The organism is Myroides odoratimimus (assembly GCF_001485415.1).
GTDB lineage: Bacteria > Bacteroidota > Bacteroidia > Flavobacteriales > Flavobacteriaceae > Flavobacterium > Flavobacterium odoratimimum.
Genome location: NZ_BCMQ01000016.1, coordinates 1 through 57,671 on the forward strand (window position 1 = coordinate 1; position 57,671 = coordinate 57,671).

At 33.7% G+C, this 57,671-nt stretch carries 47 protein-coding genes (1 of these 47 running past the window's edge); 12 read left to right on the forward strand and 35 right to left on the reverse strand.

Annotation, left to right across the window (positions count from 1 at the left end):
* Nucleotides 1-128 precede the first annotated feature (128 nt).
* A complete protein-coding gene (locus MODO_RS13105; RefSeq protein ID WP_006265742.1) occupies nt 129-1,109 on the forward strand; it encodes an IS30 family transposase in 981 nt (326 codons plus the stop codon).
* Nucleotides 1,110-1,141: 32 nt separating this feature from the next.
* On the opposite strand, the gene MODO_RS13110 is transcribed toward MODO_RS13105, so the two are convergent.
* The 23 genes from MODO_RS13110 to MODO_RS13220 form a co-directional block, all read right to left on the reverse strand.
* Complete coding sequence (locus MODO_RS13110) at nt 1,142-3,079, reverse strand: DUF262 domain-containing protein (protein ID WP_006258164.1); 1,938 nt, start codon at nt 3,077-3,079, stop codon at nt 1,142-1,144.
* A 258-nt stretch (nt 3,080-3,337) separates the two neighbouring features.
* A complete protein-coding gene (locus tag MODO_RS13115; RefSeq protein WP_006258165.1) occupies nt 3,338-4,051 on the reverse strand; it encodes a hypothetical protein in 714 nt (237 codons plus the stop codon).
* Nucleotides 4,052-4,169: 118 nt separating this feature from the next.
* Nucleotides 4,170-4,568 carry a four helix bundle protein gene (locus MODO_RS13120; RefSeq protein ID WP_006258166.1) on the reverse strand — a complete coding sequence of 133 codons (399 nt, stop codon included), beginning with the start codon at nt 4,566-4,568 and terminating at the stop codon, nt 4,170-4,172.
* Between the two features lie 86 nt (nt 4,569-4,654).
* Nucleotides 4,655-5,350 (reverse strand): HAD family hydrolase, encoded by a 696-nt coding sequence (locus MODO_RS13125; protein WP_006258167.1) that lies wholly within the window; start codon nt 5,348-5,350, stop codon nt 4,655-4,657.
* Nucleotides 5,351-5,428: 78 nt separating this feature from the next.
* The gene (locus MODO_RS13130) at nt 5,429-6,472 is read right to left on the reverse strand and encodes a virulence RhuM family protein (RefSeq protein WP_006258168.1); all 1,044 of its coding nucleotides are present in this window, start codon (nt 6,470-6,472) and stop codon (nt 5,429-5,431) included.
* 151 nt (nt 6,473-6,623) lie between these two features.
* On the reverse strand, nt 6,624-7,598 hold the full coding sequence (locus MODO_RS13135) for a quinone oxidoreductase family protein (RefSeq protein ID WP_006258169.1): 975 nt from the start codon (nt 7,596-7,598) through the stop codon (nt 6,624-6,626).
* A gap of 68 nt (nt 7,599-7,666) precedes the next feature.
* Nucleotides 7,667-8,239 (reverse strand): Crp/Fnr family transcriptional regulator, encoded by a 573-nt coding sequence (locus tag MODO_RS13140; RefSeq protein ID WP_006258170.1) that lies wholly within the window; start codon nt 8,237-8,239, stop codon nt 7,667-7,669.
* A gap of 21 nt (nt 8,240-8,260) precedes the next feature.
* Complete coding sequence (locus MODO_RS13145) at nt 8,261-8,623, reverse strand: DUF3024 domain-containing protein (RefSeq protein WP_162264455.1); 363 nt, start codon at nt 8,621-8,623, stop codon at nt 8,261-8,263.
* A gap of 453 nt (nt 8,624-9,076) precedes the next feature.
* Complete coding sequence (locus MODO_RS13150) at nt 9,077-10,057, reverse strand: vWA domain-containing protein (protein ID WP_006258172.1); 981 nt, start codon at nt 10,055-10,057, stop codon at nt 9,077-9,079.
* Complete coding sequence (locus MODO_RS13155; protein WP_006258174.1) at nt 10,057-12,207, reverse strand: hypothetical protein; 2,151 nt, start codon at nt 12,205-12,207, stop codon at nt 10,057-10,059. The genes MODO_RS13150 and MODO_RS13155 overlap by 1 nt, the downstream gene beginning before the upstream one ends.
* Nucleotides 12,208-12,217: 10 nt before the next feature.
* Entirely contained in the window at nt 12,218-15,016 is a 2,799-nt protein-coding gene (locus tag MODO_RS13160) for a tubulin-like doman-containing protein (protein WP_006258175.1), read from the reverse strand.
* 2 nt (nt 15,017-15,018) lie between these two features.
* Entirely contained in the window at nt 15,019-15,927 is a 909-nt protein-coding gene (locus MODO_RS13165; RefSeq protein ID WP_006258176.1) for a hypothetical protein, read from the reverse strand.
* 86 nt (nt 15,928-16,013) lie between these two features.
* On the reverse strand, nt 16,014-16,709 hold the full coding sequence (locus MODO_RS13170) for a hypothetical protein (RefSeq protein ID WP_006258178.1): 696 nt from the start codon (nt 16,707-16,709) through the stop codon (nt 16,014-16,016).
* A gap of 856 nt (nt 16,710-17,565) precedes the next feature.
* A complete protein-coding gene (locus tag MODO_RS13175; protein ID WP_006258179.1) occupies nt 17,566-18,516 on the reverse strand; it encodes an RNase H family protein in 951 nt (316 codons plus the stop codon).
* 108 nt (nt 18,517-18,624) lie between these two features.
* On the reverse strand, nt 18,625-19,305 hold the full coding sequence (locus tag MODO_RS13180; protein ID WP_006258183.1) for a carboxylesterase family protein: 681 nt from the start codon (nt 19,303-19,305) through the stop codon (nt 18,625-18,627).
* Nucleotides 19,306-19,892: 587 nt separating this feature from the next.
* Nucleotides 19,893-20,111, reverse strand: a complete 219-nt coding sequence (locus MODO_RS13185; RefSeq protein ID WP_006258184.1) for a nuclear transport factor 2-like protein — start codon at nt 20,109-20,111, stop codon at nt 19,893-19,895.
* A gap of 366 nt (nt 20,112-20,477) precedes the next feature.
* Complete coding sequence (locus tag MODO_RS13190; protein ID WP_006258185.1) at nt 20,478-22,055, reverse strand: calcineurin-like phosphoesterase C-terminal domain-containing protein; 1,578 nt, start codon at nt 22,053-22,055, stop codon at nt 20,478-20,480.
* A 258-nt stretch (nt 22,056-22,313) separates the two neighbouring features.
* Nucleotides 22,314-23,666, reverse strand: a complete 1,353-nt coding sequence (locus tag MODO_RS13195; RefSeq protein WP_006258186.1) for an alkaline phosphatase family protein — start codon at nt 23,664-23,666, stop codon at nt 22,314-22,316.
* A 1-nt stretch (nt 23,667) separates the two neighbouring features.
* Nucleotides 23,668-25,653: an endonuclease/exonuclease/phosphatase family protein gene (locus MODO_RS13200; RefSeq protein WP_006258187.1), complete on the reverse strand. Its 1,986-nt coding sequence runs from the start codon at nt 25,651-25,653 to the stop codon at nt 23,668-23,670.
* 16 nt (nt 25,654-25,669) lie between these two features.
* Nucleotides 25,670-27,406 carry a RagB/SusD family nutrient uptake outer membrane protein gene (locus tag MODO_RS13205; protein WP_059051198.1) on the reverse strand — a complete coding sequence of 579 codons (1,737 nt, stop codon included), beginning with the start codon at nt 27,404-27,406 and terminating at the stop codon, nt 25,670-25,672.
* Nucleotides 27,407-27,418: 12 nt separating this feature from the next.
* Entirely contained in the window at nt 27,419-30,904 is a 3,486-nt protein-coding gene (locus MODO_RS13210) for a TonB-dependent receptor (RefSeq protein WP_059051200.1), read from the reverse strand.
* Between the two features lie 152 nt (nt 30,905-31,056).
* Nucleotides 31,057-31,986, reverse strand: coding sequence for a FecR family protein (locus tag MODO_RS13215; RefSeq protein WP_006258190.1), 930 nt, complete (start codon nt 31,984-31,986; stop codon nt 31,057-31,059).
* Nucleotides 31,987-32,081: 95 nt separating this feature from the next.
* On the reverse strand, nt 32,082-32,621 hold the full coding sequence (locus MODO_RS13220) for an RNA polymerase sigma factor (RefSeq protein WP_006258191.1): 540 nt from the start codon (nt 32,619-32,621) through the stop codon (nt 32,082-32,084).
* A gap of 744 nt (nt 32,622-33,365) precedes the next feature.
* On the opposite strand from MODO_RS13220, the gene MODO_RS13225 reads away from it, so the two are divergent.
* The 5 genes from MODO_RS13225 to MODO_RS13245 all read left to right on the forward strand — a co-directional run bounded on the left by MODO_RS13225 (nt 33,366) and on the right by MODO_RS13245 (nt 41,052).
* Entirely contained in the window at nt 33,366-33,911 is a 546-nt protein-coding gene (locus tag MODO_RS13225; protein ID WP_006258192.1) for a sigma-70 family RNA polymerase sigma factor, read from the forward strand.
* A 90-nt stretch (nt 33,912-34,001) separates the two neighbouring features.
* Nucleotides 34,002-34,892, forward strand: coding sequence for a FecR family protein (locus MODO_RS13230; RefSeq protein ID WP_059051202.1), 891 nt, complete (start codon nt 34,002-34,004; stop codon nt 34,890-34,892).
* Between the two features lie 34 nt (nt 34,893-34,926).
* Complete coding sequence (locus tag MODO_RS13235; RefSeq protein ID WP_059051208.1) at nt 34,927-38,238, forward strand: SusC/RagA family TonB-linked outer membrane protein; 3,312 nt, start codon at nt 34,927-34,929, stop codon at nt 38,236-38,238.
* 11 nt (nt 38,239-38,249) lie between these two features.
* Nucleotides 38,250-39,935, forward strand: coding sequence for a RagB/SusD family nutrient uptake outer membrane protein (locus tag MODO_RS13240; RefSeq protein ID WP_006258195.1), 1,686 nt, complete (start codon nt 38,250-38,252; stop codon nt 39,933-39,935).
* Nucleotide 39,936: 1 nt separating this feature from the next.
* Nucleotides 39,937-41,052 (forward strand): metallophosphoesterase, encoded by a 1,116-nt coding sequence (locus MODO_RS13245; RefSeq protein WP_006258196.1) that lies wholly within the window; start codon nt 39,937-39,939, stop codon nt 41,050-41,052.
* A 550-nt stretch (nt 41,053-41,602) separates the two neighbouring features.
* On the opposite strand, the gene MODO_RS13250 is transcribed toward MODO_RS13245, so the two are convergent.
* Nucleotides 41,603-42,166 (reverse strand): alpha/beta hydrolase family protein, encoded by a 564-nt coding sequence (locus MODO_RS13250; RefSeq protein ID WP_006258197.1) that lies wholly within the window; start codon nt 42,164-42,166, stop codon nt 41,603-41,605.
* A 248-nt stretch (nt 42,167-42,414) separates the two neighbouring features.
* On the opposite strand from MODO_RS13250, the gene MODO_RS13255 reads away from it, so the two are divergent.
* The 4 genes from MODO_RS13255 to MODO_RS13270 all read left to right on the forward strand — a co-directional run bounded on the left by MODO_RS13255 (nt 42,415) and on the right by MODO_RS13270 (nt 45,409).
* Nucleotides 42,415-43,041, forward strand: coding sequence for a hypothetical protein (locus MODO_RS13255; RefSeq protein WP_006261492.1), 627 nt, complete (start codon nt 42,415-42,417; stop codon nt 43,039-43,041).
* 50 nt (nt 43,042-43,091) lie between these two features.
* Nucleotides 43,092-43,697 carry a hypothetical protein gene (locus MODO_RS13260; RefSeq protein WP_006261493.1) on the forward strand — a complete coding sequence of 202 codons (606 nt, stop codon included), beginning with the start codon at nt 43,092-43,094 and terminating at the stop codon, nt 43,695-43,697.
* A gap of 206 nt (nt 43,698-43,903) precedes the next feature.
* Nucleotides 43,904-44,521 (forward strand): hypothetical protein, encoded by a 618-nt coding sequence (locus MODO_RS13265; protein ID WP_006261494.1) that lies wholly within the window; start codon nt 43,904-43,906, stop codon nt 44,519-44,521.
* A gap of 6 nt (nt 44,522-44,527) precedes the next feature.
* Nucleotides 44,528-45,409 carry a hypothetical protein gene (locus MODO_RS13270; protein ID WP_059051210.1) on the forward strand — a complete coding sequence of 294 codons (882 nt, stop codon included), beginning with the start codon at nt 44,528-44,530 and terminating at the stop codon, nt 45,407-45,409.
* 160 nt (nt 45,410-45,569) lie between these two features.
* Here the strand turns inward: MODO_RS13270 and MODO_RS13275 are convergent, their stop codons facing one another.
* Nucleotides 45,570-45,863 carry a thioredoxin family protein gene (locus MODO_RS13275; protein WP_006261496.1) on the reverse strand — a complete coding sequence of 98 codons (294 nt, stop codon included), beginning with the start codon at nt 45,861-45,863 and terminating at the stop codon, nt 45,570-45,572.
* Between the two features lie 148 nt (nt 45,864-46,011).
* On the opposite strand from MODO_RS13275, the gene MODO_RS13280 reads away from it, so the two are divergent.
* The gene (locus MODO_RS13280; RefSeq protein WP_058699812.1) at nt 46,012-46,626 is read left to right on the forward strand and encodes a DUF3267 domain-containing protein; all 615 of its coding nucleotides are present in this window, start codon (nt 46,012-46,014) and stop codon (nt 46,624-46,626) included.
* A gap of 204 nt (nt 46,627-46,830) precedes the next feature.
* Here MODO_RS13280 and MODO_RS13285 read toward each other — a convergent pair whose 3' ends face one another.
* From MODO_RS13285 to MODO_RS13320, 8 genes are all read right to left on the reverse strand, one after another.
* Nucleotides 46,831-47,859, reverse strand: a complete 1,029-nt coding sequence (locus MODO_RS13285) for an NAD(P)-dependent alcohol dehydrogenase (RefSeq protein WP_058699811.1) — start codon at nt 47,857-47,859, stop codon at nt 46,831-46,833.
* 138 nt (nt 47,860-47,997) lie between these two features.
* Nucleotides 47,998-48,711, reverse strand: coding sequence for a YwqG family protein (locus MODO_RS13290; RefSeq protein ID WP_058699810.1), 714 nt, complete (start codon nt 48,709-48,711; stop codon nt 47,998-48,000).
* A 4-nt stretch (nt 48,712-48,715) separates the two neighbouring features.
* Nucleotides 48,716-49,432, reverse strand: coding sequence for a hypothetical protein (locus tag MODO_RS13295; RefSeq protein WP_006261500.1), 717 nt, complete (start codon nt 49,430-49,432; stop codon nt 48,716-48,718).
* Nucleotides 49,433-49,852: 420 nt separating this feature from the next.
* Nucleotides 49,853-50,452, reverse strand: a complete 600-nt coding sequence (locus tag MODO_RS13300; protein ID WP_059051213.1) for a GrpB family protein — start codon at nt 50,450-50,452, stop codon at nt 49,853-49,855.
* Between the two features lie 113 nt (nt 50,453-50,565).
* Entirely contained in the window at nt 50,566-51,255 is a 690-nt protein-coding gene (locus MODO_RS13305) for an SMI1/KNR4 family protein (protein ID WP_006258207.1), read from the reverse strand.
* An 11-nt stretch (nt 51,256-51,266) separates the two neighbouring features.
* Nucleotides 51,267-52,406, reverse strand: coding sequence for a hypothetical protein (locus MODO_RS13310; RefSeq protein WP_006258208.1), 1,140 nt, complete (start codon nt 52,404-52,406; stop codon nt 51,267-51,269).
* 6 nt (nt 52,407-52,412) lie between these two features.
* Entirely contained in the window at nt 52,413-53,180 is a 768-nt protein-coding gene (locus MODO_RS13315; RefSeq protein ID WP_006258209.1) for a sulfite exporter TauE/SafE family protein, read from the reverse strand.
* Between the two features lie 190 nt (nt 53,181-53,370).
* Nucleotides 53,371-54,651 carry a T9SS type B sorting domain-containing protein gene (locus MODO_RS13320; protein WP_006258210.1) on the reverse strand — a complete coding sequence of 427 codons (1,281 nt, stop codon included), beginning with the start codon at nt 54,649-54,651 and terminating at the stop codon, nt 53,371-53,373.
* 1,149 nt (nt 54,652-55,800) lie between these two features.
* Between MODO_RS13320 and MODO_RS13325 the strand changes: the two genes are divergently transcribed.
* Nucleotides 55,801-56,430, forward strand: a complete 630-nt coding sequence (locus MODO_RS13325) for a TetR/AcrR family transcriptional regulator (RefSeq protein ID WP_006258211.1) — start codon at nt 55,801-55,803, stop codon at nt 56,428-56,430.
* Between the two features lie 73 nt (nt 56,431-56,503).
* On the opposite strand, the gene MODO_RS13330 is transcribed toward MODO_RS13325, so the two are convergent.
* Both MODO_RS13330 and MODO_RS13335 read right to left on the reverse strand, forming a co-directional pair.
* Nucleotides 56,504-57,391 (reverse strand): helix-turn-helix domain-containing protein, encoded by an 888-nt coding sequence (locus MODO_RS13330; RefSeq protein WP_006258212.1) that lies wholly within the window; start codon nt 57,389-57,391, stop codon nt 56,504-56,506.
* An 80-nt stretch (nt 57,392-57,471) separates the two neighbouring features.
* On the reverse strand, nt 57,472-57,671 hold the 3' portion of the coding sequence (locus MODO_RS13335) for an urea transporter (RefSeq protein ID WP_006258213.1). 712 nt of this gene lie beyond the right edge of the window; 200 of the gene's 912 nt are visible here — the last part of the coding sequence; its start codon lies beyond the right edge, outside the window; the stop codon is at nt 57,472-57,474.

Consider the following 57,671-nt stretch of genomic DNA (forward strand, 5'->3'; position numbering starts at 1 on the left):
CTTAGATTCAACTAATAAATGCAACAGCATTTAAAAAACGGCGGAGAACATTTGCTCCATGGAGCAAATGTTCTCCGCCGTTGGCGAAAAAAAACATCTACTTTTGAGGTTCCTACACACCCAAAAAGATGTCACATTTAACGTTAGAACAAAGATATAAAATAGAAGCATATAAAAAGGCAGGTAAATCACTTACTGAAATTGCTTGTTATATAGGCAAAGACAAGTCTGTTGTTAGCAGAGAGCTTAAGCGCAATTCAGACGAAAGAAATGGTGTTTATAAAGCTAATCTTGGACAAAGAAAGACAGCTCAACGACACAAAGAAAAACGCAAGAGAATACGCTTAACTGAAAACGTAAAAACAACTATTATAGACTATCTTAATCAAGATTATAGTCCAGAACAAATAGTAGGTAGAAGTAAACTTGAAGCAAAAGAAATGGTCTCTGTTGAATGTATTTATCAATTCATTTGGCAGAACAAAAAACAAGGAGGAAAGCTTTATAAGCATCTTAGAACTAAAGGTAAAAAATATAGAAAAAGAGGTGCATGCAAAGACAGTAGAGGCTTGATAAGTAATAGAGTAGATATTGAAAAAAGACCTAGTATAGTTGATGATAAATATAGAATAGGTGATCTTGAAATAGATTTAGTAATAGGGAAAAATCATCGTGGAGCACTGCTTACTATAAACGATAGAGCTACAGGGGTTTTATGGATGGGAAAGATAGAATCAAAGGAAGCTCACGTTGTAGAAGCTAAAATTATAGAACTCTTAAAAGACTTCAAACCGTTACTTCATACTATGACTTCTGATAACGGAAAAGAGTTTGCAAACCATCAAAATATAGCTAACACTCTAGAGCTTGATTACTACTTCGCAAAGCCTTATCACAGTTGGGAAAGAGGAGCTAATGAAAATTTAAATGGATTAGTAAGACAATATTTCCCTAAAATGACTAATTTCGATTTAATTACACAAGCAGCAATTGACAAGGCTGTAAATATTTTAAACAACAGACCAAGAAAGAGATTTGGTTTTAAATCGCCTAACGAAATTTTTACAGAAAAATTAAACCTAATGGTTACTGTTGCATTTAATACTTGAATCCACCCTTAATTCTTAATTCTTAATTAAAATCACACCTCATCTAACAACAGTCTCTTCATCTCTGTCTCTTGAATCATCGGTAATTCCCAATGTTCAATGAAAGCCTCCATCATCTTACGTCCTCTAGTCTCTATATTTTCCTTATTCCAGGTAGGGTATTCTAAAAGGTCTAACTCTAACTTACTTACTCGATACTCGTGCTTTACAGCATTCTGTACTTTGTGTTGTATCTTGTCGAAAGGATTCGCTTCATAGCGGTTATATGCTAAGAACATATTCCCTATCGAATGGCTATAACGGTCACGATTGACCTTTTGCATGGTATTGATGTCTTTATACGTACTTCTTACCTCATAATCATCTTCCTCTGGATAGACTAAGTACACTTTAGGTTCGGTCTGTTCTAATAAACCTCCCATACGCTCTTCTATGCCTTTTAAGAAATAGTCTAATCCTGCCCAAGTCTTAAATCGTCCTCCTTTATGGATATGACGAATTACCTCTTTCCATCTGAAGTGCTCTACTCTACTCTCCATCAACACATTGATCAAGTATTCATTATTATGCGCACGTCCACGTAGATAGTAAAAATTAATATCTCTGAAGGTATCCTCTACATTCAGCGTAGAGTTGTTTCCTTGGAGCAAGAAGCACATGATATTATGGCGTTCCATCGCAAAGAACAAACGCTCTATACTAGCCAAGCGCTCTTGTAGCTCAAAGTCTGATAGTCCATGATCTTCCTTCACAGGCAAATCTCTCATCAATACAGCCAATACAAGGTTAAGCATATACTTACCGTATCCTCTAGGGAAATTAGACAATCTTAGTAATGACTTCTGTATCGCAGGAGTAGTCATATACACAAAGTCTTCATCTGTATCTACAGCATAAGGATTATTAATAAAATACCACAGCGCTACTGCCTTGCGCATACTTTCAAGCCATTGGGTAAGTTCACTATAATCAGCGTAATTCACGCTTCCCGTCTCTTGTTGATCTAGCTGAAAGTCGATGGTAAACAAATGCTTCTGATAAGACTTAAAGTCTGTAGATACCATCTTAGAATGAGAGAAGTACAACAACCAAAAAGCCTTTAAGAAAGCATCATCATCCATAGCCTGTGTAGGGTTTCGCCCCAGCCATTTATAGACTTCTAGCCAACTCTGATTAACCTTTTTTCGACTGCGATCTATTGTACTCGCTACTGTCAATTGCTTAGAGACGATATAAAGCACCCTATTTTTCAGACGTTCTAGACTTGATAATTGTTTTCCTCTAAAGTTTAGCGTCTCGAATACCATAGACACGTCTAATGGGCGCTCCTTAGACTCATTTAAGTTCAATATAGAAAACAATAAATGCTTTGTGAGCTTCTCTATCCAAAAGACTAATTCGACCTCTGTAAATGCTTTAATTCGCTCATTAAAGAATGCTTTTGCAAAAGATAGATTATGCGTGTATAAGGTTTCCGTCTCTTCTGCCTCATAATCAGTATCGTTAAATATCTCTCTGATTAAATAATTATGAGAAGGAACATCTACATGGTACCCAAAAATATAGCGATAACCATCTGTCTCTTTAACTTTAAAATAGTGCTCTGTAAGTCGTTGTTTGAGTGGGCTATCCTCTAGTGCCATCACTAACTCTGATAACAATATTAATATCGTAGTCAGACGTTGTTGCCCATCTACAATATTATACCCCTCATAGTCACTTCCTTCTATCACTAACTTTCCCCCTCTTACCACAAACCCCTCACGTCTAATACATTCTATATCAAACTTGCTAAAGTCAGTCACCGTAAGAATACCCGTAAAGTGAAAAGCATTGCGGTTGTGATGGGTATTATTCAAATCTCCCCACAGTTCTTCTAACTCCTTCTTCGTCCACGAGTAACCTCGCTGATAATCAGGAATACGAAAGACTTTACCTCTAAATACTTCTTCGAAAGTGATAATGTTCATACTATAAATACTTACCTATTTTAAGGGTTACAAAAGTAGACAATATCACATAGATGGGCTAATGAATTATAATTAAGGATAGTAGTTTAACAAAACTAACAACAAAGAAGCAACTCTTCTTTACCTTCTAAGGAATGAATAAGGATAAGGTATATGATCAACCCATATTGTCTCCGTTAAAACAGGCTTTTTAACGGAGACAGTACGGACTCATTCGCATTTAAACAAAAAGAGCTACCCATCAGTAGCTCTTCTCATTTACTCTTTAAGCATTAGCTTATATTCTCGTTTATTACTCTTAGGATTAATATCTATAAACTCATACTGATCAATATTACTCAGTACTTGTTCGAATCGCTTCTTTGCTTCTTCTAAAGTCCAAGTCTTAGGAAAGTAAAAACCGTCAAACTTGCTCTCTGAAATATCTGCTTTAAACTCGTGGATATAATCATAAAATCCACCATACGCTAGGGCTATCACCCCTGACCACTGTATAGCATAATGCTTATTCGCTAATGGTGTAAAGCTAATGGTATGATTCGCCGAAAGATCATGACCTAGTAGATAGATACCAAAAGCCAATTCAGACTCTAACATATCATCTGGTAGAGGAAGCGGATTAAGTACAAACTCTCTATTATCTAATAAATCAAAACTAAAAGGTGTGGTCCCATCAGAAAGAAGAAGTCCTCCTTCATCTGACCAGTACGTAGAAGACAAAGTACACTGATGATAATTATCCCACACGATTCTAGATTGCCACTCGCTCATACTGGTATATTCGGCATCATCGTCGAAGTCCTCTTCCTCATCTTCTATATACTCTTCTCCTTCGCTTAGATAGTAGTATTTTGACTTTAGGTGTAAGTCAAACCATAGTTTGCCTGATTCGTCTAAACGACCTGCCCAAACAAACTCTTCTAACAGATGGGGTTTAGGATAGGCACTATCGATAAATGTAATTGTACTCATGTATATGCTGCTTAACAAAATATTGATATGGTCAAAGCTACAAATATCTAGAGTAGTAATACAAGCTTTTTGTTTGAAAAACAGGGGTAATATTCTATGTTTATCACGGCCTCTATTTTTAGGTAAATCGATAGTGTAACAGCCTATAGTAGTTCGCTGTTCTACTTTCGAACAACTGTTTTCCTACAAAATCGAAAATGATATTCTTTAAATCTAATAAGGATACAATGTCTTCATTGATTAAAAATCCTAACTGTCCGCAGAGCAAAATCTGTTTCTCTAAAGTCATACAGCAGTGAGAGATATCGTCTAAGTAACAGACAAAATCTTCTTCTATCTGACTCTTTAACCCCAAACCGATATACAAAGAAATCATCCCACTAATCTCTCTCATCTTAGCGATCGCTCCTAGATGATCCTCTTTAAAGTTCTCTAAAGTTAGTTTATAGATCGTTAACTTTAGTTCTAATGATTTAATCAACATCGCGTCTCGCTGATATACACTCACAAAGCTCATAACAAATAGTTTATAGATTAACTATACTCCTACCATTACAATACCAAAGAAAGCATTTCTATGTGAAGAAATTGTTATGTTTTAAGCTAGTATTTCAAATAATCTACTACTTCTCTGATGTTTTTTAGCTGTTTATAATTCTCATAAGCTAGCTCTTCCTCTACGACTTCGTGTGCCCAGGTCACATGAAAAGGAACGTGTAGTGCCAATCCTCCAAGTTCTAACACAGGGATAATATCAGACTTAACTGAATTTCCTACCATCATAAACTCCTGAGGTTGACAAGATAGCTTACTTACTAAATTTCCATAATCTAGTATCTGCTTATCACTCATCACCTCTACATGGTCAAAATACTTCGATAAAGAAGAATTCTTTAGTTTTCGCTCTTGATCTAATAAGTCACCTTTAGTTGCTAGTACTAGCTTATAGTTGCCGTTTAGTTGATCTAGTGTTTCCTCTACTCCATCTAAAAGAGTGATTGGCTTATCAATCAGTTCATGTCCTAACCCCAAGATGCGGTGCATTAATACATCTGTCATTTGAGTCCCTGTAATCTGAGCTCCCGTTTCTAATAAACTCAATAAAAAACTCTTCGCTCCAAAGCCATATCGATCTAGATTTCGCATCTCTGTCTCAAAAAGGGCTTTAGACACTTCTTCTCCTGGTAAATAATCTTTTAAAAGCTCGCAGAAAGCGTGTTCTGTCTCTTGGTAGTATATTTCATTATTCCAAAGTGTATCATCAGCATCAAATGCTATAATCTGTATGTCTTTACTCATATTCTATTTCTTTATACCTTGTCAAATATAAAGGTTGACTAGCAATTCTAAAAAGACTTTTGTCTTTCTTCATTTATTCTACTGATGTTCTTCATTATAATTCCCTGTCCTGTAAGACAATCTCATCTCTTCTACGAATCGATCAAAATCAGACATATACTCATAATCTTGTACTATACGATATTTATTATACTCTACTTCTGCCATTTGCTCTGCTACCATTGCTGAGACTTTGCCTGCGTCTTTTAGTACATCATATTCATTAAAAGATAAAAAAGCATCTAACCGATCTATCCAGTCCGTCATTTTCATTGCTTTTTGACGTTTAGCCATATTCTCCGCAAAATCCAAATACATTGATACTACTCTATTTAACTCTGTCAATTCCTCTATATTCAAATAGTTTTTAGCCACTACTACATCACTCTTCAGGATCTTTCCTCCTTGTTTCTCATTCTTCCACGATGTCAATCCCACATTCTTCTGATTCGAATTAGCTCTTTTCTTTATCAATTCGGCAGCTGTATGATTGTGAATCGCCCAATGTAACTTATTCTGAAGTATTGCATAAAACTCTTGAGTAACTTTCGATTTAGGATCATAGTCAATAGATGTTGCATAAATATCTGTAATCTTCTGATAAAAAAGACGTTCACTACTACGTATCTCACGAATACGCTCTACTAATTCCTCAAAATAGTCTTTGCCAAATAATTGTTGTCCTTGCTTTAAGCGCTCGTCATCTAACGCAAATCCTTTTATCAAATATTCCCTCAACACTCCATTAGCCCACTTTCTGAATTGTGTCGCTTGTACAGAATTAACCCTATACCCCACAGATAGTATCATATCTAAATTATAGAAGTTTGTCTTATAATTTTTACCATCAGAGGCAGTATGTGCAAAATTTGCACATACTGAATCCTCTTCTAATTCGCCGTCTTTTAACACATTAGCAATATGCTTTGTGATAACACTTCTATCTACACCGAATATCTCACTCATTGTCTTTTGTGACGCCCAAATAGTATCTTGATTACTATCAACTATAACTTGAACACTTATTTTACCTTCCTTATTATGATAAAACAGAAAATTCGAAACGTTGTTTTCTTCTTTCATAGTATATATCTGTAAGTAGTACTTAATCAATCCTTTGCAATCTACTCTATTTTATACGTTTACTATTTAAATACATTGCTCTAAATAATAGCAAAAGCCCATCATGTGATGGGCTCTTTCTATATTTGTTCTCTTTATATTCTACTAAAAATTACTCTATCACCAGCACCAATCTTTTTCCACTGCTAAGAGGCATATCCCATACTTCTTCTATTTGCTCCCACGAGTAACTCACTGTCTCAAGGCGTAACTTCCCTGCTACTGCTAAATCAAAAGCTTCAGGCAATAATACTTTAAAGAAATGGACAGTCTCTTCTTCCGTCCAGCTACCAATACCTGATCCTAACAGCATAATGTCCGTTCCTCTTAATATAGAAGAAGACAGCTCCATCATATCGCCTGACATCGCTCCTACATTGACAAAACGAGTTCTATGCTGATACTTGCCTTTACCTTTTAAAGCTGTCAATATAGCTGAGGCGCTATCTCCCCATAGGTAATCTATCACCACATCGATAGGCGTTTCTTGATGTACCTGACTAAATGCTGTTACTAACTCTTCTGTTGCTCCCAATGGAATAATCACATCCGCTCCTAATGTCTTTAAGTGATTTAGAGCTTCTCTATTTCGACCTGTTACGATTACTTTACTCGCTCCATAATACTTAGCCATTTGTACAGCTACTTGTCCTGTTACTCCTGTCGCACCATTGATTAAGACGACTTCCCCTTTTGACAATTTCGCTCTGACTACCATAGCAATAACCGATCCCATAAGTGCGTTAGGCAAGGCAGATGCTAATGCTAAGTCTATACCCTTATGCAAGGGTACAACTTGGTTTTTATTGACTACAGCCATCTCACTCACCATCCCTTGTAAGCCAAAACTGTACACTAACGAACCATCTTCTAACGCCCCTACTCCATCTGTTCCTATCACAAAAGGCGCAAAAGGTTTGCTACTCACAGAATAGTGCTTACCACTGGCTATCGCTCTGTCTAAATTCTTGATTGAAGCTGCTTTGACACGCATCAGTACTTCTTCTGTAGAACGAACCTCTACAGGTTTAAAATCGGTTGTATATACCGGAGTTTGTCCTTTTTCTTTTACAATTACTGCTTTCATATTCTATTGTTTAGAAATGTAAAAGTAGTATGGGCAAAAGCCAAGGAACGATAACATTTGTTATCAAATCACTTCTTCAGCAACTTGCTTTTAATACGGCTCAAGTGAACCTTCGTTATACCGATATAAGAGGCGATATAATGCTGAGGAATGCGTTTAATCAGTTCTGGACGCTGTTCCACTAATTCTAAATAACGCTGTTCTGGTGTTGATTTTACAAACGAAAGACTGCGATTCACATAGTCAAACGTACGCTGAAAGAGCACCTCTATAAAGAGGTCTCTATACTCTGGCGTAGCTAAAGAGTCTTCTAATAACGGTCTAATATCTTCTTTATCTGCTACCCATACTTCTGTAGGTTCTATCGTCTCAAGAGTAAACTTACTCGGCATCCCCTTCCAAAAACTCTCTATCGAAGACACCATACTATGCTCTAAGAAAAACTGAAATGTGACTTCCTGTCCATCCTTATTCAACCATACACGCATACATCCCTTCTTAACCCAGAACACCTTATTAGCCACTTCTCCTTCCTCTAAAAGTACCGTTTTAGCCGCATACGATTCCTCTCTAAAGTAAGGCTTGTACTTCGCTATAAACTCCTGACTAATTAATGAGTCTCTATCTACTTTTTCGAACATACGGTTTGTTTTTATACACATTTAACCAAAGAAGCATCCATACGGATCACTAACTATTTCTTTAAAGATATCGTCTAAGTCAACGGTTTCAGACAATTCATCATACACTTGCCATTTTCCATTAGCCCTTAGCCAATACAGCTTCCATACTTTCTGAGTCCCTACATATTTAAACTTGACGAAAGGATGCCTCCTGATAATCGTATCATCCATCCAATCTGGCCTAACTGTGACTAAGATATACGTATTTTTGTCGCGATCGTAATCCACGTCCAATTGTTTTCTAATCTCAGGATCATCTGACCTAAGCGTTTCCACAAATTGCTTTATACACCCTTCATTAAAGTCAATTGTAGCTCCCATATCTCTTTTATTTACTTCCACTAAGGTAAGATGTTTTACGTAAACTCTTTCATTCAATTTCAACATCAAGCCAAGTCGCCAGCCCTTTATTCATCTTAGCGAAGCCTTCAATAGTATCCACCAAGTTGAATCAGATAATACATATCGTTATTTTGGCTATTTAAAAATTTAACTTTATGTTCTTCAAGCTCTAGGCTTAGATAAACTAAAACTACCTTATCAGCATTGTGGAAATGATGATAAACATAAATCCATCTCAGATTTTCTAAGGAAAGACATAGCTTCTATTTAGATTCTTCCATTACGTATCAAGTACAGCTGTTTTAGAACATATCTTTTTTAATCAATTATAATTGGTGTATTTAAAAAGCAATGCAGTTGTTAAAGCGAAACGATTAATAACCAAAAAACATTCACCCTCCTATAGATCACTAATAAATACTGCATCAATAACTAAGTAGAAAAAACTATAAGTTAGATCTCTTTAAACAAGAATATTCTTTCTTTTTTATTAACTACTTTACAATTTATCAGCGGGTTCACTAACTTGATGTGTTTATATTCGTTTTCATCAATAGACAATTGTATTGGCAAATACGAAACCTCATCCAAAGCTATCTTTGTATCCTCTTTTGTTTTTTTCATGCGTAACTTCACTTTTTTAGTGGCCTGCCCCAAGAGAACTTCTTTTTCTACAAGTTCGAATAAATCGCTATTTACATTTAATGACACCTTTATATTATCGTACTTTGACGGTAAATTCTCCTTATTAATTTTTAAGTCAAATTGCAAGTTTTCATCAATATTCACAACAGGTGCAGTATTATCTACAAAAAGAGTATAGAATTCAATCCCATGTATAAACTCTACCTTATCCGTTGCTTCTACTTGTTTTCTCAATTTTTCATCTATCGCCTGAGCAGTAAGTTCTACAACAAAAACATAAGCGTCTTTATCAGCTGCAAATGTTCCCCAGTTAGGAACTTCTTCATACAGTTTTGAAATTGGTGGATTACTCACACTATGTCTTCCGTCAGTCAGAAGATAGGCTATATTGATTTTTGCAGGATCGATATGCTTTTTAGCTTCTATCCAAGCATTGTAGATATTTGTATTTTGCCCTGGTACATTTTTGACAGTGATTGCATTTAGCTTCTCAACTAAATTCTTTTTACCTGTAGTAGTAGCCATCTCGTGCCAAGTGTTAATGATCTTATCTTGCCAAGTCACTAAGACGATTTCAGCAGAAGGATCACTTATCGTTTCAATAGCATCAATAAGTTGACTTCTCACTTGATCAAAGATATCTATTGAGCCTGGCTCACCAACTCCCCACATTGACTTGGTAATATCCAATTCAAATATGTACTTCTTTTCTTTCAAATTGTGTTGAGCAAATAGCGGTACTGTCACTAATAAACAAAACACCACAACTAAAATTTCTTTTATACGCATTATTCTTCTTTTTTAGATGATTTAGTAACCATATCGACTGATACAATGCTCTCAATATTAATCGAAAGAAAACGATCTTTATTAGGACAGTCAATGGTCAGTGGAATGGCACTTGAATAATAGTCTTTTATTTGATTCAAAACTTTCTCTTTCCCCTTATCATTAAAGATAGAGAACAACTCATGGGTTTGAGAAATATAAGTAGGAATCATATTTATAAAAGGTCTCCCTCTCTCCTTCAGTTTTTTGATATCAACCTTGTACTCAAACTTTGTAAATAACTTCATATGATCATACTCACCTTCCATATAATCGGAGATATTGAAATCAATAATTCCTATTCTGTTGTTTACTGTCTTTAATTTATAATCATATACAATCTCATAAATTTCCACCTCTTTATCAATCAACCTCCTAAGTGGTAATTTGATATCGTGAGTCAATTCGGTTTTATGTGCTTCAAAATAATCATTTAAAAGGCTATGATTCATTATATTCTGTATAAATGAATAATCAATATAAGGAGTGCTACGCCACTGATCTTCATAGAATTTGCCTTGTACATGTAAACTTGAAATAACAGATTCTATTCTATTGTGATTCTCCTCGCAAACATTGTATAAAGCAAAAAGTGAATCTAAAGAATTTTTAATCTGATCGACACTTTTGGAAAAACGCGCGATTTCCCCTCTCACATCATCCATATCAAAATTCAATCCGGCTACAGTATGTCTGTGTAAACGACGGGAAAACAACTTACCGAAAAATCCCTTCTTTGCATATTCCTGTTTTACAAGCTCAAGCTCTCTTTGTAAATTGCGTAGTTTACCATCAAGTTCTTGAAGCTGATTGAGCTTTAGATACTTGCGCTCTAAAGGTTTTCTGTACTTGATGAAGGTTGTTTCAACTTGCTTTACAAACTTTTGATACGTTTCATTCTCTAATACTATTCTATCTTCTAAGCTCTCTATTGCATCTTCATAATTGTCCTCAAGGGACTTAAGCTCTTTTAATTCTTGCTTATTATAATGTAATCTGACATAAATAGCTTTTGCCTCAGTTACGGTTACAACATCTTTTTTATCCTCTAAAACATAGTTGTAAATTACATGGAAAATTAATTCCTTGATTGTATATTTTACATTTAGCTCGTCTACATTTACAATATGAGCTTCCCTTTGTCCTAAAAGATATTCTAACAATATGTTATAAGATCCAATATTCGTTTGTAATGACTCATCGGTGTTCAATTGTACCAAGTCATAAACATCAGATAAATCTGTCGTACAATCGCCATAGAAGGTTGTAAAAAGTGAATTTACTTTATTCAAGCTCTCTGAATTGTAGCGGTTAATGCTGCTTATACTAATGCTTTCGTTCAATAAGAATTGATGATAAATAACATTGTCAAAGAAAGCATTGAAATATAGCTTATCAAAAAAAACGGAACCTACTCCGAAAGACAAAATCTGATTCTTTCCTGGCAAATTGCTAATTAACTTATATTGATTAGTCATAATAGCAATAATAAACTCATAAAGAGCAAAGGATAAATATTCGTGTTGATATCCCAGAAAAACAGCATTTAAGTTCTTGTCATCCAGAATAAAAATACTATCTATTATCTTACTTTTTGCTCTGTATTTTTGTAGCCAATTGAGATTTTTAGTTACGACTTTTTCCTGTTCAGTAGACAATACGCCACTGCCATCAGATATAATCACATAGTTTTTAATCACTACGGTCCCAAAGGTTCCCTCATCTGTATACTGCTCTACAATTTTTGCAAACTTCTTAACTATCGTTAAATCCTCCTCTAAAGCCGAAAAGATTAAATTCACATTAATGTAAGAGTACTGCAGATTTTCTCCTAATACATTGAGAATCGAGATTAAGTCATTATAAGCAGTAGCCAAAAATACGTGATCATCCGTAAGAAAATCATCTATCTTATCTGGTAAGACATATTTCTCTAACTCTAGGCTATAAGTATTAAAAGCACTGTATTTATCCTCTTCAACAAGGTCAACAGCTAAGAATGACATTAACTTTGGAAAATCTTGCTCACGAGCATAAAATATGTTCGCGAGCATTTCCAGACATAATGTACCTTCTTTTCCTATCCCTATATTAATACACGGGCTAATCATAAGTTACGCATTACTTTAATTCTTTAATAACAAAATCAATTTCTTTTTTCAATAAATCAGCAATAGATTGATAATGTGGCTTTTTTAAGTCATCTCGACTAATATTTACACAAGCATAATTACCCAAGTAATCGTTTTTCATATCAGCAATCAGCTCGTTACTCTTCATCTCACCTTCTTTGTGCTGTCTTGATTCAATACTTATGATAGCTTCTTCGACAAACTTATTACGTTTAAAGATTTCAAATGCTTTATCTCTATATTCTGATAGCTCAAGCCAATAATTATCTAATGGATCACCGTGATTAGTAGAGTATATTTTATATTTATTTGTCTCTGGATCTAACTTTATCAATTCGTAAGCAAAAGACAACACCCAAGCCTGAAGACTATTATCTTCTTTCTTCGCTGGCCATATAGAGAAATTTCTACGTTGCATTTCGGTTAGCCAGTTTTTATCCACGTGATAAATCATCGAGTTCATATTCTCTTTAATCTTATTGTGATCTCTTGAGTAACCTTCCACGTCAAGTACACCATAGATTGGAGATGCAGCCTCCATTCGGTAACAAATCACTTTATTGTGAATTCCAGTAGCCACATACTCTATATTTTGGTTTTGTACTAAAGTACCAAAAGCCTTTTTAAACTGAGAGTTCGCTGAAGGTAAACCAATTACAAAATAGTCAAACAACTCCTGTCCTACCACAAATCCCTTAGAACTATATTGCCATAGTGCATGCGATTTTCCAATTAGTTTATTGGCAATATCCTTTGTTTGTTCTTCCGTCAAAGTTCTCAGTACATCATCAATGGACTTGTTGACAAACTCTTTTGATTTAGGCAGGTCCTTAGCATATTTCCAAAACTTCTTCTCAATATTTTCAATTTTCAACGTTTCGAAATCCAGTAATCCATTGTCCAGGCCATTTTTCAATATAGCCATAAAATCAGACATTAGGAACTCATCTTCTCTTGCATACGTTTTATCTAAATCAAGTTTATGAAGATCAATGATAAAGGTTTTTTGTCTTTCGTTGGTAGAGTTGATGATATTGTTCACGAATGAAGTCAAACTCTGCTGTACTTGTTTTAATTTATTGCCTACAGTATCTACCACTTTTTGATAGTTAACTACCTCTGAGATTAACTTAGTCAAGAACTGCTTTGCATATACTCTACGTTTAATCTCATTTATAGTAATAGCTTGGTTATTAACCATATCACTAAGCGTTTCTTTGCTATCGTTAATTGCAGATTTTTTCAAGAAGCTAAAGCCTTTAGACATACCTTGTAGTGCCTCTACTTCACTGCGAATTGCCTGTTCGTTATTTTCTCTATTTTTTATAAACTGAGCTTCTTCTTCTTCCATTTCATTGAAAAAGATAGTTAGTTGGTGTTTTAAATCTTCTAAGAAATGTTTAGTATTCCCAACTCCATAACTATCGTTCAAGGTATTCAGCACAAAATTCTTTAACTGCTCTTTGACGTCTTGGAATTTATTGTCGGTATTTATAACGATATTCTTCTCCGAAGTTTCCTCTAAATTAGTAAGATACGCATTGATTTGATTTAAAATATCAGACAAATCATCTACGTAAGGAAACTGATTTTGAGGGCGATTATTCAATAGCGAATTAATCAAGTTATCATTTCCATTATTCTCACGAATATTTACTTCAGGATTATCTATAAAAGTATTTGCTAAGGGCTGTGCACTCTCATCCTGTCTCAACAAATTATTAATCATTAGTTGTGACAATCTACGGGTATAGATATTTGACAGTGTATTTCCATCGTAGTACAACTCACTTACTCCCATACCACAAGCCCACGCACGCTTGTCAAACACGTCTAATTGCCCACCTACCAATACAGTGATAACGTTATCGTACACACTGTTCACATTTGCACTTAATTCACTTGCACCTGTGAACATTGCCAATCCAATTTGCTCTGAAATATCAGAAATATGGTCGATAACAGCTCCATTAGTATTTTTATTTCCAATCGTAAATAAGATGTCAAATGGCTGTTCTTTTACTGGAATAGTTTGTTGATTCAAGTTTATTGTCAAATCAAACTTTTCAATATCCTTGCTCATCAAGAAGTCTAAATCTACCAATGCACCATAACTATTTGGTCGAGTATTGGCCATCGAAATTCCTTGTTGCATTGCATTAAATACATCCGGAAGAACAGCAAATCCAATAGATTTAATATTCTCATTACCCTCAAGAGCGTGTTTCACCAAATAAACAATGTCAATGAAAGTTCCACTTCCCGTTCCTCCTGCAATAGAGAACACAAAGTTTATCTCAATCCCTGCATCTTTTGGAACAAATGTATTCTGGTTTGCAATATCAATATTTTGGATAGCATTAATCTTATTTTGAACAGCGTGCATAATAGCTTTTTGGTTAAAATAAGTACCAAAGCGCCCATTAGTTCTCACTTGACCTGCACCCTGCCATAAATTTTTTAAAGCATATTCATTTTCTTGAGGCATCCAACTAAATATAGTGTCTTTATTCTTCTCATAAGCCGAAGCTGCCCCCTGCACTCCGATGTGAATAACTTCAGAAGGAGTAAAAGAAACTTTAAAGTCTTTATTCTTGTGAACATCCAACACATTGTCGCGTGTAATCGTTTTATCTCCTGTACTCACGTCTGTATCAATCGCTAAAAAGCCAATCATCGGTGGTACTTCTCCATAAGTATCCAAGAATCTCTTTTTGGTATGTAAAAGTGCTTGAGCACCTGTTCCTCCTAAACCAATAAATAAACTTCTTTTTAAAATATGTGCCATAATTATAAGTATGTTATCGTTATTTCTTCGTTAGTTGATGAATTTGTTATTGTATAGTTTTTTCCTTTTTCTAAAGTACTAGCAAATGGATCCAATACATAAGCTCCATTTGTTCTAATTCTTATTTTTCCCTTTGCACTTGGAATAAAGTGTATCGGAGTAGTAAAATAGCTGTTGACAAAATAGATTTTCTTTCCTTTAAATAGCTTATTAAAGAATCCCTGCGAAACTTTCTTGTTTGTATAAATAACTTCTATCGCTCCTTTCAAACTTGTATTCTTGTAAAACGGTTTCTGAATAGTCAACATTCCTTTTGAAAAGCGAGAGTAGATTAAGGGTCTCAGAATAATTAAATAAAGTAGCAATAGCCCCAGTAAACTACCTAAGCACCAAACTAAAAAATACTTTAAAGGATTCCATTGCAACTCTTGAGAAGCTGACCACTTATAGATTACCGTATTGTCTAATTCATCAAAATCGTTTACTCGGTCCACATCGTGATTTCTTATCGTTATATATCCATAGTGATCTTTACTTTGTTTATCCGTAAAGACTAACTTAAGTCGGATTTCATCTTGTGCCTTGTCTTTGGATTGTAGTAGAAGACTCCCTTTTTCTAACGGTTTTTCATTAACTAAAAAGTGAAACTCATTATTTTTTGCAGTAACAACTTTATTGGAACTATCTGTAAAGGTTAGCTCTACATAAGATTGTGACTCTTGTGCCCACTCGTTAAAACTAAACTCAAAAGACTTATTCAGTGTATCATTGCGTTCTGCACTCCACAAAAAAGATTCATGTGCTATTGATTTACCAAAATCAGACTTCGCCACAGATTCTTCCTCTATTTTCTGACAATTACTAAAAAGTACCACTGAAAACAACAGAGCTATTTTATATTTTAAAAGCATAGAATTTAACCTTATTTTATATTAAATATAACAAAAAATATTTGTGTTTTTTTTTAAAAAAACAATCAAATTGCGTATAATTTTCTTTAAAAAATTTCATTTTCACTACTAGCCTTAGTGCTAAAGTTTCCATTTTGTTGTAGAATTAATTCATACTCAAGAATATTATTAGTTAAATATTGGGGATAATCTTTACTAAATATTTCTTCTACTACAAACCCACCTAAAACCTCTCCATTACCCATCTTCTTTTGAGGATTCCATCCTTTCCCGTAATAGAAAAACACTTGATACTCTCCATTTGAGACACTAAAGCTATACTTACTCGATTTTTTTATATAAGCATGTCTTACGACATTTCCTTTACTTTTTATAATAACTAATACATCTGAAGTACTTGGTGTTCTAATGCTAATTTCTGAACACCTTGATATATTACATAAGTCATTACCTCCATAGTATTTTCTATAAGGAGTATCTCCCGTATGAAGCGAATTATTTAAATAGCGATTATACTCTTCTACTCTTAATTTTTCTTGACGATTATATTCCTCCGTTTCTAATCGGATTCTTTCTTCTTTTTCTAGACGCTTCTTTTCTTGCTCTTCTAATTGAACTCTTAATTCCTCCTCTCGTTTAGTAGCTTCGATCTCTCTTTCTATTCTTTTTTCCTCCTCTAAGGCTAGTCTATATGCTTTCTGTTCTGCAGACTCACAAGAACACAAAATTATTACTACCCCCACTAATAAGCCTATTTTTTTAAAGTATAGTACCTTATTCATATTGAATATTTTAAACTTTATTCAAAGATAATTACAGAATTTAAGTATCCTTTACGGAAAACCGTAATGGCCTTTATTTCATCTCTTTTAACTAGAAAAACATCATTATAAAAAGAGTTCTTTTGTATTAACTTATTCTAAAACTAAACTTGAAGACCTCTCTCGTAGCACAATAAATTCAAAACTTAACTTCAACTTAACCTATTAATCTATTTTTATCAATAATTTCATCAACAGTACTACTAGAAGATTTTGGGGGAAGTAAGAATAGGTAATTAAAGGGGGCTGACATATTTACAATAAACCACGATGGGCTTTCAGCTCTAAGTTTGTTAAAAGCAGACAAAAGTATTTTGATTATTCTCAACATCAAGCCAAGTCGCCAGCCCTTTATTCATCTTAGCGAAGAGGTAATAGACATATATCTGATACAAATCGAATCATTAATTGTATCAAGGATAACCAAGTCCTATAGGTGGTTAGGGAGAATTGCAATTTACCCTTTTCATAAACCACACATAATCAACAACTTACCTTTTAATGCATCTTGCAATAAAAGTACAACTCTTAAGAATACAAAATAAAAACAAAGGTAAAAACCGACATAAATCGATGTAAATCGACATATTCTTTTTGCGATTTTTTATCTCAGAACTCAGAAGGGGTAAGGGATTGGTCAAATGACAGAGCTATCAAAATGAGCTTTTGGTTCCGAATTGTTTTCAAAATGTTTGAGTTTACTTGGGATAAACCCCTATTTTGGAAACAAGACTAAGTCATGAGTGAAATACGACAGAAACCGGATATATGGTTTATAAAAAAAACCGAAGCTGAACTTCGGTTTTTTTATATCTGTCTATCTATGAAAATACCACTGATAGAAATCAGTATTAAAAGTATCAATCTTACAGTTCGGAATAATCTGCTTTAGCACCCCCTCTTGGTGTTGTTTACGCAAGAAACGATTAAAGAGTACAGGATGAGGAAAGCGTTCTTTTAACGCCTTGTTTTTACGTATCTCATCATATAGCTCTGTCGATCTCAATTCTACTTTTGTTGGAGCATCAGCAAAGTATTGATTCAGTTGATCTCGTATAGTGACTAACAACTTGATATCACTAGGCATGCGCTTAAATACAGTAGGACGCGTGTGACTCTGACTTTCCTCAGTTTCTTCTTCCTCTTCTTCGTGCTCATCCTCTATCTCATCTAGAACCTCATATACAGGCTCATAAACGATCATTTCTTCGGGCTCCTCTACCGTATCTAGTACCACTTCTATCTCTGCTACACGATCTTCATTAATCAGGTCGTGTAGCTTGTATTGCAGTTCATCTAAGTAAGCTCTATATACCTCATCTATCAGTAAATTAGGCTGTAATAGCACAGCTGCTCCTACTTCTCTACATTCTACTAATTGGGAATATTTTTTATAATTAGAAACATAATGAAATGTCAACTTATGACGTTCCATTTGCACTGCGAAACGCATCCATAAATCTACATTCAGCGGAGGTTCACCATCTGCCTTTAGCCAGTCATTATACTTCCAGTTGAGTATCCAACCTTTCTCGAAGGTATTCATCACATACTTAGAGGTCACATAGATAGTCACCTCTGCACCTTCTTTAATCTGTTCTAATCCCTTTACAATAGCCATAAGCGAAATACGCGATTGAGAGTTCTCAATGAACCCTTCTGCGAATGTTTTGCATTGATCACCTATACACAGCATATTTGCATACGCTTTCGCATCGCTAGAAGTGTCTATTTTCACTCGGGTATATAAATCAATCTGGTATTTCATTTCTTAGAGATATTTATCGATTAAAGATAAGAAGTTCTGCTGAAATAGACTCTGTCAGAACGCTATTTTATTATAGGTCTAGTGAATGGTTCCCCATTCTCTTCTTCTCTATTTATCTAGTTTTTTTGTATGTTGTAACAGCCAATTATACAAGTCTATATGACGATATAAATCTTCTACACTACCATGTGTTCCTCCTTTGACTACTTGTAATTCTACAGGAGCTTTTTTATCACATTTTTGAATAGCATTCATGATGTTCTTAGATTCTTTAAGAGGGACGATAAAGTCCTTATCTCCGTGAATTAGCTTAATCGGAATATCTGTCACTGCACAAGCATCGCGCTCTTCTCCACCCCCACAGATAGCGATAGCTGCAGCGATACGATGAGGATATTTACCAGCATACTTCATCGTACCATATCCTCCTAGACTCATACCTGTCACATAGATACGACTCTCATCTATGTTGTAATTTGAGATCATATAACTTACAATTTCATCTATTTTATCCGCATTCCAAGGTCCTGAAGGTAATTGTGGTGCTACTAAATACCCTGGTATATCTAATCCTTTCTCCACCCCTTTTAAGGCTCCGTAACGCTTCACTCTCTCTATATTAGTCCCTGAAAGACTTCGACCGTGTAAGAAGATAATTAGAGGATTCTTTTCTTCTACAACTTTAGGTTCATTCAACCAAAATTGGTAAGTCGTTTTGTCTAGTATAGCTTTGGGTTGAGCTAAGGCTGTCATTGAGATAAGACAGATTAATACAGTAAGAAATTTCATGTTTTTTTTAAAGTAAATATAGTCGTATTGTCATAAATACAAAAGAAATAATACTGCATAGCTATGACATTTCAACCTAAATATGATCGATGTATTCATTTGTAACTCATTACCAACAAAGTAACCTCAGCTAAGCTTTTGACAATAATTACACATATTATAACTTATAAACCTAAAAATACTATGATAATTCAAAAAAGATACTACTGTTAACACAATCAACAACAATTATAAACAGAACTTTAAAGAAGCCTATATTATATAAAAAAATCACTTAATTTTGTTAATATACAACATTTAAACTTAGTTTATTGTTCTAGATCACACTAAAGCTAACTAATATTAATGAATTAATAAAAAACATAGATTATTAATAAAACTTGACTTATTACCTTTTTTAAAAAACCTCTTTTACATAGCGCGTTAAAGAGGTTTTTTTATGAGAATACGCTTATTTTTCCACCTTACCTATATTAAGCTAGAGTACAATCATTTTATTCATTAAAGAAGTTTTTGATTAGGAAAGTCAACACCATTACTAGTTTGCCCTTTTTCATATCCCTCAACAGTAACGTAGCTACCGCTCTCTATAAAGTTAAACTTCTCGATTTCAAAGGTAAGAGAATTAATTGGCCTATTTGCTTAGTAAATCTTGCTATTCCATCTCTTCCTTTATCAAATCCATATTTTAGATAAAATAATTCTACATCTTCAGCGAATAGCTTGTAATATGTATCTTCTCCAAAATCTCCTTTATTTACTAATTCATAGTAGCGTTTTACTATATCTAGGTTATTATTATCCATGTTCATTAATTTATATAAGAAAATAAATTTATATCTTCACATGCAAGTACACCTACATTTTATACTTTATTTATCCCAGATTATGCAATAGACATATAGACGAAAAGTAATTATACAAAATAGGTCTGAATTAGTGAGTAAAGCATACTATAGTATGGTTTTAGAGCTAATGAAAGAACTATGAAGTAGAATTTCTTTGTAGTATTTGGCTAATGCGTAATGTGGGTTAAACCTTATTCAATCCATAAAAGAAAAGGCCCAATGCATTCGCATTAGACCCTTTCAACACACTTAATTTAAATCCTGATTCAATTATAAGCGAGCTCGCTATAATGATGAAGAATCTAAACCTTATAAAAAACTATACTATTTACTTTTTTCGATTTTGTATGTCTTTTGTGCGATATGCTCTCTACCAAACATATCTGTCACCTTTACCTCTACTTTATGCTCTCCTAGCCCAATATTAAAAGGTAGTTTAGCACTCCATAAATGAGAAGAGTTAATTGGATGAGAAGGCTTTCTACCTGTCAATAATTCATCTGTCAAGTCATACTTCTGAACTGCAGCATAAAATGCAGGGTCAAAGCTTTCTACTTTCTTCATCTTCTTCCATTCTCCTCCGTCTATTCTATACTCCACTATATCGCGGTCTGTTCCCATAAACACATTGGCGTGAATGCTGTAGTTATTCGCTCTCTTATCTGCTATCACTTTAGGCAAGAATAGTTCCATCTTATAGTCTGCAGATTCTCCTGATACTTTATAGTCTAACTGGTATTGATTTCCCTTTACCACTAGGGTAGCGTATCCCCTAGGTGTTCCATCCCTCATGGTAGAAGCAGGCACGCCTAACTCGTTAAACTCACCAGAATACCAGTCACCAGAAGTAGTTCCTACGTTGTACTCATGCAGTGGTTTTATACCTGACCATCCCTGCTCTTTTGTATAGAACTGATGCATCTGATAATGAGTATGTGCAGATAGTAATAAGATATTTTCATGCTCTTTAAGCAAATCCAATAACTGCTGTCTTGACTCTTGGTCAAAGTGTTTTTCGTTTCCAACAAATAATGGAATATGAAAAGAAATTACCACTAACTTATCTTTAGGAACGAACTTAAGATTATTCTTCACAAAGTCTAATTGATCTTGTCTAAAACCACCTAGATACCCTTTCTTTTTAATTGGGTGAGGATATAAAATATCATCTAATACGATAAAGTGAGCATCCCCATAATTAAAAGCATAATTAGCTGGTCCGAAGTTCTTCTCAAAGGTCTCATCAGAGTAGATATCCTCAGTTGCCTCATAGTTCATATCGTGATTTCCCATCACATTATACCATGGTAGCCCTACTTCTTTCATCACTTCTTTATAAGGCGTATGCAAGTCTAATTTATCTCCTACTAGATCACCTAGACTGATACCAAAAGAGATTCCTTCTGTCTTATTCTTTACCTCATCTACTACTGCTTTTTTAAAGTAATCTAGTTCCTCCAGGCTATATGGCTGAGGGTCTCCAAAGATAAAAGCCTTAAAATCTGCTGACTCCTCTTGTGCAATCAATCCAAAGTTTACTTCTTTTGGCAATTTCCCTGTAGGAGCTACACCTTCATACTTGGTTCCTGTTGGCGATCCTTTAGGCTTATGTGTTACATAAGAGGCAGGTAGATTATATTGATCTAATACAGTAGCGTATTGACTTGGTTTAATCACAAAGATTTGATTATCCCCTGTTAAAGGCAGTTCATACAGTCCTTTATCATCAGTCTGTACGACCTCCACTCCATTAGATACCGCTACCCCAGCTAATACCTTTTCACTCCTATCTTTTTTTCCGTTCTTATTAGCATCCTCGAATACATAGCCACGAACACTAGTCTGCCCAATAGCTAATGCTGCCGTAAATAAGAAGGCAACAGTAAAGAATCTTTTTTTCATTATATATGGTTTATGTTGTTACAAATAGAGCGTATTAAAGTATTTCGTTACGAAAAAGAATATTTAATGATTTTATAATATCCCCTTACTGTTCAGAATGTCACTTTTTTTCAATGCCCAAAATTAGTGATGTCTTCCTACACTAATCTTATGCTATTGTTAAGCTTACGTAACTTAATTAATTTAAAAATTACAATCTTCCGAATTTGACTACTATTATTTTAAAGAGTAGCCTTCTTTATAATATTAATTCTATCTTTAGATACTTAGTAGTTGTTGTTTTAACTCTTTTGAAAGAAATTTAAAATCCAGTTCCAATAATTCACTAATAAAGGGGCAAATATCTATCAAAGCCATTTGTTCGATCACCACTCCTTGTTTTATTCCTTTTCCAAAAGCAACAAATCCAGTTTGCATACTTTTATCGCTATTCAAAAATCCGTGTGCTCCACCTTCTTTATTTAACTTACTCAATACTTCTCCTTTAAGGCCTCCACCAAATGTTGTGTGATCTAAACCTGTTAAGGCTAACTCTGCCTCTGGATCTGCACCAAGCTTTTGTAGCTCTTCTTTTGATATCATGCGATAGCGGTTTCTAATTTCTTGTGGTTGTTTTTCTAATAAAGCTTTAACTTTTTCGATTGTTTTTACTTTATCCTTTCCTTGCACTCTCAAGAAAGCTGAACCTCCTTGGGTATGAAACATTGCTTTCCAGTCCATTGTTTTTGCGTCGTTTAACAGTCCTGCATCCTTTAACCAAATATTAGGTTGTAAACGGTGTGTGATTTTCTCAAACCCATGATCTCCTGTAATAATTATTACATAGTTATCTTTCAGTTTTGAACGATCTAATGCCTCAATAATTGTTTTGATTGCACGATCAGCTCCAGCAACACTGGCACGTACCAAAGGACTATCCAAACCATCTTGGTGCTCATAGTGATCTGTACATGGAAAGTGAAGGGTTAATAGATTCGGTTGATACTGCTGAATCATATAACTTCCCATACGTGCAATATTCTCATCCATAATCAGCTCTTCTTCTGTCATTGCCCAATCTTTAGCTCTTAATGTTCCTGTTGCTTCATTTTGTATCTCGCGCCACAAACTATAAGGTGTAGTATATAAAGCTGTAATACTTCTTCTATCGTATCCGTTAGTAAGATCCCATATATCAGGAACATTATAATCGATAGGCGCATTGACTGTTACAGGCCAAATTACATTAGCAGAAGTCAGCTTTTTTTGCTTCACCACATCATATAGTGTTGGTATTTTAATTGCACTATAATCCCAATACCACTTTTGAGAGCCTGTAGCAGGGTCAAAAATATTGTTATATACTATTCCATGTTGAGCAGGAAATTCTCCTGTAATAATGGTTGTGTGATCTGGATAAGTAACAGAAGGGAAGATAGGAGTAACTGCCTTAGCAGCTACTCCATTTTTCATTAACTCTCGTACTGTATGCATTCCCCATTGCTCTTCTAAATAGAAATCTGGTCTAAAACCATCGATTGTAATTAATACAATATGAGGTGTTTTTTCTTGAGCTATAGTGGTTGTACTTAAACCGCAAAAAAGCCCTATCGCAATTAGTATTTTTTTCATATTAATCTATCGTAAAAGTTGCCATAACAGGCCAATGATCTGAAGGCCATATTAGGCCAAAACTTGTTCGTATTACTTTTCCTTCTATTAATTTGAAAGGAGAAGAATAAAAGATATAATCTAAAGTAGTTGAACCTGTTGGCCCCCATTTGTGAAATGTTTTTAATGATTCGTCTACAGCATTCAACAATTTTGGTTGCGTTGTTGTTTTTAAAACATTAATTTCTGTAGTATGAGGTTGTCCATTAAAATCTCCTATACAAATTACAGGGCGATTCTGGTAATTTTGCTCGATAATATTAACGACATCTTTAGCCATTTTTGTTCTATCTTCTGAAGAAACAGTTGTCCAATGACTATTCGTTACAAAATATTCTTTTTGCTTTTGCTTGTCAAATAACACCACCCATGCACCACTTCTATTCTCAGTATATTTCATTTGATAAGTAGCACTCCCTCTCAAATCAAAACGATCTTTTTTATAGAAGATCACTTTAGGTGATCCGTATGAATTGGCTTCGTCCATATAATACCCATAACCCTTGGCTGCCATCTGTTGTTGCATCCACGTTTCAAACCAATTATCAGAAAACTCTTGCAACCCAACAATGTCTGGCATTTCGTCTATAATCACTTGTAAGATATACTCCTTTCTACTCTCTAATGAATAGGGATCTGTAGCATCGTGATGACGAATATTAAAAGACATGACACTTACATTTCCTTTTGAAGGCTCAGGTACTTCTGGTGTTGTATTTCCTTCTGCAAATACTGTTACTCCATTGGCTCTCTCGATGTCTGTTAAAGAAGATTCTCCTGCACAATAACTTAGCTGTACAATAGTAGAATTTCTCAGTACCTTCCATTCCTTTCTATCTGTAGAACCACCTAACTTGATAAAATCTCCTACATCCGAACCTGGTTGACTAAACAAATGTACATTGAAACCTTGTCCAAAAAACGGTTGTGCTTTACCTTCTTTATCTTTTGTTGCATAACGGTCATTTTGTTCTGGCACACGATATCCCCAATTGTTAACCGAATCATATACTCCGTCTAATGAGGTACCATAAAAAACAGCGTCTAAAGGAATTGATTCTCCTGTAACTGTTGTTCCTTTGAACACTGCAACACCATCTGCTACATTCTGACCATCTTTCCCTAAATTCCCTAAGATTCCTCCATTAGGATCTCCAAAACCGTCTCCTGCTTCTAATTTATAGTCTTTTGTAGCAATCCAATTAGACGTACTGATATCTGTACTTTTTCCACAACTGCCATAACCTGAAAGTACCTTTGACTTTCCTCCTACATAAAAGAAGGTTCCCTTTTTTGCCTTTCCTGATACTAAATCAAACTTATAGGTTACATTTCCTCCTTGTGCCCATCCTCTATCTCCAACAATACCATTGTTTGCCATAACTACACTATAAGGTGTACGCTCAAAATCAATATCCTCTAAAGCCATTAACTGTACATACTCGTACCCTCCAATATGATTTACAACTACTTTACCTCCATCATAAGTAGAGGATGTGCCATTAGCTGCTGCATCTGTTCCTCGCGGATCGGCCTGTATTCCAGTAATTACAATAGGAGAATTTTGAAGAACAACATCTTTTGGAGCAATATCTAATTTGATCTTGACTTCTTTGTCTTCATTCTTTATTTCTACCACTACTTCGTTAACTTGATTTTCGTAACTACTCTTTAACTTATAGCTTCCAGCAAGCAAATCGCTAAACACAGCTGCTCCTGTTGTTGAAGATTCCTGTTTTTTTATCTCCTTCTGCTTTTCGTCATATATAGTTACTTCTGCCTTAGCTAAAGGAGACTCTATCTTATTTACCACCAAGGCTGTTAGAGTAAACAACTTTGTAGGATCCTTCTTTGGGTTTTTATTTGTATAATCATCTTCATAATTACAAGAGATACAACAAAGTAATAAAACCACTACTTGAATTATTCTTATTATTTGACTTTTCATTTCTATTACAATTAAATTACCAACCTTGATTCTGACTTAATTTACTATTTAATACAATTGCGCTATATGGAATTGGGTATACATACTGATGGTTTTCATAGATACGTTTTAGATTGTCCATAATTATAAGTGTCCCAGAATCACCATTAGACAACTTGTACTGATTGTTATCAATAATATAGTAGTACACTCCTTTTTGTGGATTTGCAGGTACTTTTGTAACAAAAGAAACATCTGACTTACCATCCCCATTCATATCTAATGGTGTATTCATGGCTGGTACATACATGCCCTCATAGCTTTTGGTTAAAAGCCCTCCTAACTTCCAACGTCTTAAATCATCATATCTAAAGCCTTCTAACACCAGCTCTATTCCTCTTTCTCTTCGAATTTCTAATAAATTCGCATCTGATATGTTTGGAAAAAACTCTTGTTTTAAATAGGCATCTGCGACTGTTGGTATGCTACTATTGGTAATACCTGCTCTTTCTCTTAGCAACTTGATTGTTTTGTCCCAATCAGCACCTGTAAATTCTTCTAATTCGGCTTTTGCTTCAGCATAATTCAACAGAACCTCAGCGTACCTAATTAAAGGCAGTGTATTATTATTTTCTGCTACTCCATCTGTAGCAGAAGAATCTAAGGTTAATTTTTTGGGCTGATAACCTGTATAAGTATAGGTGAAATCAGGAGCAGCAGCTTGTCCATCTCTTTTGTAATCTCCCATTCGAATGGTTTGTTCTAAACGTTGATCTCTGCCTTTTACTTCTTCCCAAAAAGGTATAGTTGCATGCCCAGCTTTATCTGTAAAGCGAGTGCCATCTATATTTAAATAGGTATTGATAAACGATTTAGTCAAATTAGAGCGATTCCCATACGTTGCACTTGTATAATACCAATTTGCATCGTTAAAGATTCTATAAGCTGCACTTGCATTAGCCGCTAATATCACTTCTGAAGCTTCTACTGCTTCTTTATTAAACAAGTTTCGATAGCTTTGATTCCCTTGCGCTGTATTTAAGCGATAAGAAGACGTTTTCATTAATTCATCTGCGGCATTAGCTGCTTGTTTTAACCACTCTGACGAACTACCTACCAACCCTAAATCTGTATGATATTTTCGATAGGTTCCTTCAAAAAGACATACTCGAGATTTAAAAGCTAATGCAACATGTTTGGTAATTCGTGAAGCACTATTATCTTTTCCTCCTTCAATAGCACTAATTGCAAAATCTAAATCTTCTAAAACCTTTTGCATCACCAATTCTCTTGTATCTCTTGGTTTATACAAATCGGGATCATCTACTGTTAGTGTTTTGTCATACCAAGGCACATCGCCAAAACGCTTTACTTTATCAAAGTAAAACCACGCTCTGAAAAAGCGAGCCAATCCTTCGTAATGTGCTTTCCGTTTATCTATGATCTTAGCTCCTTTTGATTTTTCTAAAAAATAATTGATATTTCTCAAATCACTCCAACTCCAACCCCCACTATCATAGGCTGTATAAGTACCTGTTAAATAGTTATTGATTGTTCGACCAATAACATAATCAGACATATTATCTCCACGAACGACATCATTTCCGTTAGGTAATATTTTATAAAAAGAATTGCTATATAATTCTAAATCTTTTTCTGTTGTAAAAGCTACATCTGGTGAAAGTTTATCAAAGGGTAATTGATCCAAGTCGTTTGAACAAGAAGTTGTGATAAACAAACCTGCTAAAGCAGCTATTAATATTATTTTTTTCATTGTTTGCTTGTTTTAAAAAGTAATATCGATTCCTAAAGAGAATGTTTTTAACATCGGATAACGCATTCCATTACCAGCGTTTGGTGACAATTCTGGATCTGCTCCATCAATTACTTCTGGATCCATTGTTTTTAGGACTCTAAACATGGGTGAATAGGTCCATAAGTTTTGTCCTGAAAAGAAAATTCTTAGACTCTCTATTTTATTCTTTTCTAACATCTGTTTGGGAAAGTTATATCCTATTGTTAAGTTCTTTAAGCGGATATAAGCTGCATTTTGGATATACTTGCTTTGTTGTACTTGTAACTCTCCTCTATTGTTAAGAGCAACATACCCTCTCATCCTTGGAAAATAAGCATCTGGATTCTCTTCAGACCACATCATATCATTCATTTTTGTTGAATGCCAACTGTATGGTCTATTGTATGCACCCCAAAATAAAGAGTTGTCTGCTCCAGGCCAAAAATCGCGTTTACCTACACCTTGAAAAAAGGCAGATACGAAGAAATTATTCCACTCTAAATCAGTATTAAAACCGAAGTTAAAACGAGGTGCTGAATTTCCAATAATTTTTCTATCTCCAGGGTTATCTACTGTATTATCGCCTATATTAATTACTCCATCTCCATTTAAATCTGCAAATTTGATATCTCCAGGCATTAATATATTTGCTGCAGAAACACGGATATAGCTTTGATCTGCATGATTATTAATATCATTCTGATCAATAAAATAACCCGCATTTTCAAATCCCCATATTTCTCCTATCTTCATTCCTTTGTAATATGTATCTAATGAATTTGTTGGATTATTAAATTTTGTAATCTTAGACTGATTGTCTGAAAGAATAAATCGGAACTTATAAGTCAAAGGTTTATTAAAGTTGATTTTATCTCTCCAAGCAATCGACAACTCCCATCCTTTTGTTTCTAAATCAGCATAGTTTCCTTTAGGTTCTGTTGCTCCAAATACTTGTGGCAGAGGCGTACCTTGTGTATACATATCTGTTGTAACTCGTTTGTACCAATCAAAAGAGGTTGTTAATCGTCGGTTAAACCATTCTGTATCAAAACCAATATTGAATGTAGTAGCCTTCTCCCATGTTAATCCATTAGGAATTACATTTGGTTTATTGGTATACAATGGATTTTTTCCGTTTAATAAAACATTTAATTGATTAACAGACATCGTTTCTAAATACTGATAAGGAGAGATATTTCCATTTCCTAATGAACCATAAGAAGCTCTGAATTTCAACTCAGGTAAAATATCTGCTAAACGACTGTTTTGCCAAAAGTTCTCTTGTGATAAACGATACCCTACAGAAGTTGATGGAAAGAACCCCCACTGTTGATTCTGTGGGAATTTTGAAGAACCATCATATCTCCCGTTTACTTCTATAAAATACTTTTCTCTGAAATTATAGTTCAATCGAAAGAAAGCCCCTAAAGTCGCCCATTGATATCCTCCTCCTTTTAAAACAATATTCTCTCCAGTTGCTAAACCAAAATCAGGTAATAAAGAATTCGTTAACTCATTGCGTTCTAAAGTGCGCTTGTCTAAACGCAATTTTTCGTAATTATATCCTACTAATCCTTTCAAATAGTGACTACCGAATTGCTTTTTATATTCTGCATAAAGATTCATCCCCTTATAAGTCGTTTTCTCTTGCAACTCTTCTAACTTATTCTCTCCTCTTTCAAGTAACTCTCCTGGTTTGGTACTATATGGCACTGGAGTATATTGTTTCGTTTCTACTTCATTTAAATTCCTAAAAGTAAAATCTCCATATAACTTCATATCATCTTTAATTACGTCAGCAACAAAACTTGTTGTATTTCTCAATTGTTGTCTGTTTGTATCTGAATAATTTCCTCCTGAAACAAAACTACCAAATACAATTGCCGCATTGTGTGTTAAGGTTCCATCAGGATTAAACATCATCGCTACAGGGAAGGCCTCGTCTGATATTCTACGCCAAACTGGTGTATCTGAAGGGTGATTTAAGATTGGAAAGAAATAATCCATTTCAGCATATTCAAAGTTATTTTCTAACTTCAACCAACTTGTTGCTTGTAAAGACCCTTTTCCTCTTAAATTATACATATTAAATTTATCGGGGTTATATCTAAAAATACCGTCTTGAGAATTTATTCTACCTGATAAGTAATAGCTTGCTTTTTCCCCTCCACCACTAGCACTTAAATTATACTCTTGTGCTGTAATCATATCTGCATACAACTCTTTCATCCAGTCTGTATTTCCATAGTACACATATTTTCCAGTTACAGGATCAATATCTACTTTACTCAAACTTGGGTTTTCGTCGTGTTCCTTTAGTTGTTGCAAATATTCCATAGAAAAAGGAAATACGCTATTTGCTTTAGACGGATGCATTTTGTAATCATTCCAAGAATAATAAGCGTCGTCAAATTGTTTCGCCCATTGGTATCCATTAGTCACTAAATCAGGTTTAACTGTATGATCTAAAACCGAAAAAGAGGTAGAAAAGTTAATCTTTGACTTTTCATTTTCAGATGCTTTAGTGGTAATTAGAACTACTCCAAAACTTCCTCTTGCTCCATAAATAGCTGCAGAAGCAGCATCTTTAAGAACAGATACACTTTCTATATCATTGGGATTTAATAAAGAAGGATCACCAGGTACTCCATCTATTAATAACAAAGCATTCCCTCCTCCTCCAATTGAAGTTGTACCACGCACATTAAATGTTGCACTTCTGGTAGGTTTTCCATCTCCTATGATAAGGTTTAGGTTTCCTATTTCTCCTTGTAATGCTTTAGCTACATTAGAAACAGGGCGATCTTTAAACACCTCTGCTCCTACTTGATCTACAGCTCCTGTAACATTTACTCGTTTTTGCTTTCCATATCCCACCACTACTACTTCATCTAAATTAGTTTGGTCTTCTACTAAAGCTACTTTTAAATTAGTAGCTGCTATTACTTCAACTGTTTTATATCCAATAAAAGAAATTTGTACTCTATCTTTTCCCACTACAGCATCCAAAGCAAAATTTCCGTCCAAATCTGTACTTACACCTTTGTCCGTTCCCTTTAATATAACTGTAGCTCCTGGGACCCCCAATCCTTGTTCGTCCATTACAATTCCTTTTATCTTTTGTGTTTTTACTTCTCCTAATTTTACAGAGATAGTTGAACCTGTAATTTGATAAGTAATTCCATATTGTTTAGACATATAATCTAAAATACCTTTTATGTCTTTAGCGTCAATATGCATATCCACTTTTTTGGTCAAAGCAGTTACTTTATCACTATAAATTAAAGTGTAATTTGATTGTTTTTTAATGGCGTTAAAAACATCTGTAATAGAAGCTTGATTCAACTGAATTGAAATCGGTGTCGCTGCTTTTTGTTGTGCATAAGTGTTTTCTGCACTTAATAAGTGTAAAAAAAGCAAAGCAGTAGCTAATGGAGTATATAATTTCTTACCTCCTTTGAATAATTTGAGATACATAATTGTTATCTTTGTTTTTTAGTTAATTGTTCTGCTGGATAATTAATTATCACTTCTAAACCTGTTCATCGCTGCCACTTTGTACAGGTTTTTTCTTTGTAGTTAATTGTAGTTGTGTTATTTCATTTCATAATATTGTGGTTAGACATAAACTATTTGAGGTGTACTATAATCTTCCCATCACTTTGCTTCTTATATTGAAGACCGTATATAAATTGCAAACTTTGAAGGATGTCTTCAATTTTATCGCTTGTAAAATCGCCACTAATTGTTGAAGTTGGTAAATTAGTTGATGCTAACTGCAAATGCGTATTGAAACGCCTATTCAATACTGTAATTACTTCTTGGATCCCCATTTGGTTAAATTTGACTTCTCCTTTATACCATTGATTAAACTGCTGTTCTTGTATAGTCGCTTTCTGTAATGAACTTACTGCATCTGTCCAAGTCACTTGTTCATCTTTTGCCAAAATAACCTGTTGCTTAGTTTGTTTGTCTTCTACTTTTACTTTTCCTTCATAAACACTTACTTGTACTGTTTCGTTAGGACTATCGTTTACATTAAACTTTGTTCCTAATACTTGTGTTCTTAATTTAGGGCTAACAACCAAAAACGGAGTATCTCTTGAAGTGTGTTTTACTTCAAAAAAAGCTTCTCCTACTAATTGTACTTCACGAGAATTTCCGTTAAATGTTTTAGGGTAGATTAATTTACTATTTGAATTTAAGTGTACATAGGTAGAGTCACTTAAATAAAACTGAAGCTGTTGTCCTTTAACTGCAAATTGCTCCACATATTCTATTTCTTTTGTTGAAGGGAAAAGAAAATAATAAGATAATGATAAAACAATTGCTACTGCTGCTGCTATCTTATAGTACATTGCAAAAGACGTTTTTGGGACTGGTTTAATTTGAAGGTTTATTCTTCTTTTCATCCTTTCGCCAACAGCTGTACTTACATCTTTTGGAAGCACACCTTCCATTTGCATGCGATCAAAATACTGATTAACTAAAGATTCTTCTTCTTTATTACTATTTCCTTCTGCGTATTTTGACAATATTCTTTTAAACTGTTTTATCATTCTTAGTATGCTTTATACTATGATGTTCTTCTATTTTAAAAAACACCTATGTATCAAACCATACTTAACGATTAGATAATACAGCTAAACTTTACTTAACACATAATACTTAACAATACAGAAAAATGCATATCTGTAATATATCTTGTATTTCCTCGCAACAGTTTTAAAGCCTTGTTCACTTGATTCTCTACTGTACTTTCAGAGATATTTAGACGAGAGGCAATCTCTTTATAAGACAATTGCTCATAAAAACGCATTTTAAAAATAGTTAAGCATTTATCTGGTAGAAGTGAGATTGCAGTTTGATTAATTTCGTTCAATAATTGTTGTTTTACTTCTTCAAACTGTATCTCGTCAAGATCTGGAACTAAAGAAGCTATATTCTCTATTTGTACTTGATTGAAGTTTCTATTACTCAATGCTTTTGCACACTGATTTCGAACAGCTTGAAAAAAATAAGCCCTTGGTAGTTCTACATTAATGGTATTCATGCGGCTCCAATAATCAATAAAAACCTCTTGTACAATATCTTCTGCTATAACTTTATCCCTTGTTACGTTAAGAGCAAAAGCATATAACTCAGACCAATGCTTTTCATATAAAGCATCAAACATTTTCTCTTTACTTATCATTATATGTTGTTACTTTTAGTAGGTTTTCGTGTAGGATCAAATGTAATATTATAGCCTGTCTTCAATTTTATTAAATCGTTAAGATTACCACCTACTATTTATTTCATTTTTACTCGCTAAGTTTAATTAACAAACAATTCCTATTTCTTATTATTATAACATAATTATCACATTTACTTATTAATATTTTTAATTATTTATCCAGACTCTTACTTTCTTGAAATGAAGTCATCTTGACTTTTTAGTTTTATAAAACTTTTTCAGTCCTAAAGCAATGAAGTTCCACGCCATCCAACTAGAAAGTATGGTGTCGAACCTATTGAATAAAGAACGAAGGCTATATAACCAATAATTCGTTCTTTCAAAGGAATTCTAGCACTTTTATTGCCCAAAATGCCCATTTCAGGAGGAAATGTGCAAGAATACAGCAAGTAATCTCCTAGTAGACCAACATATAATAATCTCTATAAGAAGACGTCGCATAAAACGTAACAACTCCTATCTTATAGTTATTTCTTTACACTTCCTTAACCATACACTAACTTATATTCTCACTTAAACTCTCTCTCTTTTATCAGTATATCAATACTATACCTTGTAAAACACACACAATATATCCTTACAAAAACACTACTTTTTAGAAATAATGTCCTTATTACATAAAAAAGCTTAATGCTTTAGTAAAGTTAGAGAAAGAACATTACTCTTATTATAAGATAATTTTGGTCTCAAAATAATATAATAATGACTAATAAAGATAGATTCGTAAACAACTTGTATACGTCTTATTGGGAGTCTCTGTATATCTATGCTAATAACCTAACTCAAAATACTGCACAGACAGAAGATATCATTCAAGAAGTATTTATTGATCTTTGGAAGAGATTTGATACCTTACATATTGAGAATTTTAAAGCCTATCTTTATACAGCTGTTAAATATAAATGTCTAGAATATTTGCGCAATAGAAAATTTACTTCTGTAGAACTAGAGACTGCTTATGAGGCATTATCAGAATTTGAATTACTTACTGTAGAGGAACAAGAACAATTTAAACTTTACCTACTAGAACAAGTCAAATTAAAAGCTGCAGAAATATTACCAGAAAAATGTTTAGAAATTTTTCAGTTGAGATATTACAGTCTGAAGTCTTATTCTGAAATTGCTCAACTCCTAAACTTGTCAGAAAACACAGTTAAAAACCAATTAAACAAAGCATTATCCTTATTAAGAGCTAATCTTTCTTATTCTGTAGAAGCCTTTTTCTTCTTTCTTTTATTCGTTAAGTAATTGTTACCCTATATTAAGTAATCATTAAATCCAGTTTTTCGCATAGTACCATTTATAGAATAGCACACTTTATAGATATAAACACTATTCATGGAAAACAAGATTAGAAATATTATAGATCAATATTTAAAGAAAAACTCATCTGATCAAGAAAATCAATTTTTAACTTCTTGGTTAGAAAGATTACAACAAATAGGTACATCTACCATCGCAGACAAAGAAACTGTTGAAAACAGATTACGCAATAAAATAGTAGTTAGTCAGAAAGCACATACTCGACGCATGCGCTTTAGACGCACTGCTACCTGGACTGCTTGTCTTACAATACCTTTGTTAAGTGGTGTTCTTTTATGGAATCAATATAATTCTTCTACTAATCTATATTATGCAGAAAAGACTACAAGTATCACTTTAGATGACAATACTATTATTATTCTAGAACCTGGTACTACATTAGAAATTAACGATGAATACAATACCTCTAATCGTTCAGTAGAACTAAAAGGTACTGCCTTATTTAAAGTAGCCAAAAACAGAGATCTTCCTTTCTTAGTCAAGTCTGATCACCTTAACACTACAGTTCTAGGAACAACATTTACAGTGAGTGATAAGGCTGCTAATGACCATAAGGTTCGCGTAATAGAAGGAATAGTATCAGTAGAAAACCCTAAAGATTCTTCGTTAAGAATATTACACGCTAATGATAGTTTGGTATGGCATAATGATAGACTAGCTCATAATACTTTACTCGCTCAGACTTCATACTTTGACTTTAATAATATCCCTTTAGATAAAGCTATCAATCAGTTGGAAGAATACTACCGTATCCACATCCACATTGATCATCGTGTTAGTACCCAAGCCATCTTGCATGGACAATATCCAAAACATGAGTTGTATGCTATTCTGAGAAGTATCTGCTTCTTAGAAGACCTTACCTATAAAAAACAAGATAAAGAGATCTCAATTTTTAAAAAATAACTAAACATTTAAAAACCTATTATGCACTTAAACCATGAAAAACAACTACAAAAAAATTAAGTTTCCTGTAATAGCGCTAGCTTGTCTGATGTGGTCAAATATTACTCTAGGACAATCACCTTCTCAAATTAATTTAGCACTACCTAAAAGTGAATTAACAATCAATGAATTAATAAAAACAATAGAGAAACAAACTTCTATTAAGATTTACTATACTGATGAATTACCTCAGAGTACTAAGGTAAACTTTAGTAGTAAAACACTTACTCTTCAACAAATATTAAGTTCATTACAAGCCAAAGTTAATCTATCTTATAAATTAGAGGACAATCTACTTTCTATCAAAAAAGGGAACTCTTCTATTGCTTTAAGTATGCTTAAAGGAAGAGTATTGGACAACAATGGACTTACATTACCTGGAGCAACCATAGAAAACTTAAGTAATATACAGTCTACCATTACTGACTTAGATGGAAACTTTGATATCAAAGCAAATCCAAATGACTTAATAAAAGTCTCTTTTATTGGTTTTCAAGATCAAATGGTAAAGGCTTCTTCTATGATGAATATCAAAATGAGAGAAGAAGCGTCTAATCTAGATGAGATTGTAGTAATTGGTTATGGGACAGCTAAGAAGAAAGATATTACAGGTTCAGTAGGACAAGTTAGTGGAGATGCAATAGAACAGCGAAATACAACACAGCTTTCGCAGGCTCTTCAAGGACAACTATCAGGAGTAATGGTAACGCGTAACTCAAGTAAAACTGGTGCTAAAGCTAATATCAAAGTTCGTGGTGTGACTACTATAGGTAATACAGATCCATTAATCGTTGTAGATGGAGTGGCACAAGATGATATGGATCAAGTAAACACTAATGATATCGAAGAAATATCTGTCTTAAAAGATGCAGCAGCGGCTTCTATTTATGGAGCTAGAGCAGCAGCAGGAGTTATTTTAATTACAACTAAACGCGCTAAAGATAACGAATTTTACTTCTCTTATAAATCTGATTACGCCTTTGAAAAACCTACGATGATGCCTAAGTCTGTTGGTTATAACCGCTACATGGAGATGATCAATGAAATGTCTTGGAATGATGCAGGTACAGCTCCTGGAGGAGAATATGGTATCTATAGCAAACAAGACATAGACAATTGGTATCAGAATAACTTAGAGAACCCTAATAAATACCCTATTACAGACTGGCAAGATCTATTGCTAAAAGATTCTGCTGCAAAAGAAAGACACTCCTTCTCTCTTTCTGGTGGTGGTGAGCGAATTAAGACGCGTGCAAGTGTAGATTATGAGAATATCAAAGCAATTTATGATATTGAGAATTACAAAAGAATTATGACTCGTGTAAATAACAATATCAAGGTTAATGATTTTATCTCTGGAGATATTGATTTATCATATAATACAACCCAACAAACTTCCCCTGTTAATGACCCTGTATGGGAAGCTATGCGTTATGCTCCTGTATATGCTGCTACTTGGCAAGATGGAAGAATAGCTGAAGGAAAATCAGGTTCTAATGCCTATGCTAGTTTGTATCATGGAGGAACTAAAAGACATCACTCTGATAAAATATACGGAAGAGTAGCCTTGAACTTTACGCCAATTCAAGATTTAAAAGTTTCATTAGTTTTAGCCCCACAACTAGCTTTTGATAGAAGAAAGAACTTTACAAAAAAAATAGAATATTATGATGCTGAGAGCCCTGAACGCTTCTCAGGCTATATAAATGGTCATACAAACAATACTTTAATCGAGAATAGAAACGAAAGCAAAATACTGACAAAACAAGTGCTTGCTACTTACACTAAAGATCTAAAAAAACATAGTATTAATCTATTATTAGGGTATGAAGATAATTATTCTTCTATAGATAATTTAGGCGCTAAAGCAATGAATATGGAATTGCCTAATTTTCCATATTTAGACCTTGCTCCTGTAGAATTTATGACTAACTCTGGTGATAAAACAGAGACAGCTTATCAATCTCTTTTCTCTAGATTAATCTATTCATTTGACAACAAATATCATTTGCAAGCTAATATTCGTAGAGATGGTTCTTCACGCTTTCACAAAGATCACAGATGGGGGATATTCCCTTCTTTTTCTGCAGGATGGACAGTATCAGAAGAAAACTTCATGAAAAACCAAAATGTAATAAGCTACTTAAAACTTAGAGGTTCTTGGGGTACTCTAGGAAATGAACGAATCGGAAACTATCCATATCAATCTTCAATCAATTTTTCTAATACCTTATTCTATAAAGACAACCAGATTATCTCTGCTCTAACTGCTGCTCAAACGCAATATGCTATCCAGAACATCACTTGGGAAACAACAGAATCAATTGATTTTGGTTTGGATATTAATTTCTTAAGAAATCGCCTTAGTATCACAGCTGATTATTATAAAAAGAAGACACGAGATATGCTATTAGAGTTAGAGGTTCCTGCTTTTATGGGATTTGAAAACCCTCAACAAAACGCTGGTAATATGCATACTGAAGGTTGGGACTTAGATATTAATTGGCGAGATCAGATTGGTGACCTAAAATACTCTATAGGAGCTAATCTATCAGACTCTAGAACCACTATGGGGGATTTGGGAGGACGTATCGTTATGTCTAATGGAAAAATCATAAGACAAGGAACTTCATTTAACGAATGGTATGGATATATTTCTGATGGTCTATTTCAAAATAAAGAACAAATAGATAATAGCCCTAAACTATCTAATGCTGTAAAACCAGGAGATATTAAATATCTAGATATAAGTGGACCTGATGGTGTTCCTGATGGAAGCATATCACCAGATTATGATCGTGTGCCTTTAGGTTCTTCACTACCTCGTTACATATTTGGTGGACATATTAACCTTGATTACAAAGGAGTGGAATTAGGAATAGCTTTCCAAGGAGTTGGAAAACAAAAAAGTCTATTGACAGAAAACCAAATCAGACCTTTCCAATCTTCATGGACAAGTCCAATGCAAGAGATAGATGGTCAATACTGGAGCCCATACAATACTGTGGAACAAAATCTAAATGCTAAATACCCTAGATTATCGCATGTAAGCGCAGAAAACAACAATTATAAAATGTCTGATTTCTGGTTAATTAATGGAGCTTATTTCCGTATTAAGAATATCACTTTAGCTTATAATTTCCCTAAAGATTTAGTAAACTCAGTGCATTTAGACAAGCTTAAAGTATTTATTTCTCTAAACGACTATTTTACATTCAGTAATTTTCCAAAGGGATATGATCCAGAATCAACATATAATGCATACATCGCTAAATCATTCAACTTCGGGGTATCTGTTAACTTCTAATATTATCTAAAATGAAAAAAATACTTTATATACTTAGCTTACTTATCTTTACATGCAGTTGTGCTGATTTAGATTTAAACCCTCCTTCTAGTGCTTCTTCAGAAAATTGGTATTCTGATAAAAATGAATACGAACTTTCTATTAATGATTTTTACAGAGAATACCTTTGGAATCTTGAAACAGGCTGGGCTGGTGAACGATTAACAGATAACTGGTCTCAAAGACAAGTAATGAATGAATATGCTGCTGGTACCATTAATAGTGAATGGGGTACAAGTGCTGCATTGTGGAAGAATACTTATAAGGGAATTGCTAGAGCAAATACTATATTAGAAAACTTAACGCAAAACAGAGGTAATCTATCAGAAGTAGATAGAAAACAGTTTGAAGCTGAAGCACGTGCCTTTAGAGCTATATTCTACGGTAGATTACTGTTTTTCTTTGGCGATGTTCCTTTTTATACTCAAACGCTTACGATAGAGGAGGCTTTCAAAATGGGAAGAACTGATAAAAAAATTATTTTACAAGAAGTGTACAATGATTTTAACTTTGCAATCAATAACCTACCTATTAAGTACAATGGAACACAGAATTCAAGATTGACAAAAGGTGCAGCATTAGCGTTTAAGGCAAAAACAGCATTAAATCTTCACGATTATGAAATAGCACGTAAGGCTGCTGAAGAGTGTATAAAACTAAATAATTATAAGCTACACAGTAATTATGGAGAATATTTCCTTTCTAAAACTAAGAATTCTTCTGAAACTGTGTTTGCTATTCCACGTTCTGCTCAACATAATTCTATATTCTCAGTTAAGAATTTCTATACTAGAAATGCTGGTGGAAGCTCTGTAGCACAACCTTCTTGGGAATTATTTGCTACTTATCTATGCACGGATGGGAAAACAATAGATCAATCTCCTCTTTTTGATCCTCAAAACCCATTTAAAAACAGAGATCCGAGATTAAAAGAAACTATAGTAGAATTTGGTACTGATCACCTTGGATATATTTATGATCCTAACCCTTACTCTACTAATGTCCTTAACACTACAACAGGTAAGCAAGTAAAAAATAAAGACACAAGATCTGTAGATACCTATGCTTCTTATAATGGATTAACACTAAAAAAAGGAGTTGATACAGACTGGTCTGATGATTCTTATTCTGATGCTGACATTGTTATTATGAGATATGCTGATGTATTGCTAATGTATGCAGAGGCAAAAATAGAACTAAACCAATTAGATAGCGAAATGCTTAAAGCGTTTAACCAAGTAAGAGCACGCGCTTATAATGACTCTGGTATTACTGCTCCATTACTTACTATCTCATCACAAACTGAAATGAGAAAATACCTTAGAATAGAAAGAAGAGTAGAATTTGCTTGGGAAAATAGAAGAATTGAAGATATTATGCGTTGGAAACATGCCGAAATCGCCCTAACTAGACCAAATTATGGTATGTTAGACCCTGACAAACTAAAAAAAGAAGTAGTTGATAAAGGACTGTGGTTCTGGTCAGAAACACCAACCATAGATGAAAATGGATTACCTGTATTTGACGGATTACTTAGTAAAGGAAAAATAAAAGTATTAGCCACCAGGGCTTTTGATAAGAATAAGCAATACTTATGGCCTATTCCGTCAAAAGAAATTATTATCAATTCTAACCTTACCCAAAACCCTGGTTATTAAAATGAAGTGTTTGTATAGTTTATATTTCCAAATAGGGGTGCTTTTTTTATTAGCATCCCCTATTTCTTTTGCTCAACAATACGCGACAAAAGTAGAGTTAGACCAGCCAAACTCTTGGTCTATGATTTTAATTCCTGATATTCAAAACTATTCTAAATATAGCCAAAATCAACCTATACTAGACCTTATTAATAGATGGATAGAGGCTAATATAGATCAACTAAATATTAAAATGGTACTGTGCACTGGTGACTTAGTAGAACAAGATGATGTAATCCTTCCTGGATTAAATGGAAATCTCTCTTCTAAGCAACAATGGGAGTTTATAGATAAATCCTTTACTATCTTAGATCATAAGATTCCTTATATTCTAGCAACAGGAAATCACGATTACACCATAGACTCTAAAGGAACGAGAACTACCCAATATGACAAGTACTTCCCTATAACTAAGAATTACTTAAATCAAAAACATCTTGTACAACATGGACTTAATGAGCATAACTTACCTACGCTAACGAATGCCATGTATGAGTTTAAAGGAATTAACAATAAAGATTACCTGATTGTCAACCTAGAATACGCTCCACGAAACACAACCCTAAACTGGGCAAATGAAATTCTAAAATTTAAACAATATGAAAATCATCAAATCGTCTTGTTAACACACGCCTATCTCAATCGCAATGATACAAGATTAGAAGGAGATAACAAATGGATAATCTTTGAACCTTACTTTAAGGATAAAAAAGAAAGAAAATCAGACAGAATATTACTCCCTGAATCTAATAATGGAGAACAGATTTGGAATAAAATAGTAAAAGAAACAAAGAATATGCAATTAGTCCTATCTGGACATATTTCGGGAGAAGGATATAGAGTAGATAAAAACAACTTTGGACAAGAAGTACACCAGATGCTCTTTGATATGCAATCAGAAGGTGGCGGCCATCAAGGTAACGGAGGAGACGGCTTTATAAGAATATTAGAATTCTATGACGACAATAGAACTATTAAGGTTAAGACCTTCTCTCCTCTATTTGGTATCTCCCCAAAAACAGCTCATTTAGCTCATAAAAGAGATGAAAGAAATCAATACCTAATTCATTTAGATTAATCAAAACCTTTCAACAACAAAAATCGCCAAGACTATTTCTTGGTGATTTTTTATTTATACCTCATCCTCTTAAAAACACCCTCTTAATGCCCAGTCATAAGTACTTCCTGTCATTTCTATATTACAAGTCCCAATACTATACTGTTCAGATCATCTAATATTAAATTCTGAATACTAGCCAAAGTTACTTTCACTCTTAAAACTCTCTTCCTAAAACCCTCCCAAAACCTTAAAATTGCGATGATTTAAAGTGAACTTATAATTTACATAAACACTGACTTCTTTGTAATTCTTGGTTTTAATTATTTGTATTTAATTAGTTTGCTCTGAAGTAATTACCTTAAACCATAGCACCCTAATATAGCAAGTACTTATTCCTCTGATTCTTTTTCTATACACATAACTTACATACACATCTAAATCTTCTAAAGGTTAAAATAAATTCATCTTTGATAGTCCAATAAATACTATTAAAAATCAAACCTTTTAATTACATCCAACGAGCGTGCAAAATATCTAAAAAAAGCAACCCTCAGGTTGCTTTGCTATTTTAGTTTACTTCTACTTCTGGTCTAACACTCTTATTGACAATATAACCTATTATATAGCCAACATAATTGATAAACCCTTCTAACCTGTGATTATCCTCTACATAAATCACAGTACTATTAGAAGCATTATTCTTTACATCGAAACTACTATAATCAATTACCTCATCTTCTTTAGCCATAATCACTAAAGCGTCCTCTACATTGTTTATTTTTATTAAACTCTCTTGAAGATTCTCTGTAAACTGTAGATCAGCATTAAGACGTTTATCATAATCTAGCAATGGACTAGTTAGTACTAATATTGTCTTTAACCCTAACGCTTTACGAGCTTCTCTTACTTGGTACGCTAGATTAGCTCCAGTAGAGTCTCCTACTAAAATGATTTGTTCAATCTCTGCTGTCTGTCTTACAGCTGTTTGTAATAACAACTTAAAATCTGTGTTCTCATCCCATTCAAAAACCGCAGCCGGAAAGTCTGGCAAAGATTCTTTTATATTATAAAATTTACGTGATTCTCTGTTTGATCCATATCCATGGATATATAATAAAAAAAGGTTGTCCATTATCTATATTTAATTATCGAATAGTAATTCTTTATACTATCAAGGGCTAAATGTACATTTATCTTCTACATATTCCACCCTTTTTTTAAAAAAATATCTCTACAAAGCCCATTTAAATATTTATTATGCAATAAGTCCAAAATAAAAATCGCATTATTAACATTTCTAACCTAAATTAATTTGTATCTTGTTAGAAGATTTCTTACCCACTCAACTAACGATAATGTAACCAAAAAAACAAAACCGTTATGAAACAAGCGAATCAACAAGTGCTAAATGCATTACTATCTCCTGAGGAGTACACGCGTATTCTACAAAGTACTAAAGATACCATACCTGAAGATGCCTTATTTAACTTCTTGCTTAAAAACAAAATCTTATATGAAGTCAATGTTAATGCTCCGCATCTAGATAGTGATGCCATTTCTTTTATCAGCCAAAGAATGAATACACTAGGTGAAGATTTCGTAATCAATGAAAAGAAATTAGACAAAAAAGTCTCTAAAGCTGTAAAAAAAGAAAAGATCGACAAAGGGGAAGCTCTTGCTTATATGATTAATCAAATCCGTAAGAAACTACCTAAAAATTATACGGTCTGCAATTTAGAGAGAGGAGATGAAGCTTATTATATAGGAGTAATCAAGAAAAAAGAACTCAAAAAGATAAGTAAGTTGAACCTTGACTTTGGGGTATTCCATAAATTTATAACAACACCTGATAAAGAGCCCTTCTATGTTATAGAATGCTCGTGTGGTACTACTTATATATGGGAAACTCAAGAAGAAGATGTAGATCCTAGCAAAGGCGTTTGTCATAATTGTGGTAAATCATTTGCAGATCAAAATACACATCTTAGCAATGAAATAAAAGAATAAATATATCTAGGTATTGTCTATCTTTACTTTATGATTAATGTTATTTAGAAATGATTAAATTCAGTAGATTATTTATTCCGCTATTATCACTAGGTCTTCTTACTATTAGTTGTAGTAGTGATGATGATATTAAAATCACTCCACCTGTAGAAGAGGAAATTATTGATCTAACAGAGCCTCATACCTATAGTTTTAGCTCTGTATTTATAGAACAGCAAAGTACCTTCATAGATAAAGCAATTACCAATCAAGGGACAATAACTTTGGACCAAGATTGGGAAAAGGAAATAGAAGCTATCCGACCTGTATCCATGACATTAGATGGAGAGCGCCTACGTGTAATACTAAACAATGGTAAGGATACAAACTATGTGATCAAACTGATAGAGCGTACCATCTACTTTATCAGAGGTGATGGCGTTCTTCTACCAGCTGCTACACTTGCAGAGGATAATAAAAGTATAACACTATACTCTTCTTTCTATCAAATAGATGGATTAGACAAGGTTTCATTAATGACACAAAAAGAAGAAATACACGACTATCAAGCAATCGATTTATTATCCTTTACCAAACAATTCTATCATCTAAAAGATATTAAAGGAAAGTATTTACGCATTTCACTTGAATATAAAATAGTACAAGGAGCTCCATGAGCTCCTTTTTTTATTACTTTTTAATTATTTTTCAAAAGACATATTTTGACATAATCATCAGTACTTATATCAACATCAACTAAATAGTATTACACATATTTTTACGCAATCTTCTTTACGGTATAAATCACACAATTGAGGATAATTAACATTGTTAATTTTAACAAAAACACATATCTGACACCTTGTAACAAACACGAATTGATATGATACGTACCACTGTAAAATTATTTAGCCTGTGTCTAGCCATAGGAGTTATTACTGCTTCTTGTAGCAGTGATGACAGCAGCCCAGTAAAGCCACCTATTGTTGATCCAGAAAAACCGGAGCCAGAGAAACCTGAGCCTGCCACAGCAATTACTTTTGACTTCAGTGCTCAGAATGTTGTTAAGCAAGTATCTTTTAAAGACAATGCGACTACAGATCTAGGAACTACTGTCTCTAAAGAATGGGAACCTACTCTAGCCTACTTAAAACCTATCCAACTAACCTTAGATAAAGAAAAACTAGTGGTTACTTATAACGAAAGTAAAGTAAAAGAATATACTGTAAAAATAGAGAATAACAATATCGTTATTCAAGCGACTAAAGACTATCCATCTTATACTTTCGCTAAAATATCAGAGGATAAAAAGAGTCTATCTGTATACTCTTCGTTCTTCCGTATTAAGGGAGCACATAAGACATTAAATGTAAACAACGTAACTTCTCTTCAAGAATACGGAGAAGTAGACTTTACTACATTTGCTAATAAGTATAATCACTTAAAGAACACAAGTGGTAAATACTTGAAAGTTGAATTTAAATACACTCAAAAAAACTAAGACATCATGAAAAAAATACTTTATACTCTAGTTGCCTTAGCTTTTAGTAGTGTAACTTTCGCTCAGACATTTGGTAGCAATGCAGTGAAATCAGAAGAGTTCTATCCAGGTGCAATATTCAATGAAAAATCTTTAAAAAGTACTGAACCTAAAAGGTTAGCTACTGCAACAGAAACAAGTCATGTGCTTCTTCCTTCTTTTTTAGGAGAGTTAGCTTTTGAAATTAGCGATTATTCTAAAGATCATTGGCATTCTATTATAGATAAACATTACACTAAACTAGCTGAAAGTAATAATAATGAAGGTTTTTCATTTTCAAGTCCTTCTCAAGTCAACTCTTTAAAATATGTAGATAAAGCTTACAATACTTATGAAGCGCTAAAAAACTACTTTGGTGTGGAAAAAATAACTTCTAAGAACTTATTCTTTGGTAAAAGTGAGCAGATTCTTTTCTCTTTAAATATTGTTGACCCAATCAATAAAGAAGGTCGATATATTTCAAAGGAAGCATTAAAAAACATCGAGAGTCAAGATCCTATCTTAGTAACAAGCATAAGTTTCGGAAAAAGAGCTGATATCTTAATTGAATCTAATCAATCACGAGAAAATGTAACAAAAGCTTTTAATATTTATAGTCATAAAGAGACTCAACAGTATGAAGAAGCAAATCAAATCCTATATGATGCGTCTATACATATGATCTTTTTTGGACAGAACAGCATCGATGTATCTGATTTAACGAATCAAGAAATGATTTTAAAATATATTGAGTTTATTACTAAACCTGCTACTAAGGAAGATTATTACTTCCCGATTAGATATAATGGTATTCACCTAAACAATCGAGGTAATTACGAAAGTGATATAATGCAAGATACTTATTATTAAAAATAACACATAAAGGAGCTCCATGAGCTCCTTTATTTATACCATCAAAAAAGCAAGTAGGCCATCAGCCTACTTGCTCATATAATATAAAATGCAATTATAACCTTTATATACTCTAATATACCAAAGTATATACACTAGGCTAACTCTTTATAATCAATTACTTCGTTATCTCTTTTACGATATCTCTTACCTCCATCACTCCAGTGTGTTTCCACAGTACCTCTCCTACTTGATTTACAAGTACCATAGTAGGAATCGCTCGTATGTGAAACTGAGCAGATATCTCCTGATGCTGATCTACATCTATACGTTGCAAATAGGCATGCTCTGTAATCTCTCCTACCGATTCATCTATTATCCTAGTCAACATCTTACAGGGTCCACACCATTCTGCAAAAAACTGTAACAATACTGGTTTATCTGTTTCTTTTAAAATCTCAGCTAACTTCATTTCTTCTTTTTTTAATTCGTTTGACTAAAGCAAAATTAGATATCATTCTATCAGAAAGTCATATACGAATGGGAGGTTAAACAGTACAAAGCACATTATATTGTTTTTTTTTCTTAATTTACATACCTAATAACCTAACTAACAGACCTTGGAAGAAAATACCACTACTCCTATTCAGCTACCTAAGCCTGAAGGATTCGAAGACTATACCATAGAGAAGAAGACCATTGATCTAGGAAAAGCAAACGGGTATGCACTACTTAGCTTAATCCCTATTGCGATAGTTAATTTTGCTGGATACTATCTCGTTTGGGGAGAAATAATTAGCATTTCTAAACTAAAAGGACTACATCCATTACTAGTCATGGGCTATTGCTTCTTATACATAGTCGTTATGACTCTCGGAATCGTAGTACATGAGCTTATACATGGAGCTACATGGGCTATATTTGCAAAGAAAGGATTTAAGTCTATAAAGCTTGGCTTTCTAAAAGAATATCTCACTCCTTACTGTCATTGTAAAGAGCCACTTAAAGTCAGAGCCTATAGTATAGGCGCGATCATGCCAGCTATTATACTTGGCTTTATCCCTTCTATACTCGCTATATGGACAGGTAGCTTAGGAATGCTATTATTCGGCATATTTTTTACTGTATCAGCTATGGGAGACTTTATGATTATTTACCTCATCTATAAAGAAGATAAGGATACATGGGTACAAGATCACCCTTCAGAAGCGGGATACTACTTACTAAAACAATAATTAAACAAAAAGACAGCTCATAGGCTGTCTTTTTAACCCAGAATCAGTGATAGACAGATAAACGAAAAGTAATTATACAAAATAGCTCTGAATTAGTGATACAAGCATACTATAGTATGGTTTTAGAGCTAATGAAAGAGATATGAAGTAGAATTGCTTTGTAGTATTTGGCTAACGCTTATTCTGGGTTTAATATACTATCTCTTAAGGTATTAATACGGCTCTACCTTTCAGTTCTCCTCTTCTCATTTTATCATATACCTCTAGAGCCTGATCTAAAGGAAACTTCTCTACTTCGATATGGATATGCCTTTGTCTAGCTAGTTCTATAACTTCCATTAGTTCTACCTCAGACCCCCAATACGGTATAGATACATTTACTCCCAATGGGACTTTTCCGAAGCCAAAAGGATAGTTACCTCCTGACAGTCCTATGATGGTAAGGTCTCCATTTAATCCCACTACTTTCGCTCCTAATTCGATAGTAGAGGTCGCTCCTACAAAGTCAAGTACAGCTATAGCTTTCTTCGCACCTGTTATCTTCACGATTTGCTCTGCAGCATCCTTATCTGTCGAATTAACAGTATAGGTAGCTCCCATTTTCTTAGCGAAATCTAATTTGTCTTGAGTGATATCGCATGCAATAATAGTAGCGCTACTAACGGCCTTTAATATCTGTAAGGCAGTATGCCCTAATCCTCCAATACCGATAACCACTACATAAGAGTCAGGAGACAGTTTATGCAACGATCTCTTAATCGCAGAATATGGTGTCAAAGCCGCATCTGTAATAGGCGCTGCTATAGCAGGATCTAAGTCTCCTATCGGCACTAATAAACGAGATGAAGGTACTAGCATATACTCTGCCATCCCTCCGTCTAATCCTAACCCTCCTCCTGCAGCCTGACTCGCATGGTTATCACAGTAGTTCTCAGAAGATTGTTTGCATGGCTTACAATGCCCACATCCCCAAGGACCATATACTACTACGGCATCTCCTTTTTTAAATCCTTTTACACTTTCACCCATTGCCTCTACATAACCAGCATTCTCATGACCTAAGGTAAAAGGTCCAGGTACGATACCGTCATCTATCACATGCAAATCTGAATGACAGACACCAGCACCTGCTACTTTAATTAATACTTGTTCTCCTGTAGGTACAGGAATAGGCATATCATCAACGATTTTCACATCGTGTAGTCCTAAAAAACGTACTGCTTTCATTTTCATAATTATGGTTTTAAGTATACTCACTAAGTTACAAAAATGGATTAAAAGAGTCAGTTTATATCCGTTCTCTACACATTACACAAGTAATCTATCAATATATTTATTAATTCACAGCACAACTACACAATACGCAATACATTAATAGAAATCATAATAGATGCTCCAACCCTTTGATTGTTTATTATAAGCAAACATAAAACTTCCATTATCTACTACATTCAGATTCACTTTTTCATTAGTCGAGATTTGGAATACAAATTCGTATCCCTCTCCATACTCTTCATATACTCCGATACCTGACTGACAGTAAGAAGGATACCCTCCTAACTTAGTGTCATAACAATGTGCGTCAAACACATCGTAGTAGCTCTCCATCACCCCCTCATCCTCCATCTCACAGATTCGATCCTCTTGTTCTAAGGTTAATCCTCCTCCGTCCCAGATAGGATAATCTACCTGTTCTAATCGAGGTTTTAAAGGAAATGGATGTAGAATAGAATCCTTATTAGTCAATTCCTTCTGAACAACACCTTCTAAGGAATCATAGGTTCTAATCACCCATTTATTTCCCATCGGTTCTAATTGTTCAGGAAATTCATAAGACATAAATACAGTCAGTAATACAATCCCCTCTAAAGCCTTGGGTACAAAAGGCAGATTAGATAAATACAATTGTAACAAAGGAATCATCTCTCTCCCTTGATCATCTAGCGGTATTCCCTCTTCTTCTTTATATGCCGTAACACGAGCAATCCAAGATTCTTCAATGGTATTTAGCGGACGAAAACCTCCTACTTCAAAGGCTGTGATAGTACGTCCTATCTCTTGTTTTAGTTGTTCTATTGTTTTCATAATCTTAAGAATAAGTATTAAGGCAAATGACGGTGTCCTCTTTCTCATTATAATAAAGTACACAATCGTTACCATCTGTAAAGAACTCACATCCTATCGTCATCCCAATAGGCGTATAATTATCTGATATAAAAGAAGCTGACACTATCTCACTTAGTTCGTTATAACGCGAAGTAGTATCAAAATCCTCGTCTCCCACTTTATACACATAAGGGCTAGGATCTGCCTTGCCAAAGCCATCTATTAATTGTCTATATTTAGCAAATTGTCCTGTTTTTTGAAAAACTAGTTTGTTTAAAGAATAGGCATAGAAGAACTCTATATAGGTCTCTAGATCTAGCTCATCATCAGTTAAGTCAGTCACTAAAGGTATTACCCTCTCAGTATAGTCTTCTAGAGACATCTTCGCTTTAAAATAATAATCTGCATTTGTCCAGAACTCTTCTTCTAATACAGAAGATACAGCCTGAGCCACTTTATGTCCTTTATATAGAGTAATATCTCCACTAAATACATACTTTCCTTCTTTTAATGAGAAACAAAAATGATCAAATGAATTCTGATCAGAATTACTTTCATCATTTGTCCAGATACCATTATGAGAGACAAAGTGTACATTCTTACCAGAAGCTAGTTCCACTGTACACAGTGGATAGAAGATTCCCCTTACTGTATCATCTATAAAGACCTCTTCAAATTTAGGGTATAACACGATTTCCATTGACTTTCTTTTTTCTAAAATAGAACACGAAAATACATTTTTAAATCTGCTTTCACCTTAATGAAAACAGCTATTTTAGAGTAGTATTATCACAGTAGTACACCAGTCTAACTACTTCTGAAGAGTGTACTTTCTTCTTAAAAACATACAATACAGTTAGTGGAGATCAAAGAAACTGTACAGTCATAGTAGGACGAGACAGTGTTTATATACTGTAGGGTACTTCCCTTCCTTTTACTATTTGTTGATATGCTCTTATTTTATTATTCATCGTATTGTATTTAGATTAAGATATATATAAAGTAAAAAGCCGTAGTCTTAAAATAAGGCTACGGCTTTTATGCGAATTAATAATAACTTTCTTTTGTTTTTTAACAAATACTAATATAGTAAATAATTTTAACATTTAAAGAAACATTATTATTTCTTTTTATCTAAAAACAACTTTATAGCCTTAGCTTCTTCTGTTTTTATAAAACTATCCTTACCTTCATTATAATGATTTCCATCTCTCCACTCCATTGTGCTCAGTTTTTCTTTTAATTCTTGATAAGCCTTTTTCACAGCAGGATGTGCTCTTAGGTAATCTCTAAAAGCGATATGACGTGTCCAGTTCATGTTATCCACTGGGATAGCATGTATATTAGCTACTCTTATATCGTGATTGTGTAGCCCTTCAGGCACTTCTGTTCCTATTCCTATCTGAGTAGGAAATCCATATACACTAGGCTCTTGATCCAACTTAACGAAAAATCTTCTGTAAGGCATTTCTTCATTGTATAGTTCATAATAGATATACCCTTTTGCAGTCATAAGGCTAGGCAGTTTATCTAAATCTTCCTCTGATTTTAACCCTATCATAATATCGATAATAGGCTTAGCAGATAATCCCTCTACAGAAGTACTCCCGATATGCTCTATCTGTACCTCTAAGTGATTTAATACAGGTGCTAATTCTCCTTTTATAAGGTCAAACTCCTCTCTCCACTGAGGATTGTATTTCTCAAAAGCTACTTTCATGGTTTTACGATATACTGGGTTCTATTCGTTACAAAGATACTCTTCACTCTTTAAGACACTTAAAACTAAAGTCAAAAAAAGCACCAATAAACAATATTGGTGCTTCAACTATCTTATTCGGAGTATGGAAACGAAACATTCATCTTCTCATAAGGAATGTACTTCGCTAATATCTCTTTATACTCTGTATAGGTCAATAATCCTCTATACTTATCATTGGTATCTTCTAATCTATAATCGATGATAGGACGCTCTATTAACTCCTGTAGAAGAGCCACTTTATCCTCTGATAGATACTGTATATGTGTCTTTAGGGTAGCCCTAAGGTTTTCTATAAACTCTTGATCAGACTGATTGTTATAGGTATCTAGCTGACTCATATCCATCACGATGCGTTTAAAGATAAAGTCTCTTAAATTCTTCGCTTCATAAGTAGCTTCTATATCATCGTGCCATACATATACGATAGGATAATCACCGTCTACTTCTTCATTCATCATGAAGCAATACATATCCCCTGCCCCATTCTTAGCAAACGAAATAAAGTTATACTCTTCCTTTATCTCCATATAATTATCAGGATCTCTTAGCCAGGCTATATCTTCATCAACATCCTTTAAAGGAGTCAATTCGAAGTCATCACTAAATAACAATAAAGGTGGATTATCTTTTAACTTCGGAAATGTCGTTGCATACCACATAGAGCTGTACTCTCCTACTTCTAACATATTATCCTTTTCTAACTGCTTATAAAGCTCAGGATAAACGATATTATATTTCTGTTCTAATTCTGTTATAGTCATAGCTATTCTTTTTAAAAGTCTCTATATTCATCAAACCACTGATTAGCTTCTTCTTCCGCTATTACTAAAGAGCTAAAAGAAACTAATTGCATGACTGCTTCCCAAGTATCTTCTCTCTCTGTAGTTTCGATATTCGGTAGATTATTTATTATCTCTACTAATACCTTTATCGCTTCTTTGATTTCCTCTTTTGTCTTAGCTTTCTTAATTACCTTTAGAGCCTCTTTATACGCTTTTACAGTCACTTTATTATTCTTACCTGTCCAAGATCCAAATGGGATACTAAACTCAGTAATAAACCACTCAGGCTTCTTTAAATTAGAAACAGAAGCGTATTGAAAGGTTCTCTCCTTCTCTAATACAGTTAATTGTTTCTTTAATTCTTTACCGCCCTTTTCCTCAATATTCCAACCAATGAAATAATTTAGTTTAGACCAACTCGCTAAAGTTGGTATTCCTTCTAGGTTAGGCATATACCTCAACTCTAGGCTTTCTAAATTCTCAAACTGCTTTAATTCACCTAGATTACATACATTACCAGATAGCGATATTGCTGTCAAATTAGTGAATTGCGATAAACTATTACAATCAAAAGGTTGCCCATTCACTTTAGTATGAATATTGATCTCCTTGATATGTGCTGTCGTTTTAAGTACTTGTAATCTCAAGGGAGATACAGTATCATTAGCAAACGAAAAAGACAAAGCTTCTAGGTGCTCATAGTTCTCTAAAGTTAGATTACTGACCTTCCCTCTAATAGAGATGTCTTTCACTCCCTTGCCTAATATTAAGCGAATAGGATGATCAATAGTCACTACTAATCTTCTGATAGCTGCTTGACTAAAATCAGCTTCTTTACAATCTAGTGGTACCCAATCTAGCTGTTCCATCTCACGAGTAGCACTCCACTGGATAAATGACGTATCATCTCCGTGGTATTCCATCACACGAGGCCAATTACCTCCTGCTGGAACTTGAAACTCATTAAATACGCTCCAATTAATAGTATCTTCTCTCTCTACTAAAGCATCACATTTAGACATTGTAATTCCCTTAGTACCTATCGCAAAACGACCTTGTCCTGCTGTTATCTTTACTTTATGACTATTCTCTTTAGTCAGTGATAAGTAAAATGGTTTATCTCTTTCCATACTTTCTTATTTAAACCACACTTCATATCCAAATCTACAAATAGCAATGAACATGATGAATAAGAAGATATATCTCACCCATACCTGTCCTTTTAGAATAGCCATCTTCGCTCCAAAATATCCTCCTAAACCGTTACAAACAGCCATTGGGATAGCAACTTTCCATATAATAGCTCCTTTTAATAAAAATAAGCAGATACTACCAAAGTTGGTCACTAGGTTAATCAGTTTTGCATAAGCAGATGCTTTAAAAAAGTCAAAACCAATTAAAAAAACAAATCCCATAATAAAGAAAGTACCTGTAGCTGGCCCAATAAAACCATCGTAAAAACCTACTACTACCGAAATGATAACTCCCCAGATATACTTCTGTCTATCTGTAATATTAGTAATCGCTTTTCTAGAGAAGTCCTTTTTGACATAAGTGAATATCCATAGGGCTATTAAGATGATAAATAACAAAGGCTTCATAAAGTCATTATTCACTATCGTCAAAACATAAGAGCCTGCAAAAGCACTTCCAAAAGAGATCAAGGCTAATAGGGCAAAGTACATCCAGTTTATCTTAGTCTGCTTTAAATATTGTCTGACAGCTATAGCCGTTCCTGAAAAAGCGGGAATCTTAAGTGTACCTATCACAGTCGATACAGGGAGTTGGGGTAATAAGGCTAGGCCTAGTGGTGTTTGTATTAGTCCTCCTCCTCCTGCGATGGCATCTATAAACCCAGCACAGAAAGCAACTATTCCTAAATACAATAAGATATCTAATTCCATTTGTGTTTTATAAGTACACAAATGTAGAAGTATTACTTTATCTTCTAAAGTGTATTTTTCCTTTTTTATCTAAAAACCACTAGTTAATAAAAAAACCACTAACAATAGTTAGTGGTTTTCTTTCATTTTGTATTAAGAGCATCTATGTCAATAATACCTTAATAACTCTATTAATCATTTTCTTTTAACTTTATTCATTCTCTAAATGTAAGTATCCTTGTTTCTTGATAATTCTAGCTCCTCTAGCATCAGAATATTCGTATGTTAAGACGTAGAAGTAAGTACCTGTTGGTAGTTTAGCATTTTTATTCATAGTACCACGCCCTTCTGAATATCCTTTAAATACATTACCATTACTATCATAATTGGTTGTTTCGTACACCTTAGCTCCCCATCTATTAAAGATCTGTACTTTGTTATTAGGGTAACGAGTAATATTATCAATAATAAAATAATCATTCTTACCGTCTCCATTAGGAGAAACAGCGTTATATACGACTACATCACCATCTAACATTACATCAGTATTTACTGTCCCTAAAGTGAAGAATCCATAACCATTTACAGCAGTAGCTGTAGTTACTTCTTTATTTGCGATATCTACTACTCCTCCTTCATCTACCCAAATAAGATTATGTGAATCCCAACGGATAATATGTAAATCTTTTTCTGGATTTAGTAACATCTCTTTCAATGTAGTATTCTCGCTCCAACTCAAGGTTAGCAAGACATCTCCTTCTGTGTTATTTCCTTTATCTACTAACCAAAACTCTTTTGTATTCAATAAATTAATTACTCCAGATTTATTACTATGAGATTCGAAGAACTGTTTATCATCATAAATATATCTACTAACATAAACAGATTTATCACTTTTAGGAGCAGAGATTTTAGCATATCTAAAGTTACCTTTATTTCCTTGAGGGAACATAAACTCATCGTTTCCTATTTTCTCTATCTCACCATCAGCAAAGCTTTTATCACTCACATTAATTGCTTTTGCTCCTTTTTGGAAACTGATCATCCCTTTTGATAATCCTGTTGTTGCATTCAAAGTCGAGTCTACCTTTACAATTCCGTCTTGAAAATCCATTGTTCCATAGACATCTATATTTGTTTTCAGATCAAAAGCTCCTGCTGTCTGTGGATTATTTAAGACTACATCATAAAACTCAGTAAATGAGTTACCCGAAATAGTCTGTACCCCTGTTTCGTTCTCATATCTACTAAACACGACTTTACCTGTCTTCGCATTTTTACTAATACTATAGATTCCTTCATTTGTAAAATTATTAAAGAAATAAACAGTACCATCATTAGTAAAGTCACCTTTCTTTTCGTTAATAAACTCCGCTACAGTACCCATTTCTGTACCTGGCATAACGGATAATATTCCTTCATTTACAGTTTGTGCTGAAGCAATACATGGCACTAGCCCAAGAATTATTAAACTGATATTCTTCTTTTTCATAACTACTCTTTTTATTCATTTTATCCCCAGCTTTAAAAGCAATATTAGCTTTCAATCTCTGGTTTTTTTAACCTTATCCCTACGAGGTCGTTTTACAATAAAACCAAAAATCGCACCAATTAATCTATTTTGTATAAAATTTTGTACCTAATCATTCTTCTATTAGATCTTTTCAGCAATTTCACTAGTCTCAAACACCTATAAAACGAACACACTATTTATTATTTTATCATAATTACTAGCAATACAAAAATAGAACTTAACCAACAATATTTAATACTACACAAACATTTATACACAATAAATAAAAATATTATACAAATACACGATTAAAACTCATAAAATAACAATTGTAAAAAATAATTTACAAAAACCTTCTAGTCACCATAGGCGACTCCCCTCTAGTCTATAAACACCTCATGTATACCTCTAGTGATTAATCGTTAAATTACAATCTTATTTTACAACAAACAATCGCTAATGGTGAATATTTAATTCTCTGATGCTTTTATCATTTATTCAACTACTCTTACTGTCTTTCTGAACATTAAAATAATATTTTAAAAAAATAAGAGCCAAATATCTAAAGATACTTGACTCTTATTTCTACTTTTCTTTTCCATTAATATTATACATTATCCAGCACCTATACAGGATACTAATAAAGCTTAGTAAATGACCGATTAAAAAAACATAGGTTCTAGTTAGATAATACACTAACTAGAAACCTACTACAAACAACGTATCTATAATTCGGCCAGAACTATATTTTATCGTATAACTACAAAGCGCAGTATTATAGTAAATGCGTTATAAACTCTCTTACAAGAGAATAAATCACGACAACAGCACTTAATATCCATTTTATCATAATACTCCTATTTATGACGTTATAACTATTTTTTACAATTACTTCTTTACTGTATATAAGCAAGAATATTGACTCTAATTCTATTTTCAACAAAACCTCTAATCAAATCAATACTTCTTATTAAAAGAAATATTCTTAACAGAAAACATTAAGTATCCTTCATTAATACTAAGATTTCAATACCTAGAGAGTCTCTTATGAAGAGCAAATATATAACAAATCACTTAATGGTGACTTAATAATTAGTACTTTTGATAAAATATTTTTTTTACTTCATTATGTCAGAGAAAAAGGAAAAACCAAGAGAGAGAAATAAAGAAAAAAGTAAAGAAACATTACTTCAAGCAGTAGGAATAATCTTAAAGGAAAAAGGCTATTCTGCTCTTAAAGTAAATGATATCGCTGCAACGGCAGGCTTAGACAAAAAACTTATCTATAATTACTTTGGAGGTGTAGATCAATTACTTGATGAGTATATCAACTCCCAATATTTTTGGAACAATATAGATCCTGATTTATTGTTAGACGAAGCCACTAAAGATGGCGGAAAAGAAATGGGTAAAGCATTATTAGCTGAACAATACGACTTTGTTCAACAAAACAAGGAGTTTCAAAAACTAATGCTTTGGCAATTATCCGAAGACAGAGATTCTTTAAAAAGAATTATAACTAAACAGGAAGATATAGGAGAAGTACTATTTAAGAATGTATCTGATCATCACTTTGGTGATAAAGCAGATAATTATCGCGCTTTAATGGCTATTCTTGTATCTGGGGCTTATTACCTCAACTTATACGCTGAACACAATGGAAGGTATTTCTGTGGTATAGACCTCCACAGTGATGAAGGAAGACAAAAGATAAAAGAGGCAATGAACTCTATTATAGACAAGGCCTACGAAAAGTAAAAAACAAGAAAGAGAATAGTATAACTTATATCTATTCTCTTTCTTGTTTTAAACATTGTCAATACTAGACAAGTTATAATATAAACTTATGTTTGCGATAATCACTAGGTGAATACCCTGTCACCTTTTTAAATAACCTTGTAAAATAAGAAGGTGAATTATACTTTAATTCAAAAGCGATACCTGCAATATCTCTTGTTTTATCTTGTAAGAGTATTTGACTATGTAAGATACTAATCTCATTAATCCACTGTTTAGGTGGTTTATTAGTAGCTTCCTTGACACATTTATTGAGATAATTCTCTGAGATGTGAAGAAGGTTAGCATAAAACAGTACATTCTTATGGTCGATATGAAATTTCTGTACCAACTCTCTGAAGCGAAAGGCAATATCTAGTTGTCTACTCATCGGAGTCTTCTTTTCCATATCAACGCGAATTACCTTCATTAATATAGCCTCTAACAAAGTAACACAAATCTCTACATCTCTATTTTCACTTAAAGATTCTTCTTCTAGCAAATCTAATGTTCTACCTACCCAACTCGCATTCATCTCATTAAGCTTTACATGAGGATTCATGGCAAAAAACTTTAAATCAGTTGCTCCTAATGATATATCTGTAACCACATCGTTCTCATATATAACAAAATACCCCCTGATATCCTCTGATATAGATAGGGTTGCTGTTATATTTCCATTCTTGACATTGATAATCTCATGTTTAGACAAAGTATAAGCTCCACTATCTAAATACTGTGTCATCTCCCCCGTAGTCAACATAATCATAAAATTAAATGTGGTACGATAAGGGATAACAGGCATTAAAATTCCCCTTAAATAGTCTTCTAAACGATAAACTTGAATCTTGCTATCATTCTCTAAATAACTATTATCCAAATGAGGCAAAAACAACTTCTTATACTGATAGTTGTTCAATATTTCAATAGACGGCTTCGACATATTTCAACCAAATAATTAAGGCAAATTTTATAAAATAAATAGATCATTATCAATAGTCTATAGCTAATATTTTGCCAATATTACTTAGATATTCTATCAATAAGATTAGTAATTCCTAGTTCTTCTAATTTCTTCACTATCCATTTGTCTAACTGCTTGATAGGATACATCACCCACATCGCAAATACAAAAGGGAATGTCAAAGTAGTCCATCCATACTTAATCATAAAAATATCGAAATAGGTAGAGATAATTACACTGATTAACACATACATTCCTG

What these genes read in the sequence shown, in the direction of transcription:
- MODO_RS13130 (WP_006258168.1), bottom strand. Translation starts at nt 6,472, where the DNA reads ATGAAAGAAGAAAACAACGTTTCGAATTTTCTGTTTTATCATAATAAG.
- MODO_RS13105 (WP_006265742.1), top strand. Translation starts at nt 129, where the DNA reads ATGTCACATTTAACGTTAGAACAAAGATATAAAATAGAAGCATATAAA.
- MODO_RS13180 (WP_006258183.1), bottom strand. Translation starts at nt 19,305, where the DNA reads ATGAAATTTCTTACTGTATTAATCTGTCTTATCTCAATGACAGCCTTA.
- MODO_RS13160 (WP_006258175.1), bottom strand. Translation starts at nt 15,016, where the DNA reads ATGGCACATATTTTAAAAAGAAGTTTATTTATTGGTTTAGGAGGAACA.
- MODO_RS13200 (WP_006258187.1), bottom strand. Translation starts at nt 25,653, where the DNA reads ATGAAAAGTCAAATAATAAGAATAATTCAAGTAGTGGTTTTATTACTT.
- MODO_RS13110 (WP_006258164.1), bottom strand. Translation starts at nt 3,079, where the DNA reads ATGAACATTATCACTTTCGAAGAAGTATTTAGAGGTAAAGTCTTTCGT.
- MODO_RS13225 (WP_006258192.1), top strand. Translation starts at nt 33,366, where the DNA reads ATGACTAATAAAGATAGATTCGTAAACAACTTGTATACGTCTTATTGG.
- MODO_RS13260 (WP_006261493.1), top strand. Translation starts at nt 43,092, where the DNA reads ATGATTAAATTCAGTAGATTATTTATTCCGCTATTATCACTAGGTCTT.
- MODO_RS13175 (WP_006258179.1), bottom strand. Translation starts at nt 18,516, where the DNA reads ATGAAATACCAGATTGATTTATATACCCGAGTGAAAATAGACACTTCT.
- MODO_RS13185 (WP_006258184.1), bottom strand. Translation starts at nt 20,111, where the DNA reads ATGGATAATAATAACCTAGATATAGTAAAACGCTACTATGAATTAGTA.
- MODO_RS13295 (WP_006261500.1), bottom strand. Translation starts at nt 49,432, where the DNA reads ATGGAAATCGTGTTATACCCTAAATTTGAAGAGGTCTTTATAGATGAT.
- MODO_RS13170 (WP_006258178.1), bottom strand. Translation starts at nt 16,709, where the DNA reads ATGAATAAGGTACTATACTTTAAAAAAATAGGCTTATTAGTGGGGGTA.
- MODO_RS13235 (WP_059051208.1), top strand. Translation starts at nt 34,927, where the DNA reads ATGAAAAACAACTACAAAAAAATTAAGTTTCCTGTAATAGCGCTAGCT.
- MODO_RS13285 (WP_058699811.1), bottom strand. Translation starts at nt 47,859, where the DNA reads ATGAAAATGAAAGCAGTACGTTTTTTAGGACTACACGATGTGAAAATC.
- MODO_RS13140 (WP_006258170.1), bottom strand. Translation starts at nt 8,239, where the DNA reads ATGTTCGAAAAAGTAGATAGAGACTCATTAATTAGTCAGGAGTTTATA.
- MODO_RS13305 (WP_006258207.1), bottom strand. Translation starts at nt 51,255, where the DNA reads ATGACTATAACAGAATTAGAACAGAAATATAATATCGTTTATCCTGAG.
- MODO_RS13165 (WP_006258176.1), bottom strand. Translation starts at nt 15,927, where the DNA reads ATGCTTTTAAAATATAAAATAGCTCTGTTGTTTTCAGTGGTACTTTTT.
- MODO_RS13245 (WP_006258196.1), top strand. Translation starts at nt 39,937, where the DNA reads ATGAAGTGTTTGTATAGTTTATATTTCCAAATAGGGGTGCTTTTTTTA.
- MODO_RS13195 (WP_006258186.1), bottom strand. Translation starts at nt 23,666, where the DNA reads ATGAAAAAAATACTAATTGCGATAGGGCTTTTTTGCGGTTTAAGTACA.
- MODO_RS13330 (WP_006258212.1), bottom strand. Translation starts at nt 57,391, where the DNA reads ATGTCGAAGCCGTCTATTGAAATATTGAACAACTATCAGTATAAGAAG.
- MODO_RS13150 (WP_006258172.1), bottom strand. Translation starts at nt 10,057, where the DNA reads ATGCGTATAAAAGAAATTTTAGTTGTGGTGTTTTGTTTATTAGTGACA.
- MODO_RS13155 (WP_006258174.1), bottom strand. Translation starts at nt 12,207, where the DNA reads ATGATTAGCCCGTGTATTAATATAGGGATAGGAAAAGAAGGTACATTA.
- MODO_RS13265 (WP_006261494.1), top strand. Translation starts at nt 43,904, where the DNA reads ATGATACGTACCACTGTAAAATTATTTAGCCTGTGTCTAGCCATAGGA.
- MODO_RS13270 (WP_059051210.1), top strand. Translation starts at nt 44,528, where the DNA reads ATGAAAAAAATACTTTATACTCTAGTTGCCTTAGCTTTTAGTAGTGTA.
- MODO_RS13310 (WP_006258208.1), bottom strand. Translation starts at nt 52,406, where the DNA reads ATGGAAAGAGATAAACCATTTTACTTATCACTGACTAAAGAGAATAGT.
- MODO_RS13210 (WP_059051200.1), bottom strand. Translation starts at nt 30,904, where the DNA reads ATGTATCTCAAATTATTCAAAGGAGGTAAGAAATTATATACTCCATTA.
- MODO_RS13325 (WP_006258211.1), top strand. Translation starts at nt 55,801, where the DNA reads ATGTCAGAGAAAAAGGAAAAACCAAGAGAGAGAAATAAAGAAAAAAGT.
- MODO_RS13320 (WP_006258210.1), bottom strand. Translation starts at nt 54,651, where the DNA reads ATGAAAAAGAAGAATATCAGTTTAATAATTCTTGGGCTAGTGCCATGT.
- MODO_RS13290 (WP_058699810.1), bottom strand. Translation starts at nt 48,711, where the DNA reads ATGAAAACAATAGAACAACTAAAACAAGAGATAGGACGTACTATCACA.
- MODO_RS13240 (WP_006258195.1), top strand. Translation starts at nt 38,250, where the DNA reads ATGAAAAAAATACTTTATATACTTAGCTTACTTATCTTTACATGCAGT.
- MODO_RS13120 (WP_006258166.1), bottom strand. Translation starts at nt 4,568, where the DNA reads ATGAGCTTTGTGAGTGTATATCAGCGAGACGCGATGTTGATTAAATCA.
- MODO_RS13125 (WP_006258167.1), bottom strand. Translation starts at nt 5,350, where the DNA reads ATGAGTAAAGACATACAGATTATAGCATTTGATGCTGATGATACACTT.
- MODO_RS13215 (WP_006258190.1), bottom strand. Translation starts at nt 31,986, where the DNA reads ATGATAAAACAGTTTAAAAGAATATTGTCAAAATACGCAGAAGGAAAT.
- MODO_RS13205 (WP_059051198.1), bottom strand. Translation starts at nt 27,406, where the DNA reads ATGAAAAAAATAATATTAATAGCTGCTTTAGCAGGTTTGTTTATCACA.
- MODO_RS13115 (WP_006258165.1), bottom strand. Translation starts at nt 4,051, where the DNA reads ATGAGTACAATTACATTTATCGATAGTGCCTATCCTAAACCCCATCTG.
- MODO_RS13250 (WP_006258197.1), bottom strand. Translation starts at nt 42,166, where the DNA reads ATGGACAACCTTTTTTTATTATATATCCATGGATATGGATCAAACAGA.
- MODO_RS13190 (WP_006258185.1), bottom strand. Translation starts at nt 22,055, where the DNA reads ATGAAAAAAAGATTCTTTACTGTTGCCTTCTTATTTACGGCAGCATTA.
- MODO_RS13135 (WP_006258169.1), bottom strand. Translation starts at nt 7,598, where the DNA reads ATGAAAGCAGTAATTGTAAAAGAAAAAGGACAAACTCCGGTATATACA.
- MODO_RS13315 (WP_006258209.1), bottom strand. Translation starts at nt 53,180, where the DNA reads ATGGAATTAGATATCTTATTGTATTTAGGAATAGTTGCTTTCTGTGCT.
- MODO_RS13220 (WP_006258191.1), bottom strand. Translation starts at nt 32,621, where the DNA reads ATGATAAGTAAAGAGAAAATGTTTGATGCTTTATATGAAAAGCATTGG.
- MODO_RS13300 (WP_059051213.1), bottom strand. Translation starts at nt 50,452, where the DNA reads ATGAAAGTAGCTTTTGAGAAATACAATCCTCAGTGGAGAGAGGAGTTT.
- MODO_RS13275 (WP_006261496.1), bottom strand. Translation starts at nt 45,863, where the DNA reads ATGAAGTTAGCTGAGATTTTAAAAGAAACAGATAAACCAGTATTGTTA.
- MODO_RS13230 (WP_059051202.1), top strand. Translation starts at nt 34,002, where the DNA reads ATGGAAAACAAGATTAGAAATATTATAGATCAATATTTAAAGAAAAAC.
- MODO_RS13255 (WP_006261492.1), top strand. Translation starts at nt 42,415, where the DNA reads ATGAAACAAGCGAATCAACAAGTGCTAAATGCATTACTATCTCCTGAG.